Source organism: Robiginitalea rubriflava, from assembly GCF_052540725.1.
This window is the reverse complement of the sequence record NZ_CP199309.1, coordinates 1404943-1462113: the sequence shown is the minus strand read 5'-3', so window position 1 is coordinate 1462113 and position 57171 is coordinate 1404943. Positions and strand designations below refer to the sequence as shown.

The window sequence follows — 57171 nt, the reverse complement described above, 5'->3', positions numbered from 1 at the left end:
CTCTTCCTGCTGATAAACCTGGTAAAATTACCCCTGCATATTTTTGTCTGGGAAACCATCACTTTTGAGGTCATCCAGACCAATCTGTACCTCCTTCCGGCCTTGTTGGCGGGATTGTTTGCAGGGATCAGGCTGGTTAAGTGGATAACGGACAGCTTCTACCGGAAAATGATCCTCATCCTTACGGCCGCCGGTGCAGTTATACTGTTGTTCCGCTAGTATTAATGTGGCAATTTATCCCGTAACAGCCCATATACAAAAGTTCCCAGAACTGCGGCCACAATCACGATTAAAATGGGTACATAGCCTGCCCCTACCAAAGTAAACATGGGGCCGGGGCAAGCTCCCGCAAGGGCCCATCCCAAACCGAAGATCACCCCGCCTATGGCATATCTGGGGACACTCCTGGCCTTGGGGCAAAATTCTATGGGTTCCCCGTAAAAGGATTTCAGTCGGAACCTTTTGAGTATCTGAACAAATATGACCCCGAGTACCACTGCTGTACCAATAATCCCATACATATGGAAGGCGTCAAACTTGAACATTTCGTATATCCTGAACCAGGAAGCAGCCTCGGATTTAAACATGGTAATCCCAAAAAAGATTCCGATCAATAAGTATATAATGCTTCTCATTTTTTAAAATATTAAGGGGAACAGGAAGTAAATCATGATCATACCACCCACAAAAAATCCGATAACGGCTATCAGAGACGGCCACTGGAGGTCGCTCAGTCCCGAAATGGCATGCCCGGAGGTACAGCCACCCGCATATCTCGCACCAAAACCAACCAAAAACCCGCCTAATGCCAGCAAGCTGATGCTTTTGACATTTGTCATGGCATGCAGGGAAAATAGTTCATCCGGCATATAGGCCTTTCCGGCACTATTAAATCCAAGGGTTTGTAATTCGGCGACCGTATCCGGGTTGATCATAACCGCCGGATCTGCGGTCAGCAATTGAGAAGCTATAAAGCCACCGATAATAGCCCCGGCAACTACGATCAGGTTCCATTTCTGGGTGGCCCAGTCGAATTTGAAAAAATCAGATTTTTTATCGGCCCCGCAAATGGTACAAAACGTTCGCAAGTTGGCAGACATTCCAAAATTTTTGCCAACCAGCATCAGTAATAGCATAACCATTGCAATGGCCGCCCCGGATACGTACCAGGGCCAGGGTTGCATAATCCAGTCCATCAGAGTTTGTTGTTTTTATATTAATTAAAAGCGCAATAATAGCAACATTTATGTGATTCCCGTGTAACCTGAGTCACACAGGCTCCATGTTAAACCTCTTTCCCCTTCAGCATTTTGTTCCAGTATAGATAGGGCAAGCCATACTTCTTAAGCATCCATAACCTCCAGTGCTCTTTGGAAGAGTCCCAGATCAGCATCTGCTTTAGTTTTGGGTCCGGAGTAAAATTATTGTCGTAGTCAAATTCAGCCAGCACCATTTTTCCGTAGTCTGTTACAATGGGGCAGGAGGAATACCCGTTGTAGGCTTTCTCAGTTATTTTCTGGGTAGCAAGCAGTGCCATAATATTAGCAACTACCACAGGAACCTGTTTTCGGATGGCAGCGCCCGTTTTGGATGCCGGTATCCCGGCAACATCTCCCAGACCAAATACATTAGGAAACTTATGGTGCTGTAAGGTGTGCTTATCCACATCGAGCCACTTAGCTTCGTTGGCCAGGGAAGATTCCCGGACACATTTGGGAGCTACCGAGGGCGGAGCCGTATGAAGCATGTCATAGTGGATTCCGGTCAGGTCTCCATCTTTTTCGATTTTGATGTTCTTATGGTTGTATTCGTGCTCGTGATCGGCAAACTGGTACCAGGCAATTTTATTGGGCCCGTCAATCTTAACCAGTTTATAGCCAAATCGCAAATTGATGTCTTTGCGGTCTACTACTTCCAAAAGGGTTTTCTTGACCTCAGGAACCCCAAAAATGGTTGTCCCCGGTGTTGCAAACACCACTGTGGTATTCTCGCGAACCCCGGCTTTTCTGAAATGGCTTTCGGCCAGGTACATAATTTTCTGTGGAGCACCCCCGCATTTGATTGGCGTGGTAGGTTGGGTAAACAGGGCTGTGCCTCCCTTAAAGTTCTTTATCACCTCCCAGGTGTGTTCCGGATCGGTATAATTGCTGCAAACCACTCCCTTATCCAGCGCTTCTGCAAGCCCAGGCACAAGGCTTAGGTCATACGTCAGCCCGGGGGCCACAACCAGATAGTCATAGGTATATTCCACTGCGGCAGTAGTGGTAACTGCATTGGCTTCGGGCTTAAATGTATCGACGCTTTCCTGTATCCATGTTGCCCTTTTTGGGATAACGGACTTCATGGGACGGGCAGTTTTCTGGTAGTCATATGTTCCTGCTCCGACCAGGGTCCAGGCAGGTTGGTAATAATGGGTGTCAGAAGGGTCAATAATCCCGATTTTCAGGGATTTGTTTTTTTGAAGAAACTGGGCTGCCGTCATTATGCCAGCTGTTCCTCCACCGATAACTAAAATTTCAAAATGTTTATCCATGGCTAAGTCATTTATTCAATAGTAAATTTACGAAACCCTCTTTGGGAAAATTGTAACCTTTGTTACATTGGAACCCTTATTCTCCAAGCCAGTTTCATTCTGAATCAAACGTTTTTCATCCCACTGGGAATAACCGTATACAAGTACTGGGCAACCCAATATTTCAAATCTGTAACAAAGGTTACAGAGCTTTTTTTCAAAAAAACCTAAGTTTATAAATTCTAGCATCAGTCTCTATGGAACGTCGTAAATTTATTGAGAGATCCACCCTGTCCGTTTTTGCCGCTGCCCTGGGAACGGAAATCGTATTTGGGAAATACCTGCCTTCAGGTATTCCGCTATTGGGACTACAGGATCCCGATCCCTTTAAAATGTTCAACAAGGACCCCGATATGGTAGTCCTTAACGATAAACCCTGGAATATTGAGGCCCGGGCCCATTTGTTGGATGACGCCATTACCCCGAATAAGTCTCTTTTTATTCGCAACAATGGCAAGATTCCTGAAAATATCGATGTGGCGAATTGGGAACTCCGATTTGACGGGGAATCGGTCAAAAACCCAAAAACCTACAGCCTAAAGGAATTGAAATCCAGGTTCCCGCAATACACCTATCGGTTAACACTGGAATGCGGGGGCAATGGTCGCAGTGAATTTAACCCCCCCGCAAAGGGAAACCAATGGACGGTTGGGGCAGTGGGTTGTGCCGAGTGGACAGGGGTTCGCCTCAAAGACCTGCTGGAGGATGTGGGTTATCAATCGGATGCAGTCTATATAGGTTACCATGCTGCCGACCAGCACCTCAGCGGAGATACTGAAAAGGAGCCCATTTCAAGGGGGATTCCTATGCAAAAAGCACTGCAGGATGAAACTCTTGTAGCTTTTCAAATGAACGGGGCCAATATCCCCCTGGCACATGGATACCCCCTCAGACTGGTCGCCGGCGGATGGCCTGCTTCGGTATCCGGGAAATGGCTTACCCGCCTCAGCATACGAAACAAAGTACACGATGGGGAAAAAATGGGCGGAACTTCTTACAGGGTTCCCTGCACACCAGTTGCCCCGGGCGAAAAAGTGGCAGATGAAGATATGTGCATTATTGAATCCATGCCTGTAAAATCGTTGATTACCTATCCCAAAACAGGGGCTGCCCTTCCACTGGGTCGGTCTTTGGAATTCAGAGGACATGCCTGGGCAGGGGAACTGGAAGTCCGCAAAGTCTATTATTCCATAGACTTCGGAAGCAGCTGGCAGGAATGCCGCCTGGAACCTCCGGCTAATCGCCTGGCCTGGCAGCGTTTTTCGGGCTCGGTTCGATTTCCAAAAAAAGGCTATTACGAGCTATGGGCAAAGGCAGAAGACAGCCAGGGGAACTCACAACCGATGGTGCTCCCAGGGTGGAACCCTAAAGGATACCTGAATAATGCCTGCCACCGGATTGCAATAAAAATAACCTGATGGAAGGTCCAGACAAATTTCAGGAGAGCGCCCGGCAAATTTACCGTATGATGGGAGTGGTATTTGCGGTGTTTACACTTATAGGCGGCTTTTTGGTTTACCTGATGATTGATCCGAACCTCAGTGCCTTTAAACCGCAACCCGAGATGGCCATAGCCGAACAAACTGTGGTTGCTGAAGATGACTATGATAAGATTGAAAACGGGGTACACCTGCGTACCGGCTTTGTTGAAGGAGAGGGCCTGATGACCGTGGTCAATAATTGCACCAATTGCCATTCTGCCCGGCTGGTGACCCAAAACCGAATGACTGCAGAAGGGTGGACCGCCACCATACGCTGGATGCAGGAAACGCAGAATTTATGGGACCTCGGGAATAATGAAGCCATTATAGTAAACTACCTGGCTACTTATTATGCCCCTGAAAACAAGGGCCGCAGACAAAACTTAGTAGATATAGAGTGGTATGCCCTGGAAGATTAAACATATTATAATTCTCTGGCTCATAATGGCTTCCTGCCGGCAGGAAGCCGAGCCGGTTGTACTTAAATATTACAACGAGGAGGCTCTGATTGAGGTTGCAGAATTGCAGGAAATCATAGGCAGTGACAGCGTTAAAATCATTGATTTTCGCAGAATGGCAGATTTCAATGCGGGTCACATTCCCAATTCCATTCCTGTATGGCGAAGTGATATAGAGGATCAGCAATTTCCCGGAAAAGGGCTCATGGCTGCAAAGGAGGCTGTAGAACAGCTGCTTTCAGAACTTGGAGTTGGCCAGAATGATCAGTTGATCCTTTATGATGACCAGGCAAATTGCGACGCTGCAAGGCTTTGGTGGGTACTGAAGGTATACGGCTTTAACAGGGTTCGCCTGCTCAATGGCGGGCTGCATGCCTGGCAGGCCGCCGGTGGCAAAACCACAGACATTTACATCCGGTTGCAAGCCCGGGATTTTCATTTCGAAGGGCCCTCAAATCCGGACTTGCTTATAAACAAAGAAGAAGTAACCACCATCCTGGGGGACGAAAACTGGGCAATCCTGGATGCCCGGACTGCTGATGAATACTATGGGAAACGACAGAAGAAAGGAGCCGCCCGGGCAGGAAGGATTCCCGGAAGCCTGCACCTGGACTGGGCCAGTACAGTGGATTACCATGGAAATAAAACCTTTAAACGTCCGGAAGAACTTCAAAAAATATACGGAGGATTAAAAACGAAGACTAGTATTGTAGCCTATTGCCATTCAGGGGTTCGATCTGCACATACCAGTTTTGTGCTCTCCGAACTGCTGGGATACCGACAAGTAAGGAATTACGATGGTTCCTGGCTCGAATGGAGTGCTGACCCCTCAGCACTGGTAACATTAGATAGTATTACAACAATATTTCAATAGCTATGGAAAAGTATCTGGAAGCCTTTGGCAACGCATTTATGGGAACGATAAACTGGACCTGGAAATCCATCCTTTTTGAGGTCCCCTGGTATACCAATTATTTTTGGGGATTAATTGCAATTTCCCTTATCGTATGGGGTCTGGAAATCCTATTCCCCTGGAGAAAACAACAATCTATATTCCGCAAGGATTTCTGGCTGGATGCCTTTTATATGTTTTTCAATTTTTTCCTCTTCGCTATTGCCATTAGCGGATTCTATAAATTTCTGGAAGTCCTTTTCAGAGATCTTGGCATTGCGGCCAACGCCCTGGCTATCATCGACACCAGAGCCTGGCCCGCTTGGGTGCAGTTACTCGTGTTTTTTGTAGTGCTGGATTTTGTACAGTGGTTCACCCATATTTTACTGCATAAATACCCCATTCTATGGCAATTTCACAAGGTTCACCACAGTGTTAAGGAAATGGGGTTTGCAGCGCACCTTCGATATCACTGGATGGAAAACATACTGTATAAGCCCCTGAAGACATTTGGGGTTATGATCCTGGGTGGTTTTGAACCCGAACAGGCATATATTGTCCATTTTACAGCCATTGCCATCGGCCACCTGAACCACTCCAATATCAAAATTACCTGGGGACCGCTTAAATATATTTTCAATAATCCCGTCATGCACCTCTATCACCATTCTTACACCTTGCCTGAAGGAAAATACGGAGTCAATTTCGGGATCAGCCTCAGTCTTTGGGATTACCTTTTTAAAACCAATTATATACCCGAAGACAGCGGCACCATCCCCCTGGGTTTCCCCGGAGATGAAAACTTCCCAAAGGATTTTGTGCATCAGAATATATACGGATTTGGCAAGCGGGACAAGCCTAACTAAAGAAGATTTGGTTTAGGGCTTTCCCAAGACTCAGATAGGATATTTTTTAGTGTCCGTTCAGTAGACGACATTCCCGTTGCGCAGCCAGCTTGCCCACTTTTTGTTATACCCGTGGATGTTTTGGGTAGTCCCCTGCTCATCAACCACCGGATGGCCCTGGTTTATCCATTCAAAAATCCCCCCGTATAAATTTCTTACCCGGGTATATCCGGCCCGCCTGAGTTTACGCGTTATTTTCTGGCTTCTGTACCCTACAGAACAATAGACCACAAGGTCCTTTCCTTTAAGCCCTTCGGGGATATTTTCAATATCAAACTTGCTGAACCCCACCCAAATGGCCCCTGGGATATGGCTAACCTCATACTCTTCCTTTTTCCGGGCATCCAGAAAAACCGTATGGTCTTGTTTTACTGCCTCAGAAACCCCGATTACGGGAACCCGGTCTGAGAGTAATCGCTCCAGGGTAGCCTCATAGGCAGCATCCGTTACCTGCGCCCTGAGCCCGGTCAGGCCTGCAATCAAGCAGGCTGCCAAAAATAGTACTGACAAAAGTCTATGCGTTGTGGTCATTTTTTAAAATATAATCTACAGCCATCTGGGCATGCAGCTGGGTGGTAGGGAGCAGTGGAATATCCGCATCCCCTTTTTTTAATAAAAGTGGTAGCTCTGTGCAGCCCAAAATAATTCCTTCAGCGCCCCTCTTTTTGAGCAAATTTACCTGATCGAGGAAGAATTTTCTCGCCTCGGGGGTGAATTTGCCTTGTGTCAACTCGGTTGAGACATATTGGTGTGCCTGTTGCAGGCAGTTGGCTTTGGGTATGATGGTTTCTATACCATAAGACTCCTCGAGGATTTTGGGGATAAAATCCCCCGTCATGGTGGGTTTATTGCCCAGCAAACCAAGCTTTTTCAACCCCAGGCGCTTTGCTTCGGTCCCAATTGCATGGGAAATATGTAAAAACGGTATCCCTATTTTTGGCTGTACCTGTTCATAAACCATATGGGGGGTGTTCGCACAAATCACAATAGCTTCTGCTCCCGCTGCCTCAAGCTTCTGTGCCACCTCAGTATATTTCCGATAGATTTTTGGCCGGTCTTGCTCCCGCATCAATTCAATATTAATGCTGTAAAGGATCAGTTCAGGATTGGCCTGCTCCCCTATGACTTTCCCAACCCCTTCGTTAATCAGCCGATAGTAAGGGATAGTGGAGTGCCATGAGGTCCCCCCTATAAGTCCTATGGTTCTCATACTACTTTCTTTTAAAGATTTGAATAAAAAAAGCGGCCTGCATTCTGACAGGCCGCCCTTTACTAAAAACAATCAACTCAACCATTCTAAAAGTCTTCCTGTCTAAGACAGTTTGCTCTTAACTCTTATACCTCTAAAGTACTACTTCCAACTTCCAGGCACAGTAACAATGGTTACACAAACTGTTATTTTTTTACAACTTAATGCAAACCGTCTACAGGGTTGACGGACATACATAATCTGTTACCGGCAGCCCTGCCTCCTTCATGGCCTTAAAGCCTCCTTCAATATTCACCAGGTTGTGTATCCCCCGGCTCTTGAGGATGGAAGCGGCTATCATACTTCTATATCCCCCGGCACAATTCAGGTAAAATACTTTTTCGCTGGGGAAAAGGCTCAAGTGATCGTTGAGGAAATCAAGAGGTGTGTTCTCGGCACCCTTCAGGTGCTCTGAAAGGTATTCGCTTTCTTTGCGCACGTCAAAGACCTGAATTTCTTCCTCCTTTAGGCGGGTTTTTAACGCATCTGCCTTAATCGGGCTCACGATATCGTATTCCATTGAGGCCTTTTTCCAGGCCGCAAATCCCCCTTTTAAATACCCGAGGGTATTGTCAAACCCTACCCGTGATAAACGGGTAACGGCTTCTTCTTCCCTTCCTTCAGGGGCAACCAGAAGTATGGGTTGGTTTACATCGGCAATCAGGGCTCCTGCCCAGGGGGCAAAGCTTCCGTCAAGCCCTATAAATACAGATCTTGGAATATGACCTTTAGCAAAGTTATCCTCGCTGCGGACATCCAGAACCAGTGCCCCGGTCTCATTGGCTGCCGCTTCGAAAGCCTCCGGGCTGAGTTCGCGTGTTCCACGTTCCAATACCTTTTCCACATCCTCATATCCCTCTTTGTTCAATTTCACATTTAAAGGGAAGTACTGTGGAGGAGGTAGCAAGCCATCGGTAACTTCCTTAATAAATTCTTCCCGGCTCATATCGGCTCGCAGCGCATAATTCATTTTCTTCTGGTTCCCCAGTGTATCCACCGTCTCCATCATCATATTCTTCCCGCAGGCAGAACCGGCCCCGTGAGCGGGATATACAATTACATCGTCTGCCAGGGGCATGATTTTATCCCTAAGGCTGTCAAAAAGAGTAGAAGCCAGTTGTTCCTGGGTCATATCGGCAGCCTTCTGGGCAAGGTCGGGGCGTCCAACGTCGCCCAGGAAAAGAGTGTCTCCACTGAATATGGCGTGGTCCTTCCCGTTTTCATCCCTTAAAAGGTAAGTAGTGCTTTCCATGGTATGGCCCGGGGTATGCAAAACAATAATACTTATCGCTCCCAGTTTGAATTCCTGTCCGTCTTCCGCAATGATGGCTTCAAAGCTGGGGTTGGCCAACGGGCCATAGATTATGGGGGCCCCAGTTTTCTCGGAAAGCGTTACGTGCCCACTTACAAAGTCTGCATGGAAATGTGTTTCAAAAATGTATTTTATTTCGGCTCCTTCATGCCGTGCTTTCATGATATAGGGGGTCACCTCCCGCAACGGGTCAATTATTGCAACCTCCCCTTCACTTTCAATATAATAAGCTCCCTGGGCAAGGCAACCGGTATAAATCTGTTCGATTTTCATAACTACTGTATTAAAATTCTATACAAAAAAACAAAGATGTCCGCGATCTTACAGTAACAGTAGTTACACAAGGCGTTTCCCGGATTGGGTTGAAATTTGCCGCTCCAGCTCGGTTTTCTCACTGGCATCCAGGCAATGTTCGTAAGCCTCATAGGTACGTACGAAAAGGTTTTCCCGTCCGATATCGTCAAGTAGGCCACTGGTGTAGAGAATATCCCGAGTTGGCCCAATAGCCCCGGCCAGGAGCAGGCGTATATTTCTGGATTTAAGCTCCTTTACCAAGGCGCGGAGCATAAAAACAGCCGTGCTGTCTATATAACTGATCGCTTCAGCATTCAGGATAACATATTTTAAAAGAGGACCTTTCCGCTTAATTTCAGATTCCAGTCTGGCCCTGAAATAGTCCTTATTCCCGAAAAACAATTGCCCGTCAAATCTCAGGATCAGAAATTCATTAAAGACCTCAATATTTTCCGAAAAGCGGTTGACATTCTTAAAATAATTGGTCCCCTTTATCCTGCCCAGGATGGCGATGTGCGGATGGGAAATACGGTAAACCAGCAATAGCAGGGAAAAAAGAACCCCCAATAAAATACCCTCTTTGATCCCTAAACTTAAAGTGAGCAGGAAGGTCGCCAGTAATAATATAAATTCATCCTTGCGGTTTCTCCATAGCTGTACCGGGTATTTCAAATCTATCAATCCGAAAACAGCAACCATGATAATGGCTGCCAAAATAGTATTGGGCAAATAATAAAATACAGGCGTCAGGAAGAGCAATGTAAGCCCCACAACAATGCTGCTGATCAGGGAGGCAATCCCCGAATGCGCCCCGGCCTGTTCATTTACAGCTGTTCTTGAGAACCCGCCTGTAGTAGGGTACGACTGAAAAAAAGATCCTACAATGTTGGACATCCCCAGGGCAACGAGCTCCTGATTGGCATCAACCGAATTATCTCCTCGTTTTTCCTCCACAGCCTTTGCAACAGAGATGGCTTCCATAAAAGCTATAAGTGCCAGGGTGAGCGCTATCGGAAATAATTGGGATACCCGTTCCCATTGAACCTCCGGGACCACAAAACCTGGCAGTCCGCCGGGTACCTCCCCAACGATCTGCACTCCTGAAGAGTCCAAACCGAGCCAATACACCACTAATATTCCTAAAAAAACCGCCAGTAAGGCCCCGGGAAGCCTGGAACTCACTTTTTTCAGGATTTTTATTAGTACAATGGCGGAAATACCCATAACAAGAGTTGTCAGATGGGTATCTGGAAGGGTTTTTGCTGCATTGAGCAATAATATCTGGATTTGGTTGCTTCCTTCAATATCGGTCCCCAAAAGATGTTTTAACTGACTCAGGCCAATTATGATGGCAGCGGCCGAGGTAAAACCGCTGATCACCGGCCGGGAGAGAAAATTGACCAGGAACCCCATTCGCAACAGTCCGAAGGCCGTTTGCAGCACCCCCATAAATAGGGCCAGGAAAATAGCCATGGCCAGGTACTCTTCTATGCCCGAAAGGGATAAAGCACCTAATCCTGATGCAACCAGCAGCGAATCCATGGCTACCGGGCCTACGGCCAGCTGCCTGGAAGTCCCCATCAGAGCGTATATTATTTGAGGAATCATGGCGGCGTACAATCCAAAAACAGGGGGCAATCCTGCTATCATGGCATAGGCCATGCCCTGTGGGATAAGCATTATGCCTACAGTTAATCCTGCCGAGACATCACCGGAAAGGTATTCCTTTCGATATGCCGGAAGCCAGCTGAGAATGGGAAAGAATTTTTTAAGCATAACGGTTTGGTTCACTTTAGCCCTTGTCTGGGAAAAGTTTAATCGAGATTTTTTATTCGTATATAATTCCGGTGTAATTCAATTTTTCCCATCTGTTCCAGCTTTTTCAGCAGACGGGAAATAACCACCCGGGAACTGTGCAAATCGTAAGCGATTTCCTGATGTGTATTGCGGATAATGGCATCCTGGTTTACCCGAGCTTTTTCCCTGAGGTAATTTACCAGGCGTTCATCCATGTTTAGGAAAGCAATGCTGTCTATGGTTTGGAGCATTTCATTTAATCTGCTGTTGTAGCTTTCAAACACAAAGTTCCTCCAACTCCTGTATTTTGCCGTCCACTCTTCCATTTTGCGAATGGGAATCATAATCAGTTTGGCGTCTGTCTCGGCAATAGCGCGGATTTCGCTTTTGGTTTGACCCATGCAGCAACTCATGGTCATTGAGCAGGTGTCTCCCTGTTCCAGGTAATACAAAAGCAGTTCATCCCCATCCGCATCTTCCCGGAGTATTTTGATAACCCCGGAAATCAGGAGTGGCATCCCTTTGATGTAATCCCCTATTTCCATGAGCTTATGGCCGGCCGGAACTTCCTTAAAAGTACCTACCTGTGCAATTTCAGCAATCAGTGCCTCTTCAAAGACCCTTCCATAACTTTCTTTCAGTTCCTGTATCATACTTTTCTACCTTACTTTTTCGGCAATTTTCTTATCGTATTTAAAAAAGAAATTAGCCCAGATGCTTTTGGAAACTGCACCTATGTAGGGCATCAATAAGACCAGGACAACTACTATTGAACCAAAAATACCGACCAGGCTCAGGTCCAGTCCAAAAATCAGAATAAGCATATAAACAGCGATGGCCAGGGCAACGCCAACCCCATAGGATACATACATGGAACCGTAGTAAAAACTGGGCTCAATTTTATATTTAAGCTCACATTTGGGGCAGTGCTCCCGCACCTTGTTAAATTTACTGAGTTCATATGGATTACCCTGTAAAAAAGCGCCCTCATGACAGCGGGGGCATTTTAAAAAAAGAATGCTGAATAACTTACTGCCTTTTCCAAGCATAGTGCCAAATTAGATGCACAAAGTTAGCAGATGGCCCCTAACTATAATGTGACATTTGTTACATTTCGGGGACAGGGTCTCTCCCTTTTAAGAATTTGTACACAGAAAATTTTCCCGATTTGTATTCCCTCCCTTTTGTCCGGACCTAAAGATAATTAACTATCTTGGAAAGAGATAAATCAACCTGCATGATTGCTTTTTTTCGACGGATACGCCAGCAGCTCCTATCCAAAAACCATATTTCTAGATACCTGCTTTATGCAATTGGGGAAATTGCTCTGGTAATGATCGGGATCTTACTGGCCCTGCAAGTCAATAACTGGAATGAAGAGCAAAAAGAGCGCAAACGGGAAATTTCGTATTTACAAAGGCTGCAGGAAAATCTCAATACTGACCTGGAAATACTGGATTTAAACCTCGCGTTTTACGCCCAGGTCTTTGATTACGGACAGGTGGCCCTTGATTATTCCAATGGCATTCAAAACAACAGCACCTCAGATTGGGAAGTCCTGGTTTCTTTTTTCCATGCCAGCCAGATCTGGCCTGTGATTGCTTCAGCATCTACCTACGAAGAACTCAAGAGTGCCGGCGAGTTGTCCCTAATCCAAAGCACAGAGTTGCGGAATAAGATGTCATTCTACTACGGTGGTGGGCAGATCCGCTACCAGCAAACCGTTGGCATAATCCCATCGTACCGCAAAAAAGCCCGGGGGCTGATTCCCCATGATATCCAGAACTACCTTTGGGAGCATTGCCATATTACCGATGGGGACCTTCAAATACTGACCTCCTGTTCCCCTGGAGCCCATCCCGAAAGAATTCAAAATGTACTTCGGAAATTAGCGGACGACACGGAATTGATAGCAGATCTGAATTTCTATATGTCCAGTATTAAAGTGGGCGAAGACACCATCCTTGAGCAACGAAAATTGTGCGCGCGCATGCTGGAAGAGATAGGGGGCTATCTTCCCTGATCCATAATTTCCTTTCCTGCAGGAACAAGTGATAACCGAAATACCCATCATCGGAAATGCAATAATCAGGATTTTCGATAAAACCTAAGAACCCCCAGCCCGAACAAAGTAGATAAGACCGAGCCCGTTATAATGCCCAGCTTAGCTGTTTGAAGCTGTAAGGGATCTTCCAGCGCTAATTCAGCGATAAAAATGGACATTGTAAAGCCAATCCCGGCCATTAATGAAATCCCCGTGATCTCTTTCCAGCGGGTTCCGGAGGGTAATTGACCCGCTCCGAGTTTTACCGTTAGCCGTGTTGCCAGCAGTACCCCCCCTAATTTTCCCAGCAGCAATCCGGCTATAACCCCCAGGGCAATAGGGTTTAAAAGCATATCGAGAAAATTTCCCTGCAGGCTTACCCCGGCATTGGCCAGTGCAAAAAGCGGCAACACCCCATAATTCACAAAGGGTTTAATATTTTCCTCCACCCGCTGTAAAGGGGTAAGGGCCCGCTTGCCATCTTTGATTATCTCGTTTATTATTTCTACCTGCTTAGAAGTGAGCAGCGGGTCATCTGTAAAATTAGATTGTTCAAACCGCAATTTTTGTTCTTCCAGACGTGTCTTAAAATCGATTTCTGAGAGTTTCGTGCGGGCAGGTATGGTGAAGGCTGCCAGCACCCCGGCCAGGGTGGCATGAATTCCCGACAGCAACAGGGCCACCCACAGGCCCAGTGTACCCACAATCAGATAGAACCAAAAATTACGGATCCCCAGCAGGTTCCCGATGACCATAATCCCGAAATAAATACCCCCGGCCAGCAGACTGTCCGTATTAATCCCGGAACTGAGAAAGAGGGCAATGATCAGAATAGCACCGATGTCATCAACCGTAGCCATAGCCGTAAGAAAGGTCTTTCCAGAACTTGTTACCGCTTTGCCTGCCAGAGCAATAAGGCCAACGGCAAAAGCGATATCCGTGGCCATTGGTATCCCCCATCCTTTCATCCCCGGACCACCCCAGTTAATCCCCAGATAAATCAATGCAGGCAAGAGCATCCCCCCTATTGCAGCAGCTATGGGGAGGCTTGCCTTCCTTAGCGTGGATAATTCGCCACTGATAAATTCCCTTTTGATTTCAAGGCCTACCAAAAGGAAGAAGTAAGCCATTAGCCCATCATTGATCCAGTGATGCAGGGATTCAGTGATTTTGAACCCTTCAAATCCAATCGTTAATTTGGTTTCCCATAAATGATGGTAGCTCGTGGCCCAGGGGGAATTGGCCCAGGCCATGGCTATAAGTGCCGTTATAAGTAAGGTTATTCCCAGGGCAATATCTTTAGAGAACAGTTTTCTAACCGGCCTGGCAACGCGGTCAATCGGTGCTTTTTTCAAGGGTGCTTTGCTTTTTAATAGGGAAATCCTGAGTCTTAATTAATCAATAAATTCTGGAATTGCAATCCGGATGGGCATAATTCTTTAGAAAGCCTGAATATTTTATGAATTTTTTTGTAACTATCCTTTTGAATATCAGACCTATACTATATCATCATAAATTCTCCTTAAAAACAAACAACCTTTTAATACAAACATCATGAAAAATGCACTTTTTGTACTCTGTCTGATCAGCGGTCTTGTCTCCTATGGGCAGGATGCAACTATTGAGGCGCTTGTTGCCGATTTTGAAAGAGGGAAAACCATGTCACTGGCCTATATTGATGCCATGCCTGAAGAGGCATTTGGCTTCAAACCTGCAGAAGGCAGCTTTTCCTATGCCGAACAATTTCTGCACAGTGCCCAAGGTACTATTGGGCTTACAGCTAATGGGACCGGGGCCACCCCTATATATGCCGGTCAAAACCTGGCGAAAGAGCCCTCTTTTCAGACAAAAGCTGAAGTAAGGCGTCTGGCAACCGAGAGTTTTGATTTTGCCATTGCAGCTATTCAGAACATGGATCCGAGTACTTTTAACGAGATTGTGGAACGCGGGCCTTTTAAAGTGACGCGCATCGGATGGGTGCACAAGGCAAAAGAACACCTCAATCACCACCGCGGGCAGGCTGCCGTTTACCTTAGGCTTAAGGGAATTGTACCCCCGCAGTACAAGCTGTTTTAAACAGGCCGAGATCAAATTTTCTACTAATTCTTAAGAGAGAAGTATTCTTTGGGTCTGTTTTAATTTCTTAATTTTTTGTTAATTTCATGGGAATAGCGTAACTTGTTGGGAACAACCAATATGCATATTCCATGAATCCTGAAACCAAATTAATCGTAGGACGTATCGGGGCAGCCCTTTTGGGATTGTTTTTGCTCACCCTGTCCATGCTGGTATACCAGGAAATCAATGCGGGCCTTTTTGATGAAACAGCCCACCGTCTGGCTACCTCCTTCAATGAGTATAGCGGGTCGCTGGCACAGCGCTAGCCGGCTTATTCCCCTTTCCTATAAAGGCGATTTATAAGCCATTATAAAATTCTTTCTTATCTTTTACCGGATCATCCGCAGATATCTTATGGTTTTAAGGCTTATCAGTTTTTTACTGCTCCTTGTAGTAGCCAATTCCTGTCTCTTGAGCGGTTCGGAGTCCGGACGGGAAGTTTCTATTCCGGATCGCCCTTCCCGGGATCTGGATCAAATCCGTGAAGACGGAAAGCTCCGTGCCCTGATCGCTTACAGTGCAACCAGTTACTTCCTTTACAAAGGCCAAACCATGGGCTATGAGTACGAACTGCTGCGGAGGCTCGCCAACCATCTGGATCTGGAACTGGAAATACGGGTCGCCCGTGACCTGGATCAAATGCTCGAAATCCTGCAAAAGGGGCAGGTCGATATTGTCGCACACGGCCTGGCCGTTACCCAGGAGCGAAAGAAAGAAGTGGCCTTTGCAGACTATTTATACCTCACCAAACAGGTGCTGGTGCAACGTAAGCCGGCAAACTGGCGAAGCCTTACGAGAGACCAGATCCTGGATCATCTCGTTCAGGACCCGGTACAGCTTATCGGGGATACGGTAAGTGTACGTAAGAATTCGTCCTACCTGAGAAGACTGGAAAACCTTTCGCGCGAAATTGGAGGCAGCATCATTATCGATACCCTCGAAGGCAACCTTTCCACCGATGAAATCATTAAACAGGTGGTGGACAAAAAAATTAAATACACCGTGGCCGACCGCAACCTGGCCCGTATCAATGCTTCCAATTACCCCATTCTGGATATCAGCGTGCCGGTTAGTTTTTCGCAGCGGATTGCCTGGGCGCTGCCCAAAGGAGCAAATAAATTGCTGGAGGCCACCAATGACTGGATCGCTTCAGAAAAGCGGCAAACCGATTTCTACGTCATATACAATAAGTATTTTAAAAACAGCCGGAGTTTTAACCGGCGTATCAAAAGCGAATTTTACAGCCTTAACAAAGACCAGATCAGTGCCTATGATACCCTGATCAAGAAAGAGGCCCGGGAACTCGGCTGGGATTGGCGCCTTCTGGCTTCACTGGTGTACCAGGAATCCCGCTTTAACCCGGAAGCTACCTCCTGGACAGGGGCACAGGGCCTGATGCAACTTATGCCGGCCACCGCAGCAGAACTGGGGGTTGAGGACCGTACAGACCCCGTACAAAGCATAAACGGGGGAACCAAATACCTCAGCCGCCTGGTTGAAGAATTTGCCATGGTCCCGGATTCTATCCAGCGTATCAAATTTGCGCTTGCCTCCTATAACTGCGGGTATAACCACGTTAAAGATGCACAGAAATTGGCTGCCGTGAAGGGGCTCAATGAATACTGCTGGGATGGCAATGTAGACAGTATGATCCTGGCCCTGAGCTATCCGAAGAACTATTACCATGAGGTGGTTGAACACGGATATGTAAGAGGGGTAGAACCGTATCGCTACGTCAACCAGATTTTTGACCGTTACCAGCACTATACGGCCTTGCTGGATTAGCGGGTTTTTCTTCTCAGATAAGCCTGAAAGCTCAGGCTTTCAGGTATCCCTCCCGATAATATTTCTTTAAAAAATTCATCAGGTTATCCGAAAAGATGGCATCCACGATTTCTTCAGGGGTATGGCCCATGAGCAATTCAGCAAATTCTTCAGGGGTATACGGGCGGGCCCTCCTTTCATCTATTTTTAATACCCGCCGTTTTTTGCGTACTTCCAGAGGGGAAAAATTATACCGTATCCCCTCTCGGCAATAATGCCTGAAATCCTTAAAATCTGCGGCCGTATCAAAATGGTCAAAAGGGTCTACGATCCCGTCGTAGTCAGAGCCCAGGCAAATAGTCTTCCAACACTCGCTTTCGGGGATTTGTGCCCCCTCCAGGTTTTGAGAGCGCAGATGTTCCAGATTGATCCGGACCACATGAAACACATTCGACAGGAATATTTGGGTATGCATCCGCCGGATTTCTTCAGAACTCCCCATAGCCCTGGATTCCACTTGCAATAATTTTTTAAACCGGCCCCCGGGCATACGGCCGTCATGCAGGCAGAGCCCTATAATCCCGTCCGAATCAAAAACCTCGCGGATATCCTGATCGGTCAGGTTGATGTCCCAGCGACTTACATAAGCATCCGGGTTATTCCTGTTTATATTAGAATAATTCCCGGCAGCCTCACGACTGGGGATTCCATTGATGGCTGCATGACTGCAAATAATGGGAACCCTGTCTCCCTCATCCATCCAATAGGTCCTGACCATTTCGGCGTAATCATCCCGGGCCCTCATCGACATGTGTTTGGTATCGATCAGGATGCGCCGGCCATTGTGCCTGGAAAGCAGCTCCTCCCGGATCAGCTTTTGTCCAAAAGAAGAGATCCCCCTGTCCAGGCCGTTGGATTGGTTGAACACATCCGAAAAACCGGGAACAGTCCGGTTAGGGGCATCGGCGAAACTCTTGGCATGACCCGCAAGCAGGTTATTGAAATGATGGGAAAGGGTGATGAAAAAAGGAGTGAAAGGCATCTGGTTTTCATCTTTCAAGCGTGCAATGTTGTTGATAAAGGCTTGTTTTACAGCTACCTGCTCTGTCTCTCTGAGATCTTCCAGGGTCTCAGCCACAAAAAGCGCTTCACGCGGATAGACCCCCAGTGCGTGCATCCCCTCTATAGATAAAATCCCTGCTATTTCATTTTGCCCAAGGCCCTCCAGTTCCCGGGCATCCCTGATTAGTCTGAATGCCGGGGCCTGATGAAATTCCGGAAGCGAAGACTGGCTTTCATGTGCTTGCAGAACAGTGCTATATTCCCGAATCAGGTCCTTAAAGTAATCTACCTGTTCCTGTTTATAAACCGAGTCCAGATAGGCCAGGGTTTGGGTTTTGGAAAAACCCGTTAATGCCTGAATAATCTTACGATCCACCCCAAGGTTCGCAAAGAGTGACCGCAGTAACAGGCGCTGGGCGGTTGTTGCATTATCAAATGGACGATCTGGTCTTAAAAAAGGACGCTCCGGCGGGTACAGTGCAAGGCAAAGCAAGCGGTTATTACCTTTGTAGCAGGCATCCAGGTTGCTTTGTGTGTACTTGGCTGTGTTTTTCAAAAACAACCCAATGGCCCATTTGCGAAGGAGGCTTCCCAGCCGTAAGCCGTTAAATAACCTCCCTGTTGTTATATTGCGGACCCCTGGCCATAAACCGGAAATATTCTTGTTATTGGCCGGTTTCAGAGAAGGGTGACAATGCAGGTCGGCTATGGGTTTGGCCATTTTTCAGGCTTGTTTTGGATAGGGCAGCATTAAGTTCTGCTTCTGGGCCGTTTAATCAAAAGATAAAACCCCATAAAAAAAGGCCAGTTACAACAACTGCCCTTTTAATTGATAAAATGATTTCCGCTTACTCTCTAGGAAATATCCTCAACTTTTGCGTCAGGGGCATTTTTCTTAACCGAAGCGATCCCATTCTCCATTGCAGAATTGGAAGAATACATCTCACTGGAACCAATTACCTGACTGTTGCCGGCTTTTAAATTGAAAAATGGTGCGCCATTTTTCCCTTCTTTGCGCTCATAACGGCTATCATCGCTGGCATTTTTCTTGACTGAGGCGATTCCGTTCTCACAGGCCGCTTTGGTATTGTAAGCTTCGCTACTCAGGATAACTTGTCCATTACCCGATTTAAGATTAAACCTGAATTTTCCGGCTTTGTCTTTCTTAATTTCAAATTTTCCCATGGTGAATATTAATTTTAGCCGTAAAATATGAAACAATCTGATTATTAGCAATAAAAACCGTGTTATACTGTGAATTTCACAGAATCCGTATCGATTCCTGGTACATTTTCTTCTGCATACGAGACCATACAAGCTCAGTTTTTAATTACGCTATTCCATTTTTTTTCGATGCCAAATCGAAGAACTGTGTTAAATTTTCAATTATATCGCTTATTTTCAGTAACTTAAGTGAAGTGATATATGCAGAGATGGGACGGATTAAAACACTTAACAAATGGGCCAATGCGCATACCTATTATGCCCTGGACCTTCTCAGGATTCTGCTTGGCGCATTTCTCATCTACAAGATGGCCATTTTCATGTCCAATCAGCAGGCCTTTTCGGAAGTAATAAGGCCTTTTCAGAACTGGCCGGGGAGCTGGATGATCATGCATTATATTGTTGGGGCCCACTTTGTCGGGGGCATTTTTATTATCATAGGGCTACTTACCCGATGGGCGGCAGCCTTGCAGATACCCATTCTTTTCGGGGCCGTTATGGCTAATTTTTTGGGGGAATGGCATTCAGGGGAGTTTTTCCTCGCCTTTGGGGTTTTGCTGGTATGCCTTTTCTTCCTTTTTTACGGTTCCGGGAAACACTCTGTGGATTACTATCTTAAAATGCAGAAATAAACTCCCTGCCAGCTGCGTCTTATCTTGCCAAAAAGGCCTCCAGAAACCGAAATCTCGGTGAATATCCTATCTTAGCCCTAACAGCGGCTTAATTGTCAAACGCCCGCCAGAAGCCAGTACAAATGAATTCAAAGGGGGAAGAACTCAAACAACTGGAGGAAAGACTCAATCTTCTGGTAAAACAGCAGGCTAAATTCACAGAGGAAATTAAAGAACTACAGAAGGCCCTTGCGGATTTGCGTTCCAGGCCTAAGGCTTCTGAAAATACCCAGAAAGTTCAGCAAGTTTCACCTAAAGCGACAACAGAATCTACAGAAAAACCGGCCCGGAGGTTTTACCGGCTGCCTTCAAAACAAATACTGGGGGGTGTCTGTGCCGGCCTCTCGGAATATACGGGAATAAACCTGGCACTGATGCGACTGATTTGGATACTTTTTGCACTTGTTTTTTGCATTGGGGCTATCGTTTATCTGTTCCTGTGGGTTGTGGTTCCTTCTTCTCCCATCCCGGCCCCAAAAAGATCTGATTTTTCTACATCCTCCCCAAAAGAACAAGTGATATCCCCGGCATCGGATTCCCAGGACGCAGAGCATGCCAGAACAGCCCCTGTTTCACCCCCGCCAGGAACGGCCTTTAATCTTGAAAAATATATTGGCGAGAGCCTTATCAGTAAAATTGGGGTAGTGATCCTGATTATCGGGTTCGGGATAGGTGCCAAATACTCCATTGAAAAAGGACTGATCAGCCCCCTGGTTCGGGTTATCCTGGGGTATCTGACCGCTAGCTTGCTTTTATTGGCCGGAGTCCGTTTACGGGTCAGCTATGAAAAGTTCAGTGCTGTCCTGGTAAGTGGTGCCATGGCGCTTTTCTACTTTGTGACCTACATCGCCTATACCTATTACGATTTATGGCCTCAGACCGCAGCTTTTGCACTTATGGTGCTTTTTACCATTGGCACGGTCTATGCCGCCCTGAAATACGATCAACAGATCATCGCGCATATAGGGATGGTTGGGGCTTATGCTGTCCCCTTTTTACTGAGTGAAGGCAAGGGGCAGGCCATGGTCCTGTTCTCCTATATAGCCATCATCAATCTCGGGATACTGTTTATTGCACTGCGCAAATACTGGAAGCTATTGTCCGTGTTTTCTTTTGGAATGACCTGGCTCATTTTTTTCACCTGGTATGTAAGCGCCTATGAGTTGACAAGACATGAAAGTCTGGCCTGGTTGTTCTTAACACTTTTCTTCCTGTTGTTTTACTGTAGTTTCCTGGCCTATAAACTGCTAAAGAAGGAAACCTTCAACTGGCTGGATGTCTTTTTGCTGCTGGGTAATGCTTTCCTCTTTTACGGCATTGGATACGACCTGTTGCAAAACAGCCCTGAAACTGTGAGCTATCTCGGTGCCTTTACCTTACTCAATGCAGTGATACACGGCTGCGTTGGCTTGCTTATCTACCGCCAAAGACTGGCAGACCGGAATGTCTTTTATCTCTTGAGCGGCCTGGCAATGATCTTCCTTACCATAAGTATCCCCGTGCAACTGGACGGGAACTGGGTAACTCTGCTATGGATGGGCGAGGCAGTGCTGTTGTTCTGGATCGGGAGAAAGAAGCAGGCACCTATTTACGAACAAATGGCTTACCCCCTGATTGTCCTGGCCGTGCTAAGCCTGGTACAGGATTGGGGAATGGCCTCCCAGGCCTCCCAAAACGTTGTGGATACGGTTGACTACCTTCCCTTTTTCAATGTGGTTTTGCTGAGCTCCCTTTTATGCGCAGCGGGGCTGGCCTTTATCAATTACTTATTCCACAAGGTCCCGGGATCTCAAGTTCAAAGTGGTCCAGATTCCAAAGAGCCACTGCTCAGTTACAGCCTTGGAGGAATCTTTTTACTGGTCCTCTTTACGGGCTTCGCAGTGGAAATATCCAATTATTGGAACCAGGTTTATGCTGGCTTGAACCCTGATCTGCTGCCCTGGTCCAGGAATAGCTCCCCCTGGGCATTACGAGCCCTGACAGACTCCTTCAAGGCTGTTTGGTTGCTCATATATAGTTTTACCTTTTTCAGCGGGCTCAGTTTTCTTAATATTTCCCGACTAAAAAGCCAGCCTTTGGGTAGCGTCACCCTGCTATTACAAGGGGTAGTCCTTCTGGCTTTTTTTACCACAGGTCTTTATTCCCTTAGTGAACTTCGGGAGGCAGTACTTTCAGAAGAAGACTTTCCGGCTTTCTTAAGCGCCGGATTCCCTATCGGGATCCGATACCTTGTAATCTTATTCCTTGTATTATTGTTGTACTCTGCCTTTAAAAACCTGAAGCGTTTCCATTCGGCACTATTGGCCAACGGTACTTTTGATCTGATACTGGCGCTCTGCGGGGTTTGGCTGGCCACCAGTGAATTGTTGCATTGGCTTGATATTTCAGGGGCCGCCAATGTTTACAAATTGTGGATCTCTATTCTATGGGGGGTCTATGCTCTGCTACTGGTGGGTCTGGGTATCTGGAAGCGAAAAAAGCATCTGAGGGTTGCGGCTATCGCCCTGTTCGCCTTTACGCTTTTAAAGCTCTTCTTTTACGATATAGCCCACCTGAACACGCTTTCCAAAACTGTGGTCTTTGTTTCCCTTGGGATATTATTGCTGGTGGTGTCCTATCTGTACAATCGGTTCAAGGAAAAACTTTAGGAGCAAGAAGGATCGGATTGCGCTTCAAAAAACAGAAAAGCCCTGTAGCAGTTGCTACAGGGCTTTTCAACTTTAAGAATCGGGTCGTATTAGTTTTGTCCACTGGCCGTAAGGTCGCTGTGGGTACAGCTATAATGTGCATCTGATGCGGCATAGGCAGCTGCTTCGGCTGATTTTCGCGCTTCTTTTCCGGCCTCCAGTGATTTGCGCATAAAGAATCGGATATCTCCCAGGTTTCGGGCAGTATTGGCCTTCTTGGCGTTGGTAAAAGCCTCATCTGCATAGTCGCGGGCATCAATTGAAAGGCTCTCTGCATCTATTGAAAAGCTTACCACGGCGTCTATCCCGCAAATCTCTGAATAGTATTGCGCTTCAGAAGCAAGCTTAACCGCTTCGTAGGCTGCCGCAAGGGCTTCCCCGGCCAGCACTTCTGCTTTTCTGGCATCGGTCTTAGCTTCAGAAAATTTAGCGGCAAAGGCTGCAGACTCTGCATAGGTTTGCATGGAATCCGAAAAATGGCTTACCTCATCAATGTAGTTTTTAACATCTGCGATTTCACTTTTAAACAACTCGCACTGAGCACTTAATGGAATGCTCAGGCAGCATGTCAAAAGAATCAAAGCATTTTGGATCAGGGAACTTCTGCGTTTCATAAAACTGATTTGTTATGATTGTCTATGTTAAAAACTAAATGTTGATAAATAAATTTTAATGCGGCAGTCCAAGCGCCAGAAAATTAGATAAGCTGAGCCTTAAAAATACAAAACACGATAATCGGTAAAAAATTGCAGATGACTGCCAAAGGTGAGATTGTTCATTGTCAAACTAGTGCTTATATTTTTCAGCTCCTGTCCCCTATCATGATGTTTGATAATTTTCTATACAGTACGTCCGGTTTAAAGGGTTTGCCTATAAAGCCATTCATTCCGGCCGATTTGATTTCTTGTTTGACATCTACCCCGGCTGAAGCCGAAAGGGCATATATAGGGACATCTTTGCAGAGCGAGTTGTCGGTTTCCCGAATAGACCGGCTGGCATCAAAACCATTCATAACCGGCATCTCAAGGTCCATCAGGATAATATCATATCGCTTCTCGTGTGCTTTCTTTACCCCTTCCAGTCCATTTTCGGCCAACTCAAGGTTTATTTTCCACCTGGCGAATAGTTTTTGTATCACCATTGTATTCATGCGGTTATCTTCTACCACCAGAATAGAACATCCTTCCAGGTAATTTACTTCCTCATCCAGATAATCTGCCTGCAGTTCCTCCAATTGCAGTCGGCTGGAGCAGGGCTTGTCAAAGCGCAAAGCAAAACTGAAAACCGATCCCTTACCTACCTCACTTTCGAGGCTAAGTTCCCCATTCATAATTTCCACCAGTTGCTTGCATATGGCCAGGCCTAAACCCGTACCCCCGTATTTTCGGGTAGTGTCGGTATTGGCCTGTGCAAAAGACTGAAAAACGGCATCGCGCTTGTCAAGGGGTATCCCGATGCCGGTATCCCGTATCTCAAAGCGGATCTCACAGTCCGAATCCGTTTCAGCAAGGAGTTCTATGTCCAGCACCACACGCCCCTTTTCGGTAAACTTGATGGCATTGTTGACCAGGTTGGTCAATATTTGGGTGACGCGCGTTGTGTCGCCCATAATACTGCCGGGCAGCGCATTATCCCGCTTTATAACAAAGCTTATATTTTTTGCTTTAGCCTTTTTATAGAACATACTGTACAGGCCATTGAGTATTTGTTCCAGGCTGAATTCGGAGTGCTCCAATTGCAGTGAACCCGAGCTGATCTTATTGAAATCAAGAATATCGTTAACCAACCCCAGGAGGTGTTCAGAGGAATATTTTAAAGCCTTGAGGTTCTCCAACTGCTCCTTTTTAGGATCTTCCATCAACAGTAAATGACTTACCCCGATTACCGCATTGAGCGGGGTACGGATCTCGTGAGACATGGTCGATAGAAATTCATCCTTGGCCTTGTTGGCCTTGGTTTCCTTTTCCTTGGCGAGGATAAGTTCGCGCTCGGTCTCCTTCAGGAAGGAAATATCAATTATAGTACCGATAAAGCCTTCCAGGTTACCCTTTTCCGATTTAATGGGTTTTACGGAAATATCGATCCATTTAAAAAACCCCTGAGGCATGAGGCATTTCAGGTTTTTGCTAAACGGACTGAATTCTTTGCAATTCAGATTGATCAGATCATTCAGGGGTTTGCCCTCTTCATCCTTTAAGAAGTGATAGAAGGGCCGCCCAATGGCATCCGCCACTGGCAGACCTGTCAGTTTTTCCCAGGCCGGGTTCAGATAAGACCAGTGTCCCTTCAGGTCCATTTCAAAGATTACTTCATTGATGTTTCCGGCAATTTTGGAGAGGCGGCCGGAAATAGCAGAAACACTTTCCTTGAGTTTTTGGTTTGCCTCATATAGCTCCTGTGAGCTTTTCTCCAAAATCGTTTCAACGTGATGCAGGTCGGTATCAAAAGAGCGATAGGCCCCGTCAATCTGATCCAGTAAGGGAGCTATTTCCCGAATGGTCTCTTCTTTGAGGGGAACCTTTTTCAGTTGCCGTTTTAATAAACGATGCATTTTTTTCATTCAGAAATAGTCGTGATCGTCATGGTTTGGTTGTGGAGCGTACAGGGTGAAAACTTGTCAAAAGGGGCTATTTCGCCATAGGAGTAAAACCCTGTGGTAATAACACCTTCCCCCAACACCTCATTTACGGCTTCAATTTCTTCCTCCACTAGTTGTTTCATGACCAGCCTGCGGCCTACACAGCTAATCAGAAAGGCCAGTTCATGAGGGTAATCCGTATTGCTTTTGGTAATCCGTGCAGACTCCTCAGCCCCGTCTATAATACGATCAATATTGGCCTTCATCAGGCGTACGTAGGATCCTTGTGGGATGTTCCCTGCAAAGGTCAGGCTCCTGGCCTCCTCGTCTACGGCGAGGATGGTACGAACTACGGGGATTTTATTGTTTTCATCCCGCATACTCAAGGGGAAGAGCAGGCCCGATCCCGGCAAATCTTTGGCTTTGTCCCCAAGAAATTCCTTGTAAAGGTCCAGGGCCGGTTGCCCGTCCAGCTCGTATAGGACGTTGTTATCGGACCGGGTAACCAATCGTTCAATTCCAAAACTGTCCCAGCCCCCTTTGGAGCCATAGCCAATCTTAAGGTCTTCCCCGTAAAATCCAAGGGCGATAATCTGTTTGGACTTGATCTCCCCATTGTGGATCAGGAAGGTACTTCCAAAATCAGAACCGTCTGCAGCCAGGCCACCGGTAATACTCACCGTTTCACTGGCCCGGGACTGCAGCCCGCTAACCAGGTCGGCCCCGTTAACGTTTAATCCATCGCTCAGCACAAAAATGTGCCGCAGGTCTTTTCCTTCCAGCCCAAGATAAATCTTTCTGCCGGCACTAAAACAGTCTGCGGCATCCTGTTCCAGGTCTATTGAAAAAGTTCGGAGTAAAGCCTTTTCAAATTTGACTGCAGTGAGCACAGCAGTAGAATCAAAGACTTCATTTCCCATAATTTCGCCTGCCGTAGAACAGCCAAATAAAATACTATCGGGAAATTTTGCCTTCATTTCACCAACCAGTTTCTTTGGATCGGGAAATGTTGGGGAAACAAATAAAAATAAGATGTCCGGATTGAAGGAAACCTCTAAATCGGAGACTTCCTTCTGGCTTGTCAGTTTGGTTTGGTATCGTTGCATGGTTGTTTGAATAAGAATTTTCCTACCTGTCCTGTTATAACGTCCCGCTTTTTAAATAATTGCATTTTGTCTTGAAATCTGTACCGTTGGTCGTAGAGCCGCCCCAATATCGGAAATGAAAGGCCTTACCCGCCTGCTATCGCCAGGGACTACGACAAAAACACAGGGGATTTATACTGAAACAGGATTGTTTGGTCTGTTAAACTCAGACATTTTGACTGATATGGGCTGTGTTCGAATTTGTCCGGCATCCTGCCAGAGGCAAGTTTTGGGATATCTAAAGAGTGTGGTAAAGTAATTTCAAGTTTAAATCCGATGAGCATGAAGACGAAACATTACAAGAAGTACCTGTCTGGCCCAATTGGCAACCTTGGGAAACTTTTAGGCTTTAGTGCATTCTCCATACTACTCCTCCTTGGTTGCAGTAAAAGCGAAGACTGTTCCAGCGCTAAAAAATTCAGCCCCTTAACGTTCTCAGAGCTCAAGGCAACTTCGGTAGTGGTCTCGGGCTATGTGGTGCCCAGGGACTGTGCTGAACTCAATTACAATTTTAGCTCTGGAGTGTACTATGGCCTTTCCCCAAACCTCAGCAGGACAAGCGGTGAGATGGCCGGGGAAAGCCTGTCACTCTCTTTTGATTTACTCCTTGAAAACCTGCAACCGGGCACTACCTATTATATCCGGCCTTATTTCTTTATAAATCTGGGAGGAGGTTCAGGGCCTATTCAGGAATTCACTACCCTGCCTGCAAATTAGACCGGGATGGTAGCGATACCTGGGTTTTTGAAAACCTACATTATTCAACCACAACATTCAATTTCTAAAAAGGTTTGTAGCTGTAACAATTTCCTGAGTTAGTCTTCTTTAAGGTATACAAACCAACCCATTCTGTTAAGATGTCTCTTCCAAGCCTTTTTAGCCCAAGGCGGCTTTTTTATCTGGGAATATGCCTGCTGGCGAGCATTCAAAGTTTCGGACAGCCTAACTATCCGAGGACATCGGAGCAGGCAAAACTGGTATACAGCGACCTGGAACATTTTATGGACGCCTATCGGGCATTGCAGACCAACCAGGATACCATTGCCGTTTTGCAAACCCTGTATTTTGATAAGAGCTCTGCTGGCCTGAAAGAATTTGTGCAGCGGCACCAGCTAACCCCTGATCTCCTGAAGGATGCCCTCGCCAAAGCCCCGGAGCGTTACGCCCTGTTACCTGCTTTTATGGAAAAGATCAATGCCGCAGAGAGGGATTATACAGCCCTCATGAGTCAGTTCAGCAAAGTCATGCCCAATGCCATGTATCCTCCCACCTATTTACTGGTAGGGGCAAACCGGGGGATAGGGCAGGCCTCCCAGGCCGGCCAGCTGATAACGGTTACCCGTGTCCTGGACAAGCCTGAAAAATTTCGTCAGTTAATGGTCCATGAACTGTCCCATTTTCAGCAGGCCATGGCAATGGGCGGGCAACAATACCAGGCGCTGTATTCGGCTCCCAACAACATGCTCGGGCTTTGCCTGCGGGAAGGCGGGGCAGAATTAATTACATCATTAGTGCTTGGAGTAATCACCCAAAACAAAGCACTGGAGTTTATTCATCAAAACGAAAATCAGTTAAAGCAAAGGTTTGCCGAAGACCTTGCCCAACAGGAAAAGGGGTATTGGTTATGGGATTCAATTGAACAGGAAGAACACCCCAAACTATTGGGCTATGCCATGGGCTATAAGATTTGTGCGGCCTATTACGAACAGGCCGCCGATAAAGCAGCGGCACTTCAGGAAGTCTTGCTAATGAAGGACCCGGAAGCCTTTACAGCTGCCAGCGGATATCTTCGCCATTAAGCCAGTGCTTTGTGGGGCTTTACTCTATACGAATGGTCCCCAGGTGTCTTGGGATAATGACCTCTGTTTCCGGGGAAAGCCGGGCTACATCTTCTTTAAAGGGGAGCAATTTAAGGTTTACCGAAGCTTCCTGCGAAAACCCGTAAGGCAAGCGGAAGTTGTCCCAGTGCGTAGGGATAATTACTTTGGGATTTCCCGTAACGCGAAGCAGGCGCTCGTTATAATTATACAACCCCAACTGAGACTGGTTCACCCCGGCGAGTAAAATGTCGGGGGCAATGCCTTGCAATTCGCGCTCCACAAAATTCATGGACCCCATGGTAAGCACCTTATGCTTTGAAAAACGGGCCAGGAACATCAGGGAGCCCCCTTCGATAAATTCTGAAACGCGTAGCGGTGCCTCGGGGACCTCTGAATAGGTTCGGGAATCCAGGTAATGCTTATCGTTTAAAGCAGAATGAATGGAGGGAATCACCCGAACCGAAAACTTTTCAAACTGATAGTCCTCCCCGCCCCGAACCGGATACAGCTGTTCAGTTGGGATTCCGTACCCCTTAAGGATATTGCAGGTGGTTTCCGTTCCCACTACTTTCGCTCCGGTTTTTTTGGCTATATAAGGCACATCCGAGAGGTGGTCAAAATGGGCATGGTGCACTAAAATAAAATCGGCTTTGGTAATCAGGCTGTCTATGAGCAGGGTATCAGATACAAAATAGTCTGAGCGCATCACCGTCTGGCGGGTGTCATCCGGGCTGATACCTGGGCCGGTCCCAAGCTTTACACGTGAGATGTAAGGGTCCACCAACACTGTAAAATCCCCGTCTGTGATTATCCAGCCGGCTGTGCCCAAATAAGTCAATTCCAGGGGGGTGTCCTGAGCAACTGACGGCCTTCCGGTTATAAGGGCAAACAGGATTAGCAGTGCCCTGGCAGCTATTTTTAGGTGTTGAGTGAGTGTCATAATTGTATGGTTTGTGGGTTATTTCTGTGTACGGTTCAGGTAGTATCGGTTTACCGCATCGGAATTGGCTTCTATAAGGTCTGGCCATCCGTCCGCATTAATATCGACAGCGATTATATCATAGGTTATGAATTCCTCTTCTGCCAGTGGCAATGCTTCCCAATTCAGGCCCTTTCCACTGTTTAAAAAAACATGGTTGGGGCTTCCCGCATTCCCGACAGCGATATCAATATCCCCATCCTGGTCAAAATCGGCTGCCGTAATGGCAAAACTATTGGAGTTGGAAGCATCAAAAGCGATACTTCGCCTAAAGCCTCTGTCTGCATCCCCAAAATAAATCGTGTTCGGTTCCCCTATGTTGGCCAGTAAAATATCGGGGAAACCGTCACCATCCACATCGGCGATGCTTACCGAACGGGTATTGTCATTTCCGGTTCCAAAAGGGATTTTTTGTGTAAACCCCAGGCTACCGTTATTGAGGTAGACAAAATTAGGCTGGGCGTTACGGTTGGCCAGGATCAGGTCCAGGTCCCCATCCCCATCCATGTCTGCAGCTTCCACATCAATAGTAGCATCTTCGCTACTGCCAAATTCGAGGGTTTCGGGGAAACTGCCATCTCCTGCGTTCAGGCAGATCTCATTGGGGCGCCCCCGGTTGGTTAACAGGATATCCACATCCCCGTCCCCGTCAAGGTCTGCCAGGGTCAGGTTCCGGGTGGGGGCATATGCCTCTCCAAAGTTCGGCCCCGCGGAAAACGTCCCGTTACCCTGATTGAAAAACAATTCATTCGGGGCCATATCATTTCCGACTGCAATATCCAGGTCCCCGTCTCCGTCGAGGTCTGCCAGTTCGGCTGCATAGGTAGTGGCGCGGAAGGCGCCAAGGGGTAGCTCCACTGTAAAAACCCCCTGTTCGTTGTTGAAAAATATCCGGTTCTGGCCGGGCCAGTGCCGTCCGTTGGCAACTACCACATCTGTATCCCCGTCTCCATCCAGGTCTCCGCTGGATACGGAGGCAGTCCGCTCTTCATAAGGGCCAAGGATCAACCTTCCGGAACTTGGAAGCTGAATTTGCTGTGCCCCGGCGTATTTGCAGAGAAAGAAGAGCAGGAAGCCCCACAATAAGATGGTGTGTTGTCGCATCCCCCGGAAATTACAAAAAATCCGGACGCCTTAACTTGCAGACTATCAATCTGCAATCGCATTTTAGAAATGCTAAATAAAGAGGTGCTTTTCTGAATTGTTGTTTAAACGGGCCCTTCCCTTAACGGCTGATAAGCTTTTTCCCGACCTTCTTGGTCAGCTTGGGGATCCGCTTGTTGAGGTCCTTCACCAGCATCTCAGTGGCGTTCTGGCACATGGGGATCAATTTATCATAATTCATTACGGGTACAGCGCCTACCAGGGCGACTGACTTTTTGGAAACAGCAGACTCATTATGGCTGAAAACCTTTTTTGCTTCGCTGTTGTAGAGTTCCATGGTGATATTGGCCTTGATCCCAACATTACCCACTCCCCCAAGTGCAATTTTTGGCTCCCAGGTATAGTAGAGGGAAATATACATTACCCCATCTATATCCAGGTCTGAAAGGACTTCCAGCATATGGGATTCCGTCCGCCAGGAGCGAAGCAAATTTCCGCCGGAAACCAGTACCTGGTATCCGTCAATAGAAATAAAACGGTTTGGGTTAACGGTAATAGAGGAAGGAAGTTCATAGTTCCTGTAGCCCGGATTGTTGATTACCTCTTCTTCGGGCACAATTTCGAAAGGAAAAGACTCAAGGTAATCCTCCTTAAAGACTTCGTGAAAGTTGATCAGTATGGGTTCAATATCGAATTGCTCGTTTTCCTTTTCGGCCATTTCATAAAAGGAGGCGCGGGCCCCTTCTGCCAGTTTATCGGCCCCGATTAGCTTATCGGCATAAAAAGTAACGATGGCTATTTTTTTGGTTTGTGCTTCTGCGTAAATCCCGGACAGGAATACTGTGAGGAGCAAGAGGATGTATCGTTTCATAATGGAAAAAGTGAATGTTTTGCTCTTAAAACGCTCAAAATCAGTACTTATTTTAATTTCATATGCGAAACCGGAATGAAACACCCCTACATACAAATAACTCCACACTTCCATAAGTGCCATTTAAGTGTCTTATATTAGGGATACCAACCAAGACCCATGCTGCGTTTCTTTCGAAATATCCGCAAACGCCTTTTAACTGAATACCGTATAAGAAATACCTTTTGTACGCCATAGGTGAAATAACCCCCGTTTAAATAAAACATATGAGAACGATAAGCCCCTTTTATCTCTTATTCCTCCTGCTCCTTAATTGTGCCTCCCCGGAACCTTATGACCTTCTGATCCGCAATGCACAAATCCTGGATGGTTCGGGGGCTGAGGCATTTTCGGGAGACATCGGGGTACGGGCCGATACCATTGCTGCAATAGGAGATTTGGCCGGAGCCCCAGCCACTACCTTTATAGATGCAGAGGGCCTGGTAGTAAGCCCGGGGTTTATCGATATACATACCCACCTGGATCCCATCCTGGAACTATCGGATTGCGAAAGCCACATCCGGCAGGGGGTTACCACTGCCCTGGGCGGACCGGACGGCAGCAGCCCCTGGCCCTATGCCCCCTACCTGGACAGCCTGGAATCCCTGGGGACAGGCATGAATGTGGGCTATCTGGTAGGGCACAATACTGTCAGGCGAAATGTGATGGGGCTGGAAAACCGGGCCCCCACGGCCGCGGAATTATCAGCCATGCAGGAACAGGTCCGCCAGGCCATGAAAGAAGGGGCATTCGGAATCTCAACCGGCTTAAAATACTTGCCGGGCGCCTTTTCCAAAGTGGATGAGGTAATCGCCCTCTCCAAAGAAGCTGCAGCTTATGGCGGGATTTACACCTCCCACCTTCGGGAAGAAGGGCTGGGCCTTATAGATGCCGTTAAGGAAGCCATTGAAATTTCTGCCGGGGCAGATATCCCGGTGATCCTGACCCACCATAAGGTTGTGGGCAAACCCATGTGGGGGCAGAGCAGCAAAACCCTGGCCCTGGTCGATTCGGCAAGGACAGCTGGCCTGGACATCAGGATAGACCAATACCCTTACAATGCCAGTTATACAGGCATTTCCATCCTTATTCCAGCCTGGGCCCGTGCCGGCGGGAACGAGGCCTTTAGAGAACGCATAACCAGCCCGGCGCTGCGAGACAGTATCAAGGCCGGCATCATCTTTAATATCATCAACGACCGGGGCGGGGACGACCTCAGCAGGGTACAATTTGCCAAGGTCTCCTGGATGCCCGAACTGGAAGGGCAGACCCTGGCAGACTGGTGTGCGCTAAAGGGCATCGAACCCAGTATCGAAAACGGGGCCGAGCTGGTCATTGAAGCCCAATTAAACGGCGGGGCCTCCTGTGTCTTTTTTGCCATGGACGAAGGGGACGTTATCCAAATCATGAAACACCCCCAAACCATGGTTGCTTCAGACGGGCGGCTGGTAGCCCCGGGGATGGGCCACCCACACCCGCGTTGGTACGGCACCTTCCCAAGGGTCTTGGGAGAATACGTTCGCGAAAAGCAGGTCCTGAGGCTGGCAGAAGCCGTACATAAAATGACCGGACTTCCTGCCCAAACCATGGGGCTGACCGACAGGGGCTTTTTAAAAGCAGGAATGAAGGCAGACCTGGTAATCTTCGACCCTCAGACCATAACAGACAGGGCCACCTTTGAGAAACCCCACCAGTATCCGGAGGGGATCTCCTATGTGTTTGTAAACGGGAAAGCGGCGGTTGAGCAAGGGATGTTTCAAGCGATTAAAGCAGGGGTTGTCCTAAGAAAGGTAAAGACCGGAGTAGAATAGCTGCAGGCATAATACAATTGTCATTTTTAAAGTACATCTGCTCAATAAACACGAGTATTGCTTATCTTGTCAGGATCATTTTCAACAAACCGCTTAAACCCGTTTTAATGAAACCCCTTGCTCTGCTACTGCTCTTGTTAGTGCCCTTTACAAGCTTTTCCCAAAACGACAAATGGACCCCGGAAGAAATCATCAACACCGTTTATGTGGGCAACCCGGAATTCTCAAAGGACGGGAAAAAAGTGGTCTGGAGCCAGCGAAAAGGGCTTAAGAAAGAGGACAAATTTGTGAGCCATTTGTACCTAGCGCGGCTTGATATTACTGAAGACAACAAGCCAAAGGTAGTGCAGCTCACACGGTCCGAATCCAGCGAATCCAACCCGGTCTTCAGTACAGATGGGGAAAGCCTGTATTTCCTTTCCTCCCGGGAGAAAGGGAAAAAACTTTGGAAGCTCAACCTGTTGGGCGGAGAGCCCGAAGCCATCCACTCCTTTGAAAACGGCATTAGCTCAGTTCAAAGATGGGCAGACCACAGCCTGATTTTTATCAGTGAAGAAGGCAAAACACTCTACGATATAGAGCATGAGAAGGACAACACCAATATTGTGGAAGATACGCTACACTGGAATCCCCGGCGGCTCTACGCCTTCAACCTCAAAAGCAAGGAAATCAAGCGGCTCACCGAAAACCCTTACCGTATCAGCAATTATGAAGTTTCGGAAGATGGAAACTACCTGGTCTATCAGGAAATCAAGAGTCCGGATTATGGGGTGGATGCCAATCCCAAGCCGGATTACGTACTGCTCAACTTAAATACACTGCAAGGCCAACCCATCCTGAAAGGCCTGCAAAGCCCTTCCGGTTTTAAGTTCACCGCAGATGGAAGTGGCTTTTATTTCTCGGCTGAAACCTCTTCAGACCCCGAGTGGAACGGGGCCGGGATACGGGAATTGTATTACTTCTCAATCGGAAGCAATTCCTATCAAAAAGTACCGCTGGACTGGGAAAATGGCCTGAGCGGAGACTACTTCCTCAACAGTAACGACCTGATTGTACAACTGGCCAATGGCCCGCTTCGCAAACTGCGGTATTATGAAAAAAAGGGAGACAACTGGAGCTGGAAAGACTGGGAATTGGGAGAAAAAAAAGAACATACGGCTGTCCTGGCCTTTAGCCAGCAAAGCGGGAAGATCATCACCCGTTACTCCACAGCCTCCTCCCTGCCGGAATACAAAGTGTCCCGGCTGGAGGTAGGCAGGAAAACAGCAGGCCTCTCTGAAAGCAGGGAACTGACCTCCCTGAATAACAAGCTTAAAAAGAAGCCCATTGCCAAATCTGAGATCATCTACTGGAAAGGGGCCAAAGATGAAGAGGTAAACGGCATCCTCTATTACCCTAAAGGATACGAGGCCGGAAAAAAGTATCCCCTGGTACTCAGCATCCACGGCGGGCCGACTGGGGTAGACCAGGACCAGTGGTCTGAACGCTGGTCTACCTACCCACAAGTTTTTACAGACAAGGGAGCCTTTGTTTTAAAGCCCAATTACCACGGTTCCGGGAACCATAACCTCGCCTTTATTGAATCCATAAAAAACGGGAATTATTATTCCCTGGAAGTGGTAGACCTTTACAATGGGATACAGCATTTAAAGGAAAAGGGGATGATAGATATGGATAAACTGGGCATTATGGGCTGGTCCAACGGGGCTATCCTCACCACCTGGATGACCCTGAAATACCCGGATATGTTCAAGGTTGCTGCCCCAGGTGCCGGGGACGTAAACTGGACATCAGATTACGGTACCTGTCGTTTCGGAGTTACTTTTGACCAGAGTTATTTTGGAGGGGCCCCCTGGGACGATACCAATGGCAAGCACTACAACGAGTGGTATATCAAATACTCCCCCATTTTTGAGATTGAGAAAATCAAAACACCGACCATCATTTTCCATGGCAGTGAAGACCGGGCCGTCCCAAGGGACCAGGGCTGGGAATATTACCGTGGTTTGCAGCAGGTAGGCCTGGCCCCGGTAAAATTCCTCTGGTTTCCCGGCCAGCCCCACGGCTTGCAGAAAATCACCCATCAACTCCGCAAGATGAAGGAGGAGATTGCCTGGTTTGAGACCTACCTGTTTAAAGATAAAGAGGCTGAAAACGAGGCCTTCAAGAAAGACAGCCCCCTGGCTTCCCTGCTCAAAATACAGCAAAATACAGCTGAGGACGGTTTGCTTGGCCGGATGCGGGAAGGCAAACTAATTCCTGCCACGGTTTCCCTTGGGAAAGACAGCATTGCTCTCGGCACACACGAGGTAACCCTGGCCCAATACCATGCCTACAGCGGAGAAGCCTATGACCGGCTTCGCGCCAACCAGCCGGTTACCGGGCTCTCAAAGGCATCCATAACCGGCTATTTAAATTGGTTGAGCAGTGAAACCGGGGAAACCTATCGACTACCCAATACCACAGAAGCCAAAAAATTGCACAAAACAGCCCGTAAAAGCTATAAAGAGCAAAACAACCTCAACCATTGGGCGGGTTATGAGCTTACCGCTTTGGATGTGCCAGACCTGAAAGCCAAACTGCAGGCAGTTACCCTGCCCCTTATCAAAAACACCGGCAGCCACCCCATGGTCAAACTAAGTGAAGGCGTTTTTGTCTTTGACCTGGGCGGCAATGCCTCGGAGTACTACACGGATGGGGAACAGCTCAAAACCTATGACTACAGCGCCTATGATTTTGTAGATCCTGCTAAGCCTGAGAGTCAGTCGGAGGAAGGCCATACCGGGTTTAGGGTGGTCAAGGAATAATCTCGATAGAACAGCTCAACACGAAAATGGTTTTGGCTCCCCGTTATTTTAGGGGGCATGAAATGTTCCCCCAGACCAAATTTTGTTTTAAATTCGAACAAGGCCATTTAAATCCGGGCAACCCATTTTATTTTCAGGGTAGGTCTACAGGGAATGATCCCTACTAAATCCAAACCGCCAAACCAGGACTGCTGTCCTCGGTCCAACAATTATGAAGTTCAAAAAATTCATTGCCGAGTGTCGTGAGAATGATGTTTTTAAAAACCTCTCCATATATGTGGTTTCGGCCTGGGTGCTCTTACAGGTAGTTGATCTCATTGCTGAACCCCTGAACCTGCCCGGAGGTACCCTTACCTACCTCCTCATAATTCTGTTAGTGGGGTTTCCGGTATATCTGTATTTGTTATGGCGTTTTGAATTGCGTCATAAGGTCCGCAAAAAACCCCTCAAAAATGCAGATGGGGATCTAGTGCCCGGGAAATTTGTAAAAACGGGCTTTCAACAATTGTACTTCTCTATCCTGAGTATTATTGGCCTGCTCGCCATCAGTGTTGTCCTGCTGGTTATCAAGCAGAATAATGAAACAATAACAATGCCTCAAAACACGCTTTCTGAGGCAGAAGAAAACGATAAAATAGCCGTCCTGACCTTTAACAACAATACGGCCGACGCTTCCCTGGATATTATCGGGAAAATGGCCGTAGACTGGATTATGCACGGCATTACCGAAAACAAGCTGGGGCAGGTAATTTCGCCTAAAATAGTGCAGGATTATTCCAATATTTTAAAGGCCTCTATCCTGCCTACAGGAGATAATGGGGTTCTGAAAACCTATTTAAAACCTTCCAAAGTAATCAGCGGGTCTTATTACCTGGACAAAGACCGGCTACTGTTACAGTGCTCTATCCTTGACGGAAACCTGAACACCACACTGATTTCCTTCGAAGTAACCGAATGTAAAGCCGATAGCCCCCTGGTATGTATTGAGGCCCTCAAGCAGGAAATCCTTGGGTATTTCCGCTCCCGTGGGGATACGCAAATACTATTGGAAGATACCCCGCCGAGTTTCAGGGCATATCAGCTTTGGCTGGAGGCAGAGGAAGCCCTGGAACAACCCAACTACCTGGACCTGATTAATGCTGCCATTGCTGCAGACAGCAGTTACTTTAAACCCAAACTTGACCGGGTACTTTACTATTACAACCGGGATGCATTTGCAGTGGCAGATTCGCTGGTACGGGTTTTGTCTACAGAAATTGGCACCAACAAGCAACAGCTCAACATGCTGAAGCATTTGGAGGCCTGTCTAAAAGGCGATAATAAAACAGCCTACAGAACCTATCGGGAAGAATATAACAATGCGCCAATGGACCTGGAGCTCAACAGCAGCCTGATGGTCCTGGCCCTGCAATTCGTAAACCGCCCACAGGATGTGGATCCTATTTTTGAGGCTATGGACATGAAGGATATGGATTTGGGTAACTGTATACAATGTGAGTACCGCTATTTTATTAAAGGGATGAGCAATATTGAACTGGGCAGAGCCGGAGAAACTATAGCGTTATTAGAGCCATTTGCCCGGTCGGAAGGTTTGGAATGGATAAAAAGGGCCTTGCTCAAAGCCTATGTTCAGGCAGGAGAAACGGAAGCTGCCAAAAAAGTCCTGGAATATGTAAAATTAGTTGGGGAGTCTGATTACTGGGAACAAAATATGCTGGTTACCGGAATGGAATTCCTGAAAGTTGGCAACACAGCTGAAGCAAATGCCTATTTTGATTCCCTGATCCGCTTCTATGCCGAACAACCGGCTCCCCTTAAAAACTATCAGAAGAAAATCCGGGCTGAAGCTGCTTTTTATAAAGAAGATTATGCAATGGCAGAAAAATGGTACAGCCAGCTGTTAGAGGAAACCTCCCTAAATGCCTCTGAAAGGGCTTTTCTCGCTGCTACATTCTTTAAAAATGGGAAAGAAAGCAGCAGTAGTGAACAGCTGCAAGCCCTGAAGGAGCAAAGGTCCCGGTATCAGTTCGGGGATATCGATTATGCCCTGGCGCAATATTACGCCATTAGCGGGGAGGATAAACAATCCATGGAGTATCTGAAAAAAGCGGTAGCGGCAGGAAAGCGATTTACCAACAGCACTTTTCAAAACGATCCGATTTTTATGCCCTACTATAAGACCGCGGCTTTTAAGGAAGTCCTGGAGTTTTGGTACGAGTAAAGCCTGATCCAGTTTGCCTGCTATCTGATTTTTTTAAGGCAGCAGCGCGGTTCAATGTGCCACCGGAAAGCCTTGAATCTATTTTGGAAGCCATGGAAAAATACTAATAAGGCAGTAAATCCCTTAAATGCTTAACTTGGGTGAAGTTAACCGACTTAAACCATGATTCGCTTCTTCCGCAGCCTGCGACAACGCCTGCTCACTGAAAACAAAATCAGCAAGTACCTGCTGTATGCCATTGGGGAAATCCTGCTGGTTGTAATCGGGATCCTGATTGCCCTGCAGATCAATAACTGGAATGAAGAGCGGATACGGCAGGATGCTGTTAAAAGGCACTTAAAAAGTCTGGCCGGGGCTGTGCAGCACGATATCCGGGAAATGGGCATTTCCATGGGATTCAATGAATTCCGCTTTCATTCCTGGCAATATTCGTTACGCCATTCAGATATTGGGAACGACTCCCTGAAAGATATCCCCAGGCCGGATCCCTACATTGTCAGCCGCTGGGACAAACCCTATCCGGAACAAGTTGACCAGGAATTCATTGAAACCAGCCTGAATGAAGTTAACGATGCTTTTCTGGGGATGTTCTTTAATTATTCAGCTATTCGTGAGATAAACAACCAGGGGATCTTTTCGGACATGGATAACGAATCGCTTAAGGACAAAATCAACGAATATTATTACAATCTGGACTGGAAATTCGGGGAACAATCTGTAGACTACCGACACAAACGGGCCGAAGATTTGAAAACCTATCTTCGGGAAGAGCATGCCATTTCCTGCACTTACCCCCCGAATGCCGGCAGACTTTTCGAAATTATCCGGAAAGACGAAAAAGCAGCTATCCTTTTTAAAGAATTGATTTTAATGGCCCACTCGCATTACTGGGTCACACAGGATTTACAGCAGATGGGGATGAGCTTGGTGCAGTTGATCCATGAAGAACTTAATCTAAAGTAAAAACACCTGATTATTATATGTTCCGCTTTTTCAGACAACTCCGGCAACACTTGCTCACTGAAAACAAGCTCAGCAAATACCTGCTGTATGCCATTGGGGAAATACTGCTGGTAGTAGTTGGGATTTTACTGGCGTTGCAGATCAATACCTGGAACGAAGGGCGCATCAGCAAAATTGATGAACAAAAATACCTGAAGCGACTAAAGCAGGACCTGTTACGCGATGTCGAAAGACTTGAAGAAATTCGGAGTAATTACGAGACTAGGCTATTTACGGGCCTCAGCCTCCTGGATTCCCTGGGGAAAAACAATGGCTCCATTATCAGGAAATGGGATTATTTTAAGCCCGCAGTCAAAAACTACCAGTTAAATCATTTTCCTGATACCCTGAGCATGGGGCGAAAATTTTTTAGGGTTCTTGCCATTGATCACTTCTCACCAACCGATATAACCTTTCAGGAATTGCTCAGCACGGGCAAGATCAATATACTCACAGATGATTCTTTAAAAACCGCTTTGCAATACCATTACCCGTACTTAAAAGAAACCGACAGGTTTCAGAGTGTAATTGTAATGGAGGTTCAGAAAAATTACCGCGCAGCGATGTTTAATAACCATATCAGTTCCTACAGCAACGATCAGCTCGAAGACATAAAGAAGAAGCTGGTATCACCGGATCAATTGATTACCGCAACTGAAAATTACCTGAAACTAACCACCAGTATGTTAGAAACTCTTTATTATGAACCAAATTCGGTGTATTCGAAAACAACCGATCTACTATACCAAATAGAAAATAACATAGCCCTGAATTACAGGCATCATTAAAAACTTATGATTCGCTTCTTCCGCAGCCTGCGACAACGCCTGCTCACTGAAAACAAAATCAGCAAGTACCTGCTGTATGCCATTGGGGAAATCCTCCTGGTGGTGATCGGGATCCTGATCGCGCTGCAGGTAAACCAGTGGACTGAAGAAGAAAAAAACCTGGATACGGAGATCCGCATCCTTAGCAGCCTGAAGAAAGACCTGAATACCGATTTGGTCAATCTGAACCGAAAAATTACCTTGGATTCATTTGTGTCTGCCTCCAACAAGGACCTGCTGGCCAACCTGAGGGCGGGCAATGTTGCGGAAGCTATAAAGATCCGGAGAAGGGGAAACCTGGTCTACAACCAGCTGGGGGCCATCAACCGGGTTTATTTTTTTAACCCACAGCGCTTTGCCTACGAATCGCTGAAAGTGGCCGGGATTGATATTGTTCAGAATGAAGCGCTTCGACAGAGTATTGTAAACCTCTATGATTATGAGTATAAGCGAACGGAAGATTATATCCGTGTACAACTGGATATGCTGGTAGATTCCAACCCCAATTTATGGGAGCACCTGGAAACCCGTGAGATACTATACCTCAAGTATCCAACCGATTCTGTTGCCTTTAAACAGGATCATGAATTTCTGAATTTTGTATCCCACTTCTCCTTTGAGTATGACCAGGCCGTGGAGTATTACGAAATTAACCGAAAGGCTTTACAAACGCTTTTAAACGATATTGATAAAGAGCTCAAAACACTGCAGAATCCCTGACTTGGTCTTTACCGTCTAAACCGAACATGTAGCATATCTTCTGCAACTTATGCCTGTTCCTATTTTTCTGAAAATCAATTCAGGATTAAATCTCAGGCTTCCCAATCTTTTCTACCACGGCTTCAAAACGGGGATCCCCATGGAAGGGCCGCATAATCGGCATAAAACGAAGCCAGGGCAGGAGCGGCTGGCGGAGTTTGTAGTTCTGTTCCAGCCAGGTGAGTGCAGAATCCCGTTCCCCCAGCATATCCTGCAGGGGAACCAGAACCATGCGCTCAAAGGACTCCGGTTGTGCCTTGATTTCGTTCACCAGATCCCGGGCTTTGGCTGTATCCCCGTTAATGATCCAATACATGGCCCGGGCCACCCGCCCGGTGGAATCCTGGGCGGCCCGGTCAAGCCATTTAAGGGCCTCTTTGGTATTGCCGTTCCGGTAATGCATCCGCCCAAGCGTAAAATACGCATCCCGCTGCTGAGGTTGCATAGCAATGGAGGCTTTCAGCTCCTTTTCCGCACAGTCAAACTCATCATAAAAATAACATAGCCAGCCATGCCACTGGGCCCAGAGGGCATTATCCGGGGCTGCCGCCCGGGCTTTTTCGATAGCTTTAAGGGAGGCTGCCTTGTTTTCCTCCAGCATCCAGTACCAGGCCAGGTTGGCATAGGAGAGGGCATCATTGGGGTTTAATTCAACCGCCTTTAGCAGGGCGTCTTTGGCCGCAGTGTATTCCCAGTCCACATAGAGTTTTTTCTGACTCAACTGGGCATATTCTGCTGCTGTAAGCTCCGCTACCGGATCGGGCCGGACTTCCGGAATATCTTTGGGTTGTTCCCGGCAGGCCGTCAAAAAAAGTAAGACGCCGGCCAGCAGGAGTGGTAAGGTCGTTTTCATAAGGCTTTCGGCTTTCCTCTAAGTTACAAAATATGACCGTAACCTTTTGTATATGAGCACCTTTTGGTTTTGGTTTTAACTTTTTATAAGCCAGTGCCCAGGCTGCTTTTCTGTGCTAAAGCCAGTGTACGCGTCCTGAAATAGCCGTTAAAAAAGGGGTTTCAAAATACTTAAAAATAATTCGCTATAAGTAACTGATAATCAAATATTAATCGTATCTTATTAGGACCCAAAAACATATCCTGATATTATTCCCCCCTTAACTCGCAGCATCTGTCAGGATGCCGTGTTTTCTGCTATCTGAAGTTTCCCCATTAAAGCGTAAACCTTAAACCAATACAGTATGAAAACCAGTATCCAATTGACCCTTAAAACAGTTGGCACCATGGTCCTGGCCGGTGTGCTATTGCTATTTTTTTCCTGTACCCAGGAAAATCTGTCCGATGAGCTTATCCAGGGAGAGGAGCTCAACGCAGTTGCTGTAAAAAACAGCAAACAAAGGCCCTGGAAAATCAACAGTTCAGGAGCGTTTCAGGCCATAGGCCCTTCCGAACTATTATGCCCTGAGGCAGACAAACCCATCGCCATATTGCTTTCGGGTGATGGCAATGCTTCCCATATTGGCCTTTTTCAGGTTTCACTGACCTGGTGTACCAATCCCGTGGCTGATTTGGGTAGCCCGGTTAATTTTATTGCCGGCACCATAACAGCTGCCAATGGTGATGAAATTGACTTCGAGTCCACTTCCTTTAACGGACCTTCCGTAGATTACATTGTAACCGGTGGCTCCGGGCGCTTTGAAGGTGCTTCAGGCGAATTTAACCTGGCTACTACAGCATTTTTCTTTGATCCGTCTACAGGCGCAGGCACCTATTCCAATGCGGGTGAAGGATATATTATTTATTAAGCGGGCTCCCGAGACCACTTAATTATTAAACCCGGCCAGCTAGCCGGGTTTTTTATTTTATCTCCTATAATGAAACAGGGGTCTTACCTCTTGATGATTTTAGACCTGTCCGTCAATCCCTTGATTTCAACATCAGGGTTCCCGTACACGTAAACGTTGCTGCGGCCTTCAGCATACACTTCCAGGTTTCTTGTGGCATGCACATAAACATCCGAAGTGTTCGAGGTATACAGATCTGCTGTACTCACGCGCATATTCCTGGCATTTAGGGTGGATGCTTTTTTCAGACTAAATGTACCCAAATCTGCATCTCCTTCGAGGTCCAGGTCAGCAGTATTATTCAGGGTAACCCGCACCTTTTTACTCACTACATTGGCTTTCATGTCAGTGCGATCGTTCATGATCAGGGTGGTATTTTCAGCCCGGACCTGAATATTCCCGCCAGCGTTCCTGTGCAGGGTAGCTATAAAATCGTCTGCCTCCACATCCAGTTCAAAACGAGAGCCGCTATAAGCCATCAGATAGAAGGTGCCAGCACTGATACGCCTTTCCCCTTTAACTTTTGAATCGTCCTTGATAACCAGGTGCTCCAGCCTCTTGACGGTAAGTTGTATCTCCAGCTTTTTACTGCTGGTTATTTCCTCTGTAGTAAAAACTTTCAGGATACTGTCTATAACCACAAACTGCACTACTGTATGCAAATTGCTGTCGGCACTAAGCCGATAACCGCTGGCATCACCCTGTGACAGGCTAATTTCCAGGTTATCGTTTACCTCCAGAACATTAAAGTCTTGTGGGATTTCTGCCATCAGCAGGGACACTTCCCTGTTGCCGGCAATTTTAGTTTTCTTTTGGGCAGATAATGACAGGCTTATCAATACCATTCCCAAAAAGCTCAGATACTTATTCATTTTCTAATTTGAATGATTAACATCTTTTATACCCTAAAATCTCAAAAGGTCACATATTAGCTTCCCGGGCTGTTTTTAATTTGAAAAAGTTCAGTAACTGGCCGTAAAAGGGGGTGTTGAATAATTCCGCCAGTTCCTCCCCATTTTGCAAATCCTCAACCGCGTTCATAAGGTCGCTAAGGGAAGTATCCGGTGGTTTTTTATCTGTGGCCAGGGCCTTAAAAATGTTGTGGTCCATATTTCAGATTTGATAGTAGGATTTTACTACTTTCTGTTTGGCCCTGTTCAACCGCATTTTAATCGCGCTTTCCCCAACCCCCAGTAAAGTCTGTATGGATTTTATGGAGGCATCATCCTGGTACTTCAATAAAAGCAGTGCCTTGTCTTCGGGTGCAATCCGGTCCAGCGCCAATCCTAATTTATCCGGGTCCAGGGCATTGATCTCTTCCATATCTATTTGCTCCAGGGAACTCATTACCTTATTTGAGCGCATCTCCTCCCGCTGTTTGGGCTGTTTTTCCCGAACCATGTAGTTGGCACACAGGTTATAGGTGATAACATAAAGCCAGGTAGCGAACGCAGCTTTATCCCGATCATAAGTGCTTAGCTTTAGGAAAGCCCTGAGGAAGACATCCTGAGTAAGGTCTTTGGCCTCATCAGTGTCTTTAACAAAACTGTAGCATTTATTGAAGACCTTTATGGCGTAGCGGTCGTATAAAAAGGCATAGAGAGAATGCTGTCCCTTGTCTACAATAGTCTTTACCAATTCCACGTCAGGAAAGGATTGGTATGATGCTCTATTTTGAAAGGAGTTATCCGAAGCCATTGTTCCCACACTTAGTGAAAAACCCTGCAGAGTTGCGGAATTTTCAACAATTACCAGGCAGAAGATATCAAAAAGAATCCAATTCCCCGTATTAGCTTGTAGCCTTAGTCACTAACCACAGTATAGCGGTACTCCGGCCCGTCGCAGGGGGTGGCTCCATCCTGTATCAGCATCCCGTCGCGCACAAAATAGAATTCTTCCGGGCTGCCAAAACAATTAAAAACCAACGGGCTGTTTTCCGGGTAGTTTACCAAAAAGCCAGTTTGCCCGTTTCGGGTGAATTCCTGCCAAACCCCCTGGGCGCTGCTGGTTTCATTATCGCGCTCACGGGATTTTATAAAACGACCGCCTTCTTCAAAGAAGATGCCTTCGTCAATGCCAAGTTCTTCAGCACTTACCTCTGTCATGGTCATATAGGCATAGGTACTGGAAAGGCGCCAGGTTTCCACTTCCAGCGGATCAACGGAATTGGAGCAGGAAGTTCCCAGGCTTATTGTGGCGCACAGGATTATTGCAAGCTTTTTCATAAGGGTTTTTTTATTAGATGGGTAAGCCGGGGCTGGGTTGCGACAGAATAGTCTTTTCAGATTTTTTGTAACTTGAAATGGTCTCCCTATTGTAAACATATGGATTTTCGAAAATTGTTTAGGGAACTCAAGCGGCGAAAGGTATACCATGTGGCTATTAGCTATGCCATTACCGCCTGGTTGATTGCTCAGGTCCTGGATCTGGGTACGGATGCTTTTGAGGCGCCTCCCTGGGTTATGAAAATGGCTCTGATCCTGTTACTGGTTGGTTTCCCAATTGTCTTGGTACTAGCCTGGGCTTACGAGCTTTCCCCTGAAGGAGTTGTCCGTACCGATTTTGTCCGTGGGAAGGCAAATCCCAATCCACAAGCGCGAAAGCGACCCATGGTCCAATTGGCAATTTTCGGCCTCCTTATTGCGGCTGCAGGATTCCTGTTTTTCTATAAAAGCGATTTATGGGGATCTACCCAGCCTGAAGGTGACCCCTTACAAGCTCCCAATTCCATCACTATCGCCATGCTCCCCCTGATCAATCTTAGTGAAGACAAAGAACTAACCTATTTTTCCAGCCAGCTCACCAACGAGATTATAAACGAACTAGCCAAGGTGCGCTCTTTTGCGGTAACCGCCTTTAGTACCATCTACAGCTTTCAGGAGAATGGCAGATCTACACAGGAAATTGCCGACACTTACGGAGTAAACTACCTGATGAGGGGAAGTGCCCGTGCCTTTTCACAAGGGGACAGCATTAAAATTGATATCGAATTAATTGAACCCAAAACCGGAAGGAGGCTGTGGGGGGAAGCCTATGAGGAACTCATGGGAAAGGCTCCGGCACTTCAGGCGGCGATTGCGAAAAAGGTGGCGGCCAATTTAAACGTTCAGCTGAGTCCGTCAGAAGCGGCCTCTCTATCCGGAAACAAAACCAATAACGGGCAGGCCTATCTGAAATTCCTTAAGGCCAGACAGGAATTCTATTTCTACACAGACAGCTCCATCAACAGGGCCCGGCTACTTTTGGAAGAAGCGCTTGAATTGGATCCTGATTACACGGAAGTCCATACGCTTCTGGCCTGGATTTTGACCTCTTACGCCTGGCCCGCCTTTAAAAAGGATGAAGAGACCCTTATCTGGTCAAAAGAAAAAACAGCCTACCACCTTGATAAAGCGATGTCTCAGAATCCGAACAGTTCAGATATTTATCTGGTTAAAGCGAATTATGTCATGTCCTACAAGGATGATTTAAAGGCAGCAAATGAGTACGTCAATAAGGCTTTAGAGATCAACTCCTGGCCTGAATTGCCTACCAATCATTGTGTGTGCACTGCAGTAACGGTAAACATTGTACGCGGCAATATCGCGCGAGCCAAAGAGATTTCTTATCTGGCCCGGATTATAGAACCTGGTAGCATTATGATTTTAAATGATGCTTTCTACATCGATTTAATTGAAAGGAATTTTAAAGCTGCTTCACAAAAAATGGAACAGGCGCTTTCCCTTATGAACGTCCCGGTAATTCGTTTTCAATTGGGATGGGGTTACCTGAATGAAGGACGTTACAGGGAAGCCATACAGATGCTGCATTCGGCCTATCCTGAAATAACAAACCAGACCCCAGCCGGTATCGCCTACCTTTCAAATGCGCACTATCAATTGGAAGAACTGGCCGAAAGTAATCGTTATAAAGACCATTTAGAGTCACTTCTTGCCGAAGGTGAAACCAATGTGATGGTGGACTTGGCTTTAATTGCTGCCGCCAGGGGGAATCCAAACCAAATGTTTGATTACCTCGAGCGTTACATGGATGAATCTCCCATTGGAATGTCCTTCCAGCTCAACACGGATCCGGTGTTCGACCCTTACGAGGAAGACCCCCGCTTTCACGCCTTAAGGGAGCGGATGGGATATTACGAATAGTTGCCAGGTTTAACAGTATATTTTAGGAGTAGAAAACGTAAAGCCGCTTTATACTACACATATCCCCAACATATCTTTATTTAAGTTAATACACTTAGTAAAAGGGCCATTTCAGTGATTGTCTCAAAACCTTATAAATTCTATTTAGAATTTTTCTAAACAATTTTTATTATCCGCCCTGCCTGATTATTTTTGGCCTCCAATGCAGGTAAAATGAGCAACGCAAAAGGCTTTCCGTTAAAGGGCATCATCACGGCTGCATTTCTCTTTATGGCCATCGGTATCCTTATGGAATTGTACCTCCTCGGGCACCATGAAGATACGCAGCAGTTAATACCCATCTTGTGTATTGCTGCGTCCCTGCTGTTGGCCTGGGTCCTTTTTTTCCAACCGACGCGCCTTCTGCAAAGACTCTTTAAAGTGGTCCTGGGCCTGACCGCACTTAGCGGCGTTTATGGTACCTATTTGCACTTGCTGGCCAATTATGAGTTTGAACAGGAGATGGCCCCTGGCGCCGAACGCTGGGAACTGTTTATGGAAAGCTTATCGGGCGCCCTGCCGGCCCTGGCCCCGGCCAGCATGATTGTATTGGCATTAATCGGTTATTCATATTTAATTCTTTTAAAACAAAAACAATGAGAAACACAAGGAATCTGGTATTGGGCTGTGCCCTTTTTAGCTTGGCTGTTATGGGTTGCAAGCAAGCCAAAGAAAAAGAAAGTGAGGCGGTAACCACTGAACCATCCGCCACGGAAGCAGCAGCGACCACCCCGGAAAGCACAGAGAGTACTACTGTGCTGAACGCAAACCTGGCCACTGAAGCCGAACTGGGCGGCATCGGGCTGCCTGCCGAAACGGTAACTCAGATTTTAAGCGCCCGCCCTTTTCTAAGCATGAACGAATTGGATACCCTTTTGGGCGAGATCGAAAACAAGTCGGAATTCTACAAAAAAGTATTTGTCCCCTTTAACCTCAACACCACGGCAGAAGCAGATTTTAAAATGATCCCGGGGGTGGGCGACCGTATGGCCCACGAATTTGAGGAATACCGGCCATACAGCAGTATACAGCAATTCAGAAGGGAAATCGGGAAATATGTAGATGAAGCTGAGGTGGCGCGGTATGAGTATTATGTGTTTATCCCCGTTGAGCTCAATACGGCTTCCGAAGCAGACATCAAGGCCCTCCCCGGGGTGGGCGACCGTATGGCCCACGAATTTGAAGAGTACCGGCCCTACAGCAGTATGGCCCAATTCCGCAAGGAAATTGGCAAGTATGTGGATGATGCTGAACTGAAAAGGCTGGAACGCCTCGTATATCTGAAGCAGTAAGGGCAAAAGAAAGGAAAGATAAGAAAGGGGCCGGCAATGAGTTGGCCCCTAACAATTCTATGGTTTTTCTATAGGCCAGTTTTGCCTCATTTGCGTACCTTTTGTGTGTTCCCCTTTACCGTTTGACTATTTTAGTTTCCCGTTCCCATGTCTGAACAGCTCCGGCATTCCGACTTTCGTATCCGCAAGCTGATCGGCTTTCTGGGGATCTCCATCCCCTTTGTGCTGCCGGCCCTTACCGGAGGGGAAGTGCTGTCTTCCATCAGCCACTATTATTACCTGACCGCCCCCTCCCTTTATTTTATTATCGTGCTCTCCTCTCTGGGGCTGTTTTTGATCTCCTATAAGGGGTTCTCGGCCAAAGCCTTCGGGCAGAAAGACTACATCAATGATGATTGGTTAACGAATTTTGCAGGCCTGGCTGTACTGGCTGTGGTGCTGATCCCCACCGCCTGTGATGGGAGCGGTAGCAGCAGGGTAGAAAGCATCTGCCAGAGCGGCCTGTTTCCCTTAAGCGGGCATCTGGACAACACCGTCGATACCATCCACCTGCTTTCCGCCGGGATTTTTGTGGTGCTGATGGGCTGGATGTCTTACTACAAATTCACTAGGGACATCCCCGAGAAAGATTGCTGGCAGGTAAAACTTTACCGCAGCTGCGGCATCACCACCTGGGTGGCCGTTGGGACTTTGTTCCTTTACTTCATTACAGGCGCTAGCATCCAAAACTTTGTTTTCTGGATGGAGGTAATGGCCCTGGTCCCTTTTGGCGTGTCCTGGATCATCAAAGGGGAGACGGTGGAGATGATACGGGAGTTGGGGTATATTGGGAAGAGAGTTTAGACTTAGCTAAAGTAAAATGATTCAGGTTTAATTCCATTTCTACAGAAGAAAATATTCCTGGTTTTAAATCTGAAAAATAAACTCATATTCATCTCCATCTATTGGGATCATCACTTTTAAGACCTTAATCTTTTTAGAGTATGGGATATTAATAAACCCTATATATTCCGTTTCATTGGTTAAAGTGTTTCGTTTTAAATATCCCTCATTAAGTGTATTTCTAACTTGATATTGATTTTCTACTAAGTTTGATACGTTGTTCTTGGCCTGTTGTTGAGCTAAATACGCAGCCGAAGCATCATATGTTTCGGAAGTACTGATGCTGTTGCCACTTGTGTATCTAGCTCCATTGTAGCCGAAACTTTTCGTATAAGCAGTAGTATTCGAATATCCAGCGGTTGAAGCTGCCGCACCTTCCATAAAAGAGATGAAAATAGAATTCCAACTTTGTCTGTTTTTCACTTTCCTCATGTATTTTTCATGACTTAAAACATTGGTCCAATTAATGAAATCCTTTCCGAATTCATCGACATAGTAAGCCCTTATTTCCTCAGGTATAATTGTAATATACCTCCCCGTTAAATTCTGGATTGATAAATCTACTTGGAAGTATTTTCCGTATGTCTTGTCAATCTCTATCGCTGCAGCCAGATTTAGTCCTTTTGGGTCATGTTGATATTGAACTATTTCCCCTTCACTATAATAATAATTAATCCTCTTCAGGGGAGTGGAATTTAAAAAGCTATTTAAATCTAAGAAGCCTTCCCTTTTGGAGCTCTTCTCAATTTTTATACCTCTAATTATTATTGAGTTGTCGTCTTCCCTATCTTCAATGAGGTCAAACAATGTTAGGTTTTCCGGGACTTTTTCGAACTCTAAAGTGAAATTCAACTCTTCACCATAATCTTCCAAATAGCCAAATTCATTAACATTATCTAGAGGAAGGTTATAACTATTTAGCAATTTATAGTATAAGTTGGTCTCCTTATCAGATAAAATGAAATCTCGGCTCAATTGATAATAGCTACCTAAAGCAGAATAATTAGTGAGGGTAAAATGAACTAAGGTGCTTTCTTCTCTAAAATCAATTTGAACAATCTCGAGAGGCTGCACATCGTCTAAGAAATAGGGTTTGGCTATGACTAATGAATCGTACTGAGAACTTAAATTGGAAGGTAATAAGTATAATGCGAGGATTCCTACGAAAAACAATCTGTACATCAGTGATGTTTTTTAGCAAAAAATATTATTTGATAAAATTAAACGTCTTAGTAAAAACCCCAAATAAAATTAGATGATACTATCCTATTATCGCTGATAACCAAATATTAGGATAATTGTATTTGCACAAGATGTCCTATTAATTTCTTCATCACTCTCTCCCAAAATTTCCTTATCTTATTATTAAAAATACTAGATGCATGCAAAAATGAAACCCAAGGCAATTCTACTACTACTTTTTATATTCCTGGCCTCCTGCGCCACTACCAAAACATTTCCGGTTTCGGATATTGTGCCGGCTGCGGAAATAAAAGTAAAGCAGAAGACCAATAACAATGACAACAATGAGATTACCGTTAAAGCCAAATACCTGGCCAGCCCGGAGCGGGTAAAAAGCAATGCCACGGCCTTTGTGGTGTGGTTGGTGACCGAGGAGAATGGCATCAAAAACCTGGGCGCCCTCTACAACGAAAACGGGGAAGATTCCGAACTGGAAACCGTCACCTCCTTTAAAGGCAGTGAATTCTTTATCACCGCCGAGGAAGAGCCTGGCGTTTCCATGCCACAGGGGGTTGAGATCAGCAGGGTGAAGTTGTAGGAAGAAATCTTAAAACCATCCATTGGCAATCTTAATAGAAGCAAGAACCAATACTCTACGCTTATGAAAACAAACAATATTTACACCGTACTTTGTGCTTTATTACTGGTGGTTTCCTGCGGTAAGTCGGAAACAGATCCCCAACTAGAAGCTGAAAACCTGATGCAAACCTCCCGAGACTGGGCACAGGCAGCCCGTTCAGGGAATACGGACAGCATCCTTTCTTTCTGGACGGAAGATGCCGTTTTAATCATGCCGCAGGGCCCTGCTGTGCAAGGGCAGGCCGCACTCCGGGAGGTAGTGGCCTTCGGGGAAACAATGCCTGGTTTTGAAGTGAACTGGGAGCCCAGGGAGGCCCATGTCTCCAAAAGCGGTGATCTGGGGTATGTCATTGCCCATAAATATGTCAAATTCCGGGATACGACCGGGCAGCAGATCAGCAGCTTCCACAGGGAGGTAACCATCTGGAAGAAACAGGAAGACGGCAGCTGGAAGAATGTAGTGGACATCTACAACAATGATCCTACCCTTACTTCTATTGAATAAAAAATGCCCCGCAAAACGGGGCATTTTTTTATGATGGGATTAGCCCTAATCTACGATTGTAAAAGTGCCGGTCATAACAACATGGAACTCACAATTGTAATATAAAATATCGGGGGCGTCATTGGGAACGGTAAAGGTTACCGACCCGTTTACTGCACCATTGTTGGTTACTCCGTTATTGTAAAGATTAGCCGTGCCTGTGCCTTGCACCTCCTTGATCAGGAATGGATGGCCCGCGGCTGTTACGTTAAAGGTGTAGGTAGATCCCCTCTTAAGGGTCAGATCCGGATTACTGGCATTGGTCAGTTCCTCCCCGTCAAAAATATAAGCAGTAGCCCCGCTATTTACTACGTCGTAGGTTTTGGATTCTGCCTGGCTACCTGCGCTTGAATTCGCTCCAATATTCCCCTGTGCCACTATGGTTGCCAGGTCTTCTTCGCTCAGGTGCACATTTATGTAAGCATTGATTGTAAGAAGGTCATCATAGGTAACAGCTGCGCCACCTACTAGCTCACTTACCTGCGTTTTGCTGATGCCGGTATCTCCATTTACCGCGTTTAGGCCTACAATGATAGGGCCGGTAGTGGCAATATCATTCTCGTGAATGTGGGCGGGATGTAAGCCGCCTTCAGGTGTTCCGCTCAGTTGCAGGGTTACCAGGGTGGTCCCGTTAAGGCGCTCTTCAAAAAGAGCCGTCCCGCTGATCCCGGCTACGTCCTTTTCATCCAATTGATAGGAAACGGATACCCCCGTTAGCTCATTCTGGCCAATGTCTCCCTGAGCAACCAGGGTTGCCAGGTCGTCTGCGCTCAGGTGGATATTAATGTATCCATTAAAGGAAATAACATCGGAGTAACCAAAGGGTGTGCCGTCATCCAGGGCGGCCACGTTTGTAAGACTCAGGCCTGTATCGCCAACAACCGGGTTAAAGGTAAAGGCAATGCCCCCGCCTTCAGCAGCTGTATTGAAATGGATGTGGCCTGGGTGCTCCCCACCGTCTGGTGTATTTTCAAGGGCAATGGTGGCCAGGGCTTCTCCGTTTACGCGCTCGGAAAAGGTTGCAGTTCCGCTGATATCAGGAACGGCAACAGCGCCTAAGTCATAAGCCTTGGTCAGGCCGGTTAATTCATTCTGGCCAATATCTCCCTGTGCCACCAGGGTTGATAATTCGTCGGCGCTTAAATGCACATTGATATATCCGTCAAAATCCAATAGGGCCTCATAGGTAATTGGGGTTCCATCATCCAGTTCCGTGGTAGTTATGCTGCTTTCCCCTGTATCCCCGTTAACGGTTCCCAGGGTCAGGGCAATTCCCCCACCTTCCACGGCTGTATTGAAGTGGATGTGGGCCGGATGCTGCCCGCCTGCCGGTGTATTTTGCAAATCGAGGTCTATGGTTACCGAACCATCGGTGTTTTCTGAAAAGGTAGCAGTCCCGGAAATTTCAGGTACGGCTACGGATTGTAAGGTGTACGTTTTAGAATTCAGGGCTACCGGATCCATATCATCCATATTGCCCCCATCATCGTCACTGCAACCCTGTAAACCTACAAAGCTTACAAGGGTCAGGAATAAGTAAAAAATCTTTTTCATGGCAATTTTGTTTAATTATTTAATGTAATTCTTCAACAAACTTACGGGGTATGCCTGCCCCGGGTTGTTAAAAAAGTTTTAAAGTTTTATGGATTCAGGCACTCGCCTGAAACATATGCCGCAAACGGATCTTAATTTGGTTTAATAAGTTTGTTGTCTAACGGTTCTCTTAAACACGAAAACCCGCTGTTTGCGGGTTTTCTCTCGAATATTAAACGCACTTAATTCCCCATAAAAGACATTTCAGGGACCAGTTTGTGGGTCTCTATCGCGTTTCCATAAATTTCAATGGAATTGGAAAAGGCCTGCCTGTCCGTGTCGCGGGCGTCATATCCATATTTTTCGTTATAGGCATCCTGGTAATTAAAATCTTCTGATTTCCATTCCCCCATGGCCTTCATAGGGTCATCAAAAAAGGTAATGATCCTGAATTCCATTGACTGCCCCCCCGAGCTTAATTTGAAAACTGCCATTTGGCGGGTACTGTGCTCCTTCATTATTGACATCCTCCGGTTCATCGCCCGTCTGAAGTCAGCCCCATGCCCATCTTTAATGATAAGGGTCTGTACATCCATGTACTTACTGGGTGTGGCCGGGTCCCAGTTAACACTCCAGCCCTTAATACGCCACCAAACTTTGGCGCCGCTGGGTTCTTCCGCGTATTGCGAAACGTTTTTACCCCAATACTCCAATTCCTGGGGGTTCTCACTATACAGTTGGGCGAGGGTTTTGTTAACGTATACCCGCTCAAATTTACCCTGGTCCGAGCCGGTCATGATCTGATACGTAACCATAGATGTCTCCGGGGTGTTGTTGAACATCTTCGTTTTTTTGGCAGCCGCTTTTTTAAAGTTCTCTGCCTGTCCTGGTTTTGCCTTCCAGCGCATGGTCCGGTAATACTCCCAATTGGGGTTCGTTTGTCCGAAAGCGGACCCGAATACCAGCACAGAAGCCAGTGCACATAAAATTCGTTTCATAATTATTGGTTTTAGGTTGTTATTCCTTAAAAGGTACTTAATATTTAACCGTTCAAAGGGTTTATTTTATTTATTTTCAATGCATTACGTCTCCCGCAGCAAGAAATAAACATATTCCTAAGAATTCTCTTTCTTTTATTTAGTCTAAACCCTTCAAATATAGATTTACTCCGTACCCAAATTGCTATTTGGTGAATATAAGAGCAGAGCAGCTCTCGAAGCATTTGGCCTGATCGTATAGCTAGATTGTCTATATTTAATGAGCGCTTCCTGTCAAGCCCGTCCGAATGCTATATTTTTTCCTCCGCTTCAAATGAGCATTGTATTTATAATCAACAATAAGAACAACAGGCTCTCAAAAGCACTTCTAGCCCTGGAGCAGTACTTCAGACAGTCTGATAAGGGCAAGGTGGAGTTCCTTGTAACAGAGAAAAAGGAGCACGCCATCCAATTGGCCAGGCAAGCCACTGAAACCGGTTGTAAGTACCTGATTGCCGTTGGGGGTGACGGCACGCTCCACGAGGTGATCAATGGCGTTATGCAGAGTGATATGCCCGCAACAAAACACCCTGCAATAGGCCTGCTGCCCTGTGGCTCTGCCAATGATTTTGCGCGGACCGTGGGAGTTTCCGGCTCCATTGATGAACTGTTGCAACTTATCCAATCCGGGGCTGTCCGCAAGATAGACCTGGGGCAAATACGTTTGAAACAGACAGGGGAAACCCGCTGTTTTATCAATATTGCCGGAATAGGGTTGGGCGCAGAAGTGGTGCAATCCCTGGAACATTCCAGCGGCCTGTTAGGCCCGGGCTTCAATTATTTCAAACATATCATTCGGGGTTTTCTGCGGTACCGCAAAAAGGAAGTGCATTGCACAGGAAGCTCCTGGGAATGGAAAGGCGGGTTGCTGCAAATGGCCATCGCCAATGGCCGGTATTTTGGCAATGCCATCTGCATTGCACCGGATGCAAACATTTCCGACGGGCAGTTCCAGGTTGCTGTTTTTGGGGATTTAAGCATTTGGGACTATCTGAAGAATTTGGGAAAGCTTAAAAAAGGGGTGAAAATATCCCATCCACAGGTTAGCTACTACAATATCCGGGAAGTGTTGCTCCATAGCAAAGACCCTTGTAGTATTGAGGCTGACGGGGAGTTTGTGGGCCAGCTGCCGGCTACCATACGGGTATTGCCAGGGGCTATCTCTTTCTTGATGCCTGCTGATCGCAGATGAGCAGCCAGCCCTTGTCATTTAGGGAATGCCCCGGACATTCAATTATTTCCGTAACTTGACAGGCAGACCAACCAACAACAGGCCATGATCCGCTTTTTTAGCAAACTCCGTCAGCGTCTGCTAACCGATAACAAAGTCAGCAAATACCTGCTGTATGCCATTGGGGAGATCCTTTTGGTGGTGATTGGGATTTTGATAGCCCTGCAGATCGATAATTGGAATGAGGACAGAAAAAAGGCCGGTAAGGAACGTAAATTACTCCAACAAATAGAGCAGGACCTGATGGAAAGCAGGAATACATTTGAACGCCTTTTACTGTCCAACAACATATTTCGCAAATCCGGAGCGTATATTTTAAAGGAACTGGATTCCAACCTAATTGTATCAGATTCTTTGTTGTTTTGGATTAGAGTCAGCAAGTCAGAAAATGATTTTAACCCTGTAGATACAGGATACCAGGCTATGTTGAATTCCGGCACCAGTGAATTTAAAAACGATAGTTTACGGGTGGTCCTGTCCAATTATTTTGAACATATCCTCCCAATGGTTAAAACAAGAAATGACAAACTGCTGGCCATTCAATGGAATCACCTAAATCCCTTTATGCTAAAGCATTTCAAAGAAGAAAGAATCCTTTCCCGTGAAAGTATGTTTTACAATGAGGTGGTTACCGTCCCCAGGAGTTATCCGGACTTGGCACTGAATGACACCTATGCCAATATCCTCCACCTGAAGAATGAGCGCATAGAGCTAAATATTACAAGGCTCAGGCAAACCCAGGAAGCACTGGAGCAATTAATTGTGCTGGTGCAGACTGAAATAAACAGGAGCAGAGCGCCCTGATACCAGCAGATACCACACTATCCAACCTGTTAAATAACTAAGGTTTCCAAAACGAAATAAGGCTCGAAAAAGTTAAATACAGCTACTCATGCTCCGCTTCTTCCGACAGATCCGCCAAAGACTCCTCACTGAAAATAAGGTTAGCAGATATATGCTGTATGCTATTGGGGAGATTCTGCTTGTCGTAATTGGGATTTTAATTGCGCTTCAGATTAATAGCTGGAATGAGGAAAGAATTGAAAGGAAAACCGAACGTCTATATCTAGATGCATTAAAGGAGGAATTTGAACAAAATTTGGCGGAAGCTCAGAGGGTAATAGTAACCAATAGGAACAATCTTGATGCTTCGCTTTATTTATTGGAATTTACCGGTGTGCAAACTCCAAAATTGACTGAAAAGTCATTTGATTCTTTACTTGTAGTGGCCCTAGCCACAGAAGTAGAGTATCGTCCTGGTATGGGAACTCTAAATGAAATGATTAGTACAGGAAATATGGCAATCCTTTCCAATAAGATTTTACGCAAAAAACTAGCTGCTTGGGACGGGATATTAACAATGATTCGTTCTCAGGAAAATGAGCTGTCCAGATTCCGATTTGCAATTTTTGATTTGATTAATAAAAAGGGTAATAGTCGTAAATCAACCTTCAATGCTGCCGGGGAAATACTGAATCTAAATTCAAGCAGATTTGATGTTTCAAGTTTTGGATTGCTGCAAAATTTTGAATTTGAAAATTACCTTACTGGATATTACCTGAGAGGTCTTATTCTAAATAACACTAATTATTCAAGACTTGTTGAGGAAATCAATGGGATTCTTGGTCTGATCGATCAGGAAATCAATTTGTTTGATAAGTAAATAGAAAAAATGAAATATTTGCGATTATTGAATTCATTGATCTGGTATTAAAAAAATTGTAACATGCTTCGCTTCTTCCGCAAGCTCCGACAAGGCCTTTTGAAGGACAATAATTTTAGCAGGTACTTCTTGTACGCCATAGGGGAAATCCTGCTGGTCATGATCGGGATCCTGCTGGCCCTGCAGGTAAATAACTGGAATGAAGAGCGTATCATCCGAAAAAAAGAATATTTCTACCTAAAGGCCCTCAAGGATGAATTTGAAACCAATCAGAAAGAATTATCCCGGGTAAAATTACTCAACAGCAAAAACCTGGATCACGCCCAAACCATGTCCAAATATATGGGTATCAAAAACAATGCGCTATCACAAAGAGCCTTTGATTCCCTTGCAATCGGAACGGTGGGTTCTGAAGTGCAGTACAGGCCCGGGGAAGGGGTAATGCGGGAACTAATCCAATCCGGAAACCTAGGGATACTTTCGAACAACGAGCTCCGGCAGAAACTCGCTTCATGGGACGGGCTGATGACCCGGGTCCGTTTTCAGGAGGCAGAGCATGCCCGCCCCCGCCTGGAGATGATCCGATTAGTGGAAGAAAAGGGTAATATGCGAAAATCTGTCATAAATGCATTCGGGGGCTTCCCGGGCCTTGTGCCCAGCAAATTTGAAGAATCTTCCTTTGAATTGATAAGCAG

General features: G+C 46.4%; 56 protein-coding genes (2 of these 56 cut by a window edge). 30 read left to right on the top strand and 26 right to left on the bottom strand.

All coding sequences use genetic code 11. The features are described from left to right. Positions 1-219 carry the end of a sulfite exporter TauE/SafE family protein gene (locus ACT6NU_RS06690; RefSeq protein WP_445383690.1) on the top strand. It extends 540 nt beyond the left edge of the window, so the window shows 219 of its 759 coding nt (coding positions 541-759); its start codon lies beyond the left edge, outside the window; the stop codon is at positions 217-219. A gap of 2 nt (positions 220-221) precedes the next feature. On the opposite strand, the gene ACT6NU_RS06685 is transcribed toward ACT6NU_RS06690, so the two are convergent. From ACT6NU_RS06685 to ACT6NU_RS06675, 3 genes are all read right to left on the bottom strand, one after another. Next, the gene (locus tag ACT6NU_RS06685) at positions 222-635 is read right to left on the bottom strand and encodes a DUF6691 family protein (RefSeq protein WP_445383689.1); all 414 of its coding nucleotides are present in this window, start codon (positions 633-635) and stop codon (positions 222-224) included. A 3-nt stretch (positions 636-638) separates the two neighbouring features. After that, positions 639-1196: a YeeE/YedE family protein gene (locus ACT6NU_RS06680; protein WP_445383688.1), complete on the bottom strand. Its 558-nt coding sequence runs from the start codon at positions 1194-1196 to the stop codon at positions 639-641. Between the two features lie 89 nt (positions 1197-1285). Further along, the gene (locus ACT6NU_RS06675; RefSeq protein ID WP_445383687.1) at positions 1286-2533 is read right to left on the bottom strand and encodes an FAD-dependent oxidoreductase; all 1248 of its coding nucleotides are present in this window, start codon (positions 2531-2533) and stop codon (positions 1286-1288) included. Positions 2534-2769: 236 nt separating this feature from the next. On the opposite strand from ACT6NU_RS06675, the gene ACT6NU_RS06670 reads away from it, so the two are divergent. From ACT6NU_RS06670 to ACT6NU_RS06655, 4 genes are read left to right on the top strand one after another with little or no spacing between them, the layout of a single operon-like run. Further along, positions 2770-3990, top strand: coding sequence for a sulfite oxidase (locus tag ACT6NU_RS06670; protein WP_445383686.1), 1221 nt, complete (start codon positions 2770-2772; stop codon positions 3988-3990). Next, a complete protein-coding gene (locus ACT6NU_RS06665) occupies positions 3990-4472 on the top strand; it encodes a monoheme cytochrome C (RefSeq protein ID WP_445383685.1) in 483 nt (160 codons plus the stop codon). Before ACT6NU_RS06670 ends, ACT6NU_RS06665 begins: the two co-directional genes overlap by 1 nt. Then, positions 4456-5385, top strand: a complete 930-nt coding sequence (locus tag ACT6NU_RS06660; protein WP_445383684.1) for a sulfurtransferase — start codon at positions 4456-4458, stop codon at positions 5383-5385. Before ACT6NU_RS06665 ends, ACT6NU_RS06660 begins: the two co-directional genes overlap by 17 nt. A 2-nt stretch (positions 5386-5387) precedes the next feature. Beyond that, positions 5388-6269 (top strand): sterol desaturase family protein, encoded by an 882-nt coding sequence (locus tag ACT6NU_RS06655; protein ID WP_445383683.1) that lies wholly within the window; start codon positions 5388-5390, stop codon positions 6267-6269. A 57-nt stretch (positions 6270-6326) separates the two neighbouring features. Here ACT6NU_RS06655 and ACT6NU_RS06650 read toward each other — a convergent pair whose 3' ends face one another. From ACT6NU_RS06650 to ACT6NU_RS06625, 6 genes are all read right to left on the bottom strand, one after another. Continuing rightward, entirely contained in the window at positions 6327-6818 is a 492-nt protein-coding gene (locus tag ACT6NU_RS06650) for a rhodanese-like domain-containing protein (protein WP_445383682.1), read from the bottom strand. A gap of 4 nt (positions 6819-6822) precedes the next feature. Beyond that, positions 6823-7518 carry an aspartate/glutamate racemase family protein gene (locus tag ACT6NU_RS06645; RefSeq protein WP_445383681.1) on the bottom strand — a complete coding sequence of 232 codons (696 nt, stop codon included), beginning with the start codon at positions 7516-7518 and terminating at the stop codon, positions 6823-6825. Between the two features lie 214 nt (positions 7519-7732). Further along, positions 7733-9142: an MBL fold metallo-hydrolase gene (locus ACT6NU_RS06640; RefSeq protein ID WP_445383680.1), complete on the bottom strand. Its 1410-nt coding sequence runs from the start codon at positions 9140-9142 to the stop codon at positions 7733-7735. 63 nt (positions 9143-9205) lie between these two features. Beyond that, a complete protein-coding gene (locus ACT6NU_RS06635) occupies positions 9206-10939 on the bottom strand; it encodes a SulP family inorganic anion transporter (RefSeq protein ID WP_445383679.1) in 1734 nt (577 codons plus the stop codon). A 38-nt stretch (positions 10940-10977) separates the two neighbouring features. After that, a complete protein-coding gene (locus ACT6NU_RS06630; protein ID WP_445383678.1) occupies positions 10978-11613 on the bottom strand; it encodes a Crp/Fnr family transcriptional regulator in 636 nt (211 codons plus the stop codon). Between the two features lie 6 nt (positions 11614-11619). Beyond that, positions 11620-12009, bottom strand: coding sequence for a DUF983 domain-containing protein (locus ACT6NU_RS06625; protein ID WP_445383677.1), 390 nt, complete (start codon positions 12007-12009; stop codon positions 11620-11622). Positions 12010-12197: 188 nt separating this feature from the next. Here ACT6NU_RS06625 and ACT6NU_RS06620 point away from each other — a divergent pair, with 188 nt between their 5' ends. Next, positions 12198-12983, top strand: a complete 786-nt coding sequence (locus ACT6NU_RS06620; RefSeq protein ID WP_445383676.1) for a DUF6090 family protein — start codon at positions 12198-12200, stop codon at positions 12981-12983. 65 nt (positions 12984-13048) lie between these two features. On the opposite strand, the gene nhaA is transcribed toward ACT6NU_RS06620, so the two are convergent. Beyond that, positions 13049-14359, bottom strand: coding sequence for a Na+/H+ antiporter NhaA (nhaA, locus tag ACT6NU_RS06615; RefSeq protein ID WP_445383675.1), 1311 nt, complete (start codon positions 14357-14359; stop codon positions 13049-13051). A 199-nt stretch (positions 14360-14558) separates the two neighbouring features. Between nhaA and ACT6NU_RS06610 the strand changes: the two genes are divergently transcribed. The 3 genes from ACT6NU_RS06610 (at position 14559) to ACT6NU_RS06600 (ending at position 16907) form a co-directional block, all read left to right on the top strand. Then, positions 14559-15080, top strand: a complete 522-nt coding sequence (locus ACT6NU_RS06610) for a DinB family protein (RefSeq protein ID WP_445383674.1) — start codon at positions 14559-14561, stop codon at positions 15078-15080. Between the two features lie 131 nt (positions 15081-15211). After that, positions 15212-15388 carry a hypothetical protein gene (locus ACT6NU_RS06605; RefSeq protein WP_445383673.1) on the top strand — a complete coding sequence of 59 codons (177 nt, stop codon included), beginning with the start codon at positions 15212-15214 and terminating at the stop codon, positions 15386-15388. An 88-nt stretch (positions 15389-15476) separates the two neighbouring features. Then, a complete protein-coding gene (locus ACT6NU_RS06600; RefSeq protein ID WP_445383672.1) occupies positions 15477-16907 on the top strand; it encodes a transglycosylase SLT domain-containing protein in 1431 nt (476 codons plus the stop codon). A 31-nt stretch (positions 16908-16938) separates the two neighbouring features. Here ACT6NU_RS06600 and ACT6NU_RS06595 read toward each other — a convergent pair whose 3' ends face one another. Together ACT6NU_RS06595 and ACT6NU_RS06590 are read right to left on the bottom strand one after the other, a co-directional pair. Then, a complete protein-coding gene (locus ACT6NU_RS06595) occupies positions 16939-18669 on the bottom strand; it encodes a hypothetical protein (RefSeq protein WP_445383671.1) in 1731 nt (576 codons plus the stop codon). A 134-nt stretch (positions 18670-18803) separates the two neighbouring features. Next, positions 18804-19133, bottom strand: coding sequence for a YegP family protein (locus tag ACT6NU_RS06590; protein ID WP_445383670.1), 330 nt, complete (start codon positions 19131-19133; stop codon positions 18804-18806). Between the two features lie 248 nt (positions 19134-19381). On the opposite strand from ACT6NU_RS06590, the gene ACT6NU_RS06585 reads away from it, so the two are divergent. Both ACT6NU_RS06585 and ACT6NU_RS06580 read left to right on the top strand, forming a co-directional pair. Beyond that, positions 19382-19804, top strand: coding sequence for a DoxX family protein (locus ACT6NU_RS06585; RefSeq protein WP_445383669.1), 423 nt, complete (start codon positions 19382-19384; stop codon positions 19802-19804). Between the two features lie 122 nt (positions 19805-19926). Beyond that, a complete protein-coding gene (locus tag ACT6NU_RS06580) occupies positions 19927-22491 on the top strand; it encodes a DUF2339 domain-containing protein (protein WP_445383668.1) in 2565 nt (854 codons plus the stop codon). Between the two features lie 89 nt (positions 22492-22580). Here ACT6NU_RS06580 and ACT6NU_RS06575 read toward each other — a convergent pair whose 3' ends face one another. The 3 genes from ACT6NU_RS06575 to ACT6NU_RS06565 form a co-directional block, all read right to left on the bottom strand. Next, positions 22581-23144 carry a hypothetical protein gene (locus tag ACT6NU_RS06575; RefSeq protein WP_445383667.1) on the bottom strand — a complete coding sequence of 188 codons (564 nt, stop codon included), beginning with the start codon at positions 23142-23144 and terminating at the stop codon, positions 22581-22583. 188 nt (positions 23145-23332) lie between these two features. Beyond that, positions 23333-25081, bottom strand: coding sequence for an ATP-binding protein (locus ACT6NU_RS06570; RefSeq protein WP_445383666.1), 1749 nt, complete (start codon positions 25079-25081; stop codon positions 23333-23335). Positions 25082-25086: 5 nt separating this feature from the next. Continuing rightward, a complete protein-coding gene (locus ACT6NU_RS06565; RefSeq protein WP_445383665.1) occupies positions 25087-26214 on the bottom strand; it encodes an FIST signal transduction protein in 1128 nt (375 codons plus the stop codon). A 321-nt stretch (positions 26215-26535) separates the two neighbouring features. Here ACT6NU_RS06565 and ACT6NU_RS06560 point away from each other — a divergent pair, with 321 nt between their 5' ends. Together ACT6NU_RS06560 and ACT6NU_RS06555 are read left to right on the top strand one after the other, a co-directional pair. Further along, positions 26536-26970, top strand: coding sequence for a hypothetical protein (locus tag ACT6NU_RS06560; protein ID WP_445383664.1), 435 nt, complete (start codon positions 26536-26538; stop codon positions 26968-26970). Between the two features lie 140 nt (positions 26971-27110). Beyond that, the gene (locus ACT6NU_RS06555) at positions 27111-28052 is read left to right on the top strand and encodes a DUF2268 domain-containing putative Zn-dependent protease (RefSeq protein WP_445383663.1); all 942 of its coding nucleotides are present in this window, start codon (positions 27111-27113) and stop codon (positions 28050-28052) included. Positions 28053-28071: 19 nt separating this feature from the next. On the opposite strand, the gene ACT6NU_RS06550 is transcribed toward ACT6NU_RS06555, so the two are convergent. The 3 genes from ACT6NU_RS06550 to ACT6NU_RS06540 form a co-directional block, all read right to left on the bottom strand. Further along, positions 28072-29013, bottom strand: coding sequence for an MBL fold metallo-hydrolase (locus ACT6NU_RS06550; protein WP_445383662.1), 942 nt, complete (start codon positions 29011-29013; stop codon positions 28072-28074). Between the two features lie 18 nt (positions 29014-29031). Next, positions 29032-30156: an FG-GAP repeat domain-containing protein gene (locus ACT6NU_RS06545; RefSeq protein ID WP_445383661.1), complete on the bottom strand. Its 1125-nt coding sequence runs from the start codon at positions 30154-30156 to the stop codon at positions 29032-29034. Positions 30157-30277: 121 nt separating this feature from the next. Then, a complete protein-coding gene (locus ACT6NU_RS06540; protein WP_445383660.1) occupies positions 30278-31150 on the bottom strand; it encodes a hypothetical protein in 873 nt (290 codons plus the stop codon). A gap of 143 nt (positions 31151-31293) precedes the next feature. On the opposite strand from ACT6NU_RS06540, the gene ACT6NU_RS06535 reads away from it, so the two are divergent. The 6 genes from ACT6NU_RS06535 to ACT6NU_RS06510 all read left to right on the top strand — a co-directional run bounded on the left by ACT6NU_RS06535 (position 31294) and on the right by ACT6NU_RS06510 (position 40454). Continuing rightward, positions 31294-32877, top strand: a complete 1584-nt coding sequence (locus ACT6NU_RS06535) for an N-acyl-D-amino-acid deacylase family protein (RefSeq protein ID WP_445383659.1) — start codon at positions 31294-31296, stop codon at positions 32875-32877. Between the two features lie 107 nt (positions 32878-32984). After that, positions 32985-35684, top strand: coding sequence for a prolyl oligopeptidase family serine peptidase (locus tag ACT6NU_RS06530; RefSeq protein ID WP_445383658.1), 2700 nt, complete (start codon positions 32985-32987; stop codon positions 35682-35684). Between the two features lie 211 nt (positions 35685-35895). Continuing rightward, entirely contained in the window at positions 35896-37905 is a 2010-nt protein-coding gene (locus ACT6NU_RS06525) for a tetratricopeptide repeat protein (protein WP_445383657.1), read from the top strand. A gap of 162 nt (positions 37906-38067) precedes the next feature. Next, on the top strand, positions 38068-38868 hold the full coding sequence (locus ACT6NU_RS06520) for a hypothetical protein (protein WP_445383656.1): 801 nt from the start codon (positions 38068-38070) through the stop codon (positions 38866-38868). A 17-nt stretch (positions 38869-38885) separates the two neighbouring features. Beyond that, positions 38886-39695, top strand: coding sequence for a DUF6090 family protein (locus ACT6NU_RS06515; protein ID WP_445383655.1), 810 nt, complete (start codon positions 38886-38888; stop codon positions 39693-39695). Positions 39696-39701: 6 nt separating this feature from the next. Then, positions 39702-40454, top strand: a complete 753-nt coding sequence (locus ACT6NU_RS06510; protein WP_445383654.1) for a DUF6090 family protein — start codon at positions 39702-39704, stop codon at positions 40452-40454. 85 nt (positions 40455-40539) lie between these two features. Here ACT6NU_RS06510 and ACT6NU_RS06505 read toward each other — a convergent pair whose 3' ends face one another. Next, positions 40540-41346, bottom strand: coding sequence for a tetratricopeptide repeat protein (locus ACT6NU_RS06505; RefSeq protein ID WP_445383653.1), 807 nt, complete (start codon positions 41344-41346; stop codon positions 40540-40542). Positions 41347-41689: 343 nt separating this feature from the next. Between ACT6NU_RS06505 and ACT6NU_RS06500 the strand changes: the two genes are divergently transcribed. Continuing rightward, a complete protein-coding gene (locus tag ACT6NU_RS06500) occupies positions 41690-42253 on the top strand; it encodes a hypothetical protein (protein WP_445383652.1) in 564 nt (187 codons plus the stop codon). Between the two features lie 83 nt (positions 42254-42336). On the opposite strand, the gene ACT6NU_RS06495 is transcribed toward ACT6NU_RS06500, so the two are convergent. From ACT6NU_RS06495 to ACT6NU_RS06480, 4 genes are all read right to left on the bottom strand, one after another. Further along, a complete protein-coding gene (locus ACT6NU_RS06495) occupies positions 42337-43164 on the bottom strand; it encodes a GIN domain-containing protein (protein ID WP_445383651.1) in 828 nt (275 codons plus the stop codon). A gap of 49 nt (positions 43165-43213) precedes the next feature. Continuing rightward, positions 43214-43402 carry a hypothetical protein gene (locus ACT6NU_RS06490; protein WP_445383650.1) on the bottom strand — a complete coding sequence of 63 codons (189 nt, stop codon included), beginning with the start codon at positions 43400-43402 and terminating at the stop codon, positions 43214-43216. A 3-nt stretch (positions 43403-43405) separates the two neighbouring features. Next, entirely contained in the window at positions 43406-43936 is a 531-nt protein-coding gene (locus tag ACT6NU_RS06485; RefSeq protein ID WP_445383649.1) for an RNA polymerase sigma factor, read from the bottom strand. 158 nt (positions 43937-44094) lie between these two features. Further along, entirely contained in the window at positions 44095-44517 is a 423-nt protein-coding gene (locus ACT6NU_RS06480; protein ID WP_445383648.1) for a hypothetical protein, read from the bottom strand. Between the two features lie 99 nt (positions 44518-44616). Between ACT6NU_RS06480 and ACT6NU_RS06475 the strand changes: the two genes are divergently transcribed. The 4 genes from ACT6NU_RS06475 to ACT6NU_RS06460 all read left to right on the top strand — a co-directional run bounded on the left by ACT6NU_RS06475 (position 44617) and on the right by ACT6NU_RS06460 (position 48608). After that, the gene (locus ACT6NU_RS06475) at positions 44617-46434 is read left to right on the top strand and encodes a hypothetical protein (RefSeq protein ID WP_445383647.1); all 1818 of its coding nucleotides are present in this window, start codon (positions 44617-44619) and stop codon (positions 46432-46434) included. 213 nt (positions 46435-46647) lie between these two features. Beyond that, a complete protein-coding gene (locus ACT6NU_RS06470; RefSeq protein ID WP_445383646.1) occupies positions 46648-47073 on the top strand; it encodes a hypothetical protein in 426 nt (141 codons plus the stop codon). Next, positions 47070-47765: a helix-hairpin-helix domain-containing protein gene (locus tag ACT6NU_RS06465; protein WP_445383645.1), complete on the top strand. Its 696-nt coding sequence runs from the start codon at positions 47070-47072 to the stop codon at positions 47763-47765. The genes ACT6NU_RS06470 and ACT6NU_RS06465 overlap by 4 nt, the downstream gene beginning before the upstream one ends. A 147-nt stretch (positions 47766-47912) precedes the next feature. Next, on the top strand, positions 47913-48608 hold the full coding sequence (locus tag ACT6NU_RS06460; RefSeq protein WP_445383644.1) for a hypothetical protein: 696 nt from the start codon (positions 47913-47915) through the stop codon (positions 48606-48608). Positions 48609-48671: 63 nt separating this feature from the next. Here the strand turns inward: ACT6NU_RS06460 and ACT6NU_RS06455 are convergent, their stop codons facing one another. Next, positions 48672-49829 carry a hypothetical protein gene (locus ACT6NU_RS06455; protein WP_445383643.1) on the bottom strand — a complete coding sequence of 386 codons (1158 nt, stop codon included), beginning with the start codon at positions 49827-49829 and terminating at the stop codon, positions 48672-48674. Positions 49830-50025: 196 nt separating this feature from the next. On the opposite strand from ACT6NU_RS06455, the gene ACT6NU_RS06450 reads away from it, so the two are divergent. Further along, positions 50026-50427, top strand: a complete 402-nt coding sequence (locus ACT6NU_RS06450; RefSeq protein WP_445383642.1) for a hypothetical protein — start codon at positions 50026-50028, stop codon at positions 50425-50427. A gap of 63 nt (positions 50428-50490) precedes the next feature. Then, positions 50491-50973, top strand: coding sequence for a YybH family protein (locus tag ACT6NU_RS06445; RefSeq protein WP_445383641.1), 483 nt, complete (start codon positions 50491-50493; stop codon positions 50971-50973). Between the two features lie 45 nt (positions 50974-51018). On the opposite strand, the gene ACT6NU_RS06440 is transcribed toward ACT6NU_RS06445, so the two are convergent. Together ACT6NU_RS06440 and ACT6NU_RS06435 are read right to left on the bottom strand one after the other, a co-directional pair. Continuing rightward, complete coding sequence (locus ACT6NU_RS06440) at positions 51019-52566, bottom strand: CHRD domain-containing protein (RefSeq protein WP_445383640.1); 1548 nt, start codon at positions 52564-52566, stop codon at positions 51019-51021. Positions 52567-52787: 221 nt separating this feature from the next. After that, complete coding sequence (locus ACT6NU_RS06435) at positions 52788-53543, bottom strand: hypothetical protein (protein WP_445383639.1); 756 nt, start codon at positions 53541-53543, stop codon at positions 52788-52790. A 313-nt stretch (positions 53544-53856) separates the two neighbouring features. Here ACT6NU_RS06435 and ACT6NU_RS06430 point away from each other — a divergent pair, with 313 nt between their 5' ends. From ACT6NU_RS06430 to ACT6NU_RS06415, 4 genes are all read left to right on the top strand, one after another. After that, entirely contained in the window at positions 53857-54774 is a 918-nt protein-coding gene (locus tag ACT6NU_RS06430) for a diacylglycerol/lipid kinase family protein (protein WP_445383638.1), read from the top strand. A gap of 84 nt (positions 54775-54858) precedes the next feature. Next, positions 54859-55617, top strand: a complete 759-nt coding sequence (locus ACT6NU_RS06425; RefSeq protein ID WP_445383637.1) for a DUF6090 family protein — start codon at positions 54859-54861, stop codon at positions 55615-55617. An 88-nt stretch (positions 55618-55705) separates the two neighbouring features. Continuing rightward, complete coding sequence (locus ACT6NU_RS06420; protein ID WP_445383636.1) at positions 55706-56476, top strand: DUF6090 family protein; 771 nt, start codon at positions 55706-55708, stop codon at positions 56474-56476. A 63-nt stretch (positions 56477-56539) separates the two neighbouring features. Beyond that, positions 56540-57171: the 5' portion of a DUF6090 family protein gene (locus ACT6NU_RS06415; protein WP_445383635.1), read on the top strand. The gene runs 142 nt beyond the window's last position; the window shows 632 of its 774 coding nt (coding positions 1-632); its start codon is at positions 56540-56542; its stop codon lies beyond the right edge, outside the window.

Coding starts and splice junctions, on each gene's coding strand:
- ACT6NU_RS06445 (WP_445383641.1), top strand. CDS start 50,491: ATGAAAACAAACAATATTTACACCGTACTTTGTGCTTTATTACTGGTG.
- ACT6NU_RS06635 (WP_445383679.1), bottom strand. CDS start 10,939: ATGCTTAAAAAATTCTTTCCCATTCTCAGCTGGCTTCCGGCATATCGA.
- ACT6NU_RS06450 (WP_445383642.1), top strand. CDS start 50,026: ATGCATGCAAAAATGAAACCCAAGGCAATTCTACTACTACTTTTTATA.
- ACT6NU_RS06665 (WP_445383685.1), top strand. CDS start 3,990: ATGGAAGGTCCAGACAAATTTCAGGAGAGCGCCCGGCAAATTTACCGT.
- ACT6NU_RS06590 (WP_445383670.1), bottom strand. CDS start 19,133: ATGGGAAAATTTGAAATTAAGAAAGACAAAGCCGGAAAATTCAGGTTT.
- ACT6NU_RS06505 (WP_445383653.1), bottom strand. CDS start 41,346: ATGAAAACGACCTTACCACTCCTGCTGGCCGGCGTCTTACTTTTTTTG.
- ACT6NU_RS06540 (WP_445383660.1), bottom strand. CDS start 31,150: ATGGCACTTATGGAAGTGTGGAGTTATTTGTATGTAGGGGTGTTTCAT.
- ACT6NU_RS06430 (WP_445383638.1), top strand. CDS start 53,857: ATGAGCATTGTATTTATAATCAACAATAAGAACAACAGGCTCTCAAAA.
- ACT6NU_RS06575 (WP_445383667.1), bottom strand. CDS start 23,144: ATGAAACGCAGAAGTTCCCTGATCCAAAATGCTTTGATTCTTTTGACA.
- ACT6NU_RS06490 (WP_445383650.1), bottom strand. CDS start 43,402: ATGGACCACAACATTTTTAAGGCCCTGGCCACAGATAAAAAACCACCG.
- ACT6NU_RS06420 (WP_445383636.1), top strand. CDS start 55,706: ATGCTCCGCTTCTTCCGACAGATCCGCCAAAGACTCCTCACTGAAAAT.
- ACT6NU_RS06465 (WP_445383645.1), top strand. CDS start 47,070: ATGAGAAACACAAGGAATCTGGTATTGGGCTGTGCCCTTTTTAGCTTG.
- ACT6NU_RS06560 (WP_445383664.1), top strand. CDS start 26,536: ATGAAGACGAAACATTACAAGAAGTACCTGTCTGGCCCAATTGGCAAC.
- ACT6NU_RS06480 (WP_445383648.1), bottom strand. CDS start 44,517: ATGAAAAAGCTTGCAATAATCCTGTGCGCCACAATAAGCCTGGGAACT.
- ACT6NU_RS06470 (WP_445383646.1), top strand. CDS start 46,648: ATGAGCAACGCAAAAGGCTTTCCGTTAAAGGGCATCATCACGGCTGCA.
- ACT6NU_RS06595 (WP_445383671.1), bottom strand. CDS start 18,669: ATGGCCAAACCCATAGCCGACCTGCATTGTCACCCTTCTCTGAAACCG.
- ACT6NU_RS06620 (WP_445383676.1), top strand. CDS start 12,198: ATGATTGCTTTTTTTCGACGGATACGCCAGCAGCTCCTATCCAAAAAC.
- ACT6NU_RS06460 (WP_445383644.1), top strand. CDS start 47,913: ATGTCTGAACAGCTCCGGCATTCCGACTTTCGTATCCGCAAGCTGATC.
- ACT6NU_RS06565 (WP_445383665.1), bottom strand. CDS start 26,214: ATGCAACGATACCAAACCAAACTGACAAGCCAGAAGGAAGTCTCCGAT.
- ACT6NU_RS06600 (WP_445383672.1), top strand. CDS start 15,477: ATGGTTTTAAGGCTTATCAGTTTTTTACTGCTCCTTGTAGTAGCCAAT.
- ACT6NU_RS06440 (WP_445383640.1), bottom strand. CDS start 52,566: ATGAAAAAGATTTTTTACTTATTCCTGACCCTTGTAAGCTTTGTAGGT.
- ACT6NU_RS06545 (WP_445383661.1), bottom strand. CDS start 30,156: ATGCGACAACACACCATCTTATTGTGGGGCTTCCTGCTCTTCTTTCTC.
- ACT6NU_RS06510 (WP_445383654.1), top strand. CDS start 39,702: ATGATTCGCTTCTTCCGCAGCCTGCGACAACGCCTGCTCACTGAAAAC.
- ACT6NU_RS06515 (WP_445383655.1), top strand. CDS start 38,886: ATGTTCCGCTTTTTCAGACAACTCCGGCAACACTTGCTCACTGAAAAC.
- ACT6NU_RS06520 (WP_445383656.1), top strand. CDS start 38,068: ATGATTCGCTTCTTCCGCAGCCTGCGACAACGCCTGCTCACTGAAAAC.
- ACT6NU_RS06525 (WP_445383657.1), top strand. CDS start 35,896: ATGAAGTTCAAAAAATTCATTGCCGAGTGTCGTGAGAATGATGTTTTT.
- ACT6NU_RS06610 (WP_445383674.1), top strand. CDS start 14,559: ATGAAAAATGCACTTTTTGTACTCTGTCTGATCAGCGGTCTTGTCTCC.
- ACT6NU_RS06605 (WP_445383673.1), top strand. CDS start 15,212: ATGAATCCTGAAACCAAATTAATCGTAGGACGTATCGGGGCAGCCCTT.
- ACT6NU_RS06625 (WP_445383677.1), bottom strand. CDS start 12,009: ATGCTTGGAAAAGGCAGTAAGTTATTCAGCATTCTTTTTTTAAAATGC.
- ACT6NU_RS06645 (WP_445383681.1), bottom strand. CDS start 7,518: ATGAGAACCATAGGACTTATAGGGGGGACCTCATGGCACTCCACTATC.
- ACT6NU_RS06585 (WP_445383669.1), top strand. CDS start 19,382: ATGGGACGGATTAAAACACTTAACAAATGGGCCAATGCGCATACCTAT.
- ACT6NU_RS06570 (WP_445383666.1), bottom strand. CDS start 25,081: ATGCATCGTTTATTAAAACGGCAACTGAAAAAGGTTCCCCTCAAAGAA.
- ACT6NU_RS06685 (WP_445383689.1), bottom strand. CDS start 635: ATGAGAAGCATTATATACTTATTGATCGGAATCTTTTTTGGGATTACC.
- ACT6NU_RS06660 (WP_445383684.1), top strand. CDS start 4,456: ATGCCCTGGAAGATTAAACATATTATAATTCTCTGGCTCATAATGGCT.
- ACT6NU_RS06630 (WP_445383678.1), bottom strand. CDS start 11,613: ATGATACAGGAACTGAAAGAAAGTTATGGAAGGGTCTTTGAAGAGGCA.
- ACT6NU_RS06535 (WP_445383659.1), top strand. CDS start 31,294: ATGAGAACGATAAGCCCCTTTTATCTCTTATTCCTCCTGCTCCTTAAT.
- ACT6NU_RS06675 (WP_445383687.1), bottom strand. CDS start 2,533: ATGGATAAACATTTTGAAATTTTAGTTATCGGTGGAGGAACAGCTGGC.
- ACT6NU_RS06655 (WP_445383683.1), top strand. CDS start 5,388: ATGGAAAAGTATCTGGAAGCCTTTGGCAACGCATTTATGGGAACGATA.
- ACT6NU_RS06670 (WP_445383686.1), top strand. CDS start 2,770: ATGGAACGTCGTAAATTTATTGAGAGATCCACCCTGTCCGTTTTTGCC.
- ACT6NU_RS06550 (WP_445383662.1), bottom strand. CDS start 29,013: ATGACACTCACTCAACACCTAAAAATAGCTGCCAGGGCACTGCTAATC.
- ACT6NU_RS06495 (WP_445383651.1), bottom strand. CDS start 43,164: ATGAATAAGTATCTGAGCTTTTTGGGAATGGTATTGATAAGCCTGTCA.
- ACT6NU_RS06680 (WP_445383688.1), bottom strand. CDS start 1,196: ATGGACTGGATTATGCAACCCTGGCCCTGGTACGTATCCGGGGCGGCC.
- ACT6NU_RS06435 (WP_445383639.1), bottom strand. CDS start 53,543: ATGAAACGAATTTTATGTGCACTGGCTTCTGTGCTGGTATTCGGGTCC.
- ACT6NU_RS06500 (WP_445383652.1), top strand. CDS start 41,690: ATGAAAACCAGTATCCAATTGACCCTTAAAACAGTTGGCACCATGGTC.
- ACT6NU_RS06455 (WP_445383643.1), bottom strand. CDS start 49,829: ATGTACAGATTGTTTTTCGTAGGAATCCTCGCATTATACTTATTACCT.
- ACT6NU_RS06555 (WP_445383663.1), top strand. CDS start 27,111: ATGTCTCTTCCAAGCCTTTTTAGCCCAAGGCGGCTTTTTTATCTGGGA.
- ACT6NU_RS06580 (WP_445383668.1), top strand. CDS start 19,927: ATGAATTCAAAGGGGGAAGAACTCAAACAACTGGAGGAAAGACTCAAT.
- ACT6NU_RS06425 (WP_445383637.1), top strand. CDS start 54,859: ATGATCCGCTTTTTTAGCAAACTCCGTCAGCGTCTGCTAACCGATAAC.
- ACT6NU_RS06640 (WP_445383680.1), bottom strand. CDS start 9,142: ATGAAAATCGAACAGATTTATACCGGTTGCCTTGCCCAGGGAGCTTAT.
- ACT6NU_RS06530 (WP_445383658.1), top strand. CDS start 32,985: ATGAAACCCCTTGCTCTGCTACTGCTCTTGTTAGTGCCCTTTACAAGC.
- ACT6NU_RS06475 (WP_445383647.1), top strand. CDS start 44,617: ATGGATTTTCGAAAATTGTTTAGGGAACTCAAGCGGCGAAAGGTATAC.